A 57,671-nucleotide genomic window follows, 5' to 3' on the forward strand; every position below is an offset into this window, starting at 1 on the left:
TGCGCAGGCTTCCGTCTTCCATTCCAAAATATTTTTTACCATTTTGTTCTATCCATCTTGTCTGGCGGATTCCATCTGTATCAAAATAATATCTTTTATTGCTAATCAGCCTAAATCCGGTTAACACTGCGCCATCTGCACCGCAAAAGTAATAGTTGCTGTCTGCATACAACCAGCCATTTGTATGTAATCTCCCGTCTTCCATTGCAAAGTATCGTTTGCCTTCACAAGAAACCCACCTCGTCTGACGTGTTCCATCCATATTAAAGTAATACTTTTTCCCGCTTATTATCTGCAACCCGGTTAATACTGCGCCGTCTTTACCACAAAAATAATAATTACTGTCTGCATACAGCCAGCCATTTGTGTGGATACTCCCATCGTCCATTCCAAAGTATTTCTTTCCATTTATCTCTATCCATCTTGTCTGCAATACACCATGTTCATCAAAAAAGTATGGTTTCCCATCTATTGTTTTCATACCGGTTGCCGCCACACCGGTTTCATCAAAATACTTTCTTCCGTCATCCGTATCCTGCCAGCCTGATAATTTTCCTGATTCAACTCTAGCCGGCTTTTTTATCGCAGTATCTCTATTTTGGTCAATACCGTTTCCTGTATAACTATTTGATTCCTGAGAAATGTAATTATCTGTATTTTCGTCCTCCTGAGCTCCTTCCACTGCATTATGCTCATTATTATCTGCTATTTCTTCATAATTCCCTTCACTATCGAATTCATAAGCTCTATTATCAATAGTTACCGAAACATTTTCATAACGGGAACCGGTCTTCAAGTCAAAATAATAGACCTTACCATCAACTTCTTGCCATCCTAGTTGTGCGTAACCTTCTTCGTCAAAATAAAATGTCTGGTTCTCAATGGCACGTAGGCCTACCGCTTTTTCTCCGTTCTCGTCAATATATATCCCTGTTCCAGCTGCAATATCTCCAATCCATACATTAACCCGAAGTTCTTCTGAATTATCTGTTTCACTGTCCAAAAGAGGCTCTTTTGCCAAAGCTGTAAACGGCAGGCTGCTGACACAAACTCCTATAAGAAGTATAGCCATTATTTTCTTCAACGATTTTTTCATAGTTTCCCTCCTCATACCTCTATGATTTTGTTCCAGGCAATATAATGAAGCACTTTTAAACATAAAGCCTCTCCGGATAAGCATTGTCCGCAATCAACTTATGTATTGCAGCCACCACAGCTTCTTTATCTTCTTTGTATGTTACTCCAAACCATACATCTGATGATTGCAAGACCTTCACTTCCATTTTATTATTCTTCACCTGTTCACCGATGATTGTAGGAAGTAGGTACTCGCTTTTCAAATCATTCTCATCAAGAGTATTCAGAAATTTCTCGAATCCAGCCTCAAGTATCTCAAAGAAATCCGGGAAGCCTCCCCACATGTTCATTGATACTATTGATTCCAAATCAATTTCCCTTTCGTTATCACACCCAATAACTACCGCCTTATCTCCTTTTCTTTCTATATTATGTGTCTCTACGATGCTCTCGAGAAGGTCCTCCTCCCCCACAGTACATATTCCTCTTGTTACACCTCCATTGTCACTTAATGTGTTTTTAAGTATAAAACCAACCATACACATTTTTTTCTTAGGATTTTCTTTATAGGCATTAGTCAAATAATCATTTGCCTTTATAAATGCTTCTTTTCCATAATAATCATCCGCATTAATAACTACAAATGGCCCATCAGAAATACCTTTGCAGCATAATACGGCCTGCCCTGTCCCCCATGGTTTCTTTCTGTTTTTCAATTTATTTTTGTATGCCACAGGAATATCATTCACTTCCTGGTAAGCATAATCAACATCAACTACCTTTTCTATTCTATTTCCAATAATGTCCTTGAAGTCTTTCTCCAAGTCCCTTCTGATAACAAATACAATTTTATCAAATCCGGCCTTCAGTGCATCGTAGATAGAATAATCCATAATAATCTCTCCACCCGGTCCAATTGGCTCCAGTTGCTTGATTCCTCCTCCGAAACGGCTCCCAATACCCGCTGCCATAATTATTAATGTTGCTTTCCCCATCTGAATGCTTCCTCCTGCCATGCTACTCTAATATAGCGTCAATCTTATTTTTAATTTCTTCCACTTTGCTCCAATCTGGAACTGTTACATACAGAGGAGCCTCCTTGTAAGAATAGCACCACTGCTTTCCTGTATCATCTCCCGTTGCGGCCACAGACTCTATGTCCCATCTTTTACCGTCACTTAACTGCATACGAATTAAAGATTTTATCTGCTTCTCAGACATGTTAGTTTCTGAGTTTCCTGCCACACTGTTAATCATTCCATTAGCGCGGAATAATATCATAGGCGACATCGCTTTCTTTATCAGAGAAGTCAGCAGAGCTTGCTGGTTTTTCCCTCTTTGATTATCCCCTGTGGGAAGATTCTGCCTTTCCCGCACAAAGGCCAATGCTTCCTTCCCGTTAAAGTGATTCTCCCCTTTCTTTACATCCATAACCAGACCAGAATCATTACTTGTTGTAAAAGCAAGTTCCGATTCTACATCTACACCACCCATTACATCAACAATCTCCTCAACAGAAGTAAAGTTTACCCTTACAAAAAATGGTATCGTTGTGTCATACAAATTTTCCAGCGTAGCAATAGAAGTGTCAATTCCATATATCCCCGCATGCGTTAACTTGTCACCCTCCGCTCCTGATACACCAGGTATCGTCACATAATAATCCCTGGGTGTTGTGGTTATCAACACTTTGTGTGTACCCGGATTTACGGTGGCAATCAGGTTTACATCACTCCTGCTGTTCTGTGTGATATCACCGTAAACATCAATCCCGCTTATATAGACATTAAATGGCCTATCCTTAACCGCTATTCCATGTTGTTCCGTGTACCGTCCACTCTCTTCTCCAATAGCAATTCTATCCAATGCTGCATTTGCCTTTAATGCATACACTCCCAGAAAAGCAAAGAGTATGCTAAAACATATGCCCAGCCCTTTTCCGCTTCTTTTCTTCTTGCTTCTTTTATATCCACGGCTTGACATAAGCCGGGTCAAAAGCAGTAATATCAGCAGTATAACAGCAAGCAATATCATAAATTTGTACGGTATGATGTTAAGAATACAAAGCGCCGCAAGCAAAAACGCAGAAGCCACAAGCTGTATGAGCCATACAGCCTTGTCCACTGCTCCTGCTTTTCTTTTTTTATGTTTTTTTTTAGTGGGCCTTTTCATCTGCTCAGGGTCTTCGTTCCATTTATGTGATTTGATTATCTTAAGCTGTTCCCTGTATTCCATAAGACATAACAACTCCAATGCATTAATTCTATTTATACAACTTATTATTTATTATAAACTAATCTACTATTTCTGGCAACAAACAACTATTCTCTTCTGATAATTTCCTCAACGTAATCAAAAACTGCGTCTATACTATATATTTGCTCTGATGAAGAAGAGCGCAATGTTCCGTTTAGACTATAAACATCTTTTGTTATAGTGAGACTAATTTCTTCATTTTCATCGTACAAATATGCATACCTATATAAAATAGAATAATCAAAATCTGGATACGCAAAATGCCCCAGGTTCGAATACAAATCAGCCAAATATTGATTTTCATATTCCACCCACCAGACCCCTGGCAAAGATAGATAAGACTTGCTCCCCTCTTTTCCGAGTCCGGAAATATTAGCATTAAACCCGTCTTTTGAACAAAAATAATCCATCGCCTTTTTTACGCCATCTAAATCTGAGGAAGTTATGAGCCCATCATCAAATGTATTATGATATTCCATTATAAATTTAGCGTTAATAGCTGCATGAACTGTATCCTCAAGTACTTTATCTATTTGTTCTTCTCTTTTAGGCGTATTAATGCTTTTATTATCTTTCTCATCCCATCCTTCGTAAAATACCATCGGCCAATAATGCCACATAATAGTATTATCCTGATTTATTATCCACTCCTCTTTAAATGAACTCATGAGATCTTTGATTCGCTTATAATATTTATCGTTTGAGGTTAATTTATATAATTCTATTAATGACAATGCATAATCATTTTGTTGATTCCACGGAAGTTCTATTCCATCAAGATAGAAACAACTACCTTTTCTCCATGTGTAATGTCCTTTTCCATCATACTGCTCATTAAAATAGTCATATGCTTGTTCAGCAATGTGAACAATTTTATCCTTTGTTTCATCTGATACAATATTATAGTTAGCTGCTTTAAGTAATGAATATAATATTTGTCCATTGTCCACTAAATCTGAGCGTGGTGTCCGTTGATCCAAAGAATATTTTTTGGTAGACCAAAGAAACTTTGGGGCATCGACAGTATTTATGCCCAAGTATTCATTCCTTACACTTAATATGTTTTCAACAGCCGCGACAATAGTTGCCTCTACCTCTTTATTCCCGGTCTTCTTATATATTTCTATTAACCCTTCAAGGCGGGCAGACTCATTCCAGGATATACGTCCGGCAAAATCATTGGCAGCCGAAAATGGTTCTCCATACTGGAATTTATAATAATTATAGATTGCATTCAATAAATATTTACCATTTCTATTTCCACTTGCAGTGATTAAGGTATAACCATCCACATTTGCATAGGCTTCCAGTAAATCATCATTTTCTTTTATATCCAATATCTTTTCTATTCCCGAAACCAAATCTATCAGGCTAACGCCAGTTTTATTACTGTCCCCCCAGCTTTGCAAGAGAATCTCTTCATCATTTAAGATACCTGCTTCCTTAAAATATATCCCCGTCTTATCAAAAATTGGTGTCAATTCCTTTTTATCCAAATTATATTTATATAGCGTACTGACATTCTTCTCTAAATCCAGATTGCTGAATACCAGAAAAGAGTTTGTAAGAGCCAATACATAGCATATACCCCCCCTCGTATATTTTAGACTTGTTTAATACTATCTCTGATTTTGAATTAGATTCTTCAAAATAAGCGTAAGCATAATCTCCTTTGTCATTAATTTGGGGAGTATATTCAATTCCCATTTCATTATTTGTCATCGGTCTTCCATTAATATACAGGTCCGGCATATCACCTTTAATCACTCTGGATTCTATCTGATTAATTTTATTTTGTGATACAGAACTTTGGTAAAGAATTGAGTTTGAAATATCCCTCATTCTTTTATTTTCGTAAAGAATCTCACAACAGATAATCACTGTTAAAAGAAGCACAATTGCAGTGTTCCATATTCTTCTGAACATTTCCACCACCTCCATAATACCTAAAATAAATGAATCAATCCTTTTTATTATAAACTGATTATATCTATTTGCAATAATATATTTGCTTATAGCACTTTACATGTATAACAAGTATAAGAATGGGGTTGACGTACTTATTGCGTCAACCCCGTCTTACTTATCTGCTTGTCTTTTTATATTTCTTATTAGAAAATACAACTATAGCCGAAAGAACCAACAGTAACCCCCAAACTATAATTCGGGATTCGTCTGCCGTCTTGGATGCCTTTGTCTTATCTTCTTTGTCCGACACTTTTACCTGGACGGACGCTTTTGATGTCTTATCAACCGTCCCACCAGAGGCTGCTTTTCCATCTGCGTCTGAACTTTGCGTCGACGGGCTGCCTCCATTCTGGCCCGATACAGGCCCGGAACCTTCCGGACTCCCTGTTGACGGTGTACTTACTGTACCAGAAGATGGATTCGAGCTGCCAAGCAGATTGCCGCTTCCATCCTGCACTCCTACGTCATTGCCAGGGGGCAGCACATCGTTGCCGGGCCCGCCATCAGGTGCCTCCTGCTGGTTCCCGTCATCAGCCGTATTTGTCCCTGCATCATTCAATGCGATAACATACGGCGAGAAGCCGGTGACCTCAATTGCCACGGTACCATCCGTTACGGTTGAATGATACGTTTCAAGATATGTCTTACCGTCCCTCTCTGCATAATGCAGCACCACTGCTTCCTTACCATTGTGCCCTGCATCGACGCTGAAGCTGAGCTGTACCGCTTCGTCTTTGCCCAAATCTTTGTCAAGACTGATATCATAGACGCCGAGGATGGTATGGGTCTTTACAGGCTCTGTCAGCGTGCTGTAAGTATCACTGCCTTTATCAATGACCTCTACCTTAAGAGATGCATCGGCAGGGATGGTTCCGCTCACCTTGATGCCATTCTGCTCATTTTTCACCTCGACCGTCTTGTCAGCATCGTTTCCAGAACCGTTGTTCTGCGACGAATCCGGACCTGGTTCTGCTTCTGGTCCCTCTCCGTCCGGAGCATCCGCATCCGGGATATCCGCGTCTGGCTTACCGTTGTCCGGCTGCCCATTATCTGGTTCATCTACGTCTGGTTTCTCCGTATCCGGCGTCTGCGTGTCTGGCTTTTCAATGTCCGGTGTCTCTGTATCCGGGCCTGGTGCTTCGTCTTTCAACACCTTCACCGTCGCCTCCGCATACTTGGACGTATCGACCGTCGATGCGGCCCTGACTGTCAGGCTCTCTGCCGTCTCATCCGTGCCTATCTGGAGTTTCCCGGTGCCGTCTATCTTCGTATCAGTACTCTTGGCACCTGCAACGCTCCAGGACACGGTCTGGGCCGGACTTCCTGTTCCGGCAACCGCCACGCCAAATGTCCTTGAACTGCCTGCCTTCAATTCGACTGAGGCCGGATTGATGCTGACTTCTGTCACTGTAGTCTTCTCGTTTACCGTAATCTTCTGTGCAGCTGTCTTCGTCACTCCATCGGCAGTATACTGTATTGTGACACTTGTCGTTCCTTTTGTGAGAGCCTCTGTCGGGAAGGTAATGTTCTTCGTCACATCGGACTCCGTACCGTCGCTCCACTTTGCCTTGACAGCCATACCGGAGACGTCGAACTTCTCTCCTTCCGTATATACCGTCTTTGCCGGAGGCGTGCTTATGCTGATTGAGCTAAGCGTCTTTGGCACAGCCGTATCGCTTCCCTTGTTCACGACAGTGATATAATCTGAGGAAATGAATGCATACATATTGTCAAAGTTATATTCTCCGACACCCGCGCTCACAGCAGTCCTGCCGGAATTCAGCACCGCGTCGCTCTGAATCTTGTAAAAAGAGCCCGACGCCTGTGATTCCTTCAGCAATACCGCATAGCTTGTGTGGGTTCCTGTCTTATAAAGTACATTAGAAGATGTACTGTTGGAACTTCTCACATCCACATTATTGCCGCTTCCATATAGTGTATCCTTGATTCCTATCGTATATTTCCCGGAATCCTTGCCGCCGCCGGATGCATCCAGCGTATACATGACAGCGGCAGCTTTCTCACCCCAGAATGGATCTGACGCGTACTTCACGTTCATGCCGCTGCCCTTATTGCCAAGGAATCCTCCTCTATATCTGGAATCATTCGGATACACATATCCTCTGGACATCCAGCCGTTGGCAAACTGGCGGATGCACTCATCCACACTGGCGTATGTATCGGCACTTGTCCCGGGTGAACTGTCAACTGCGTTGAGCCCGAACAAGTTATTCTTGCTCTGACAGATTGGGCTTGTCCCCCATCCGCTTTCATTGGCCGCGATGCCGGCCATGACGAGTGCATTTATGCCATATGTATTCTGCTGGTTGATGAACTGTGTTCCTGTATTCCTCATCTTCGACGAGGAAGAAGTTGCCTTTCCATTGATAGCGCTGCTCAATTGCGCTGCGCTGTATCCTGTCCTGCTTCTGAGCGGCAGGTACTGGAAATAATTATAATATGGATTATTCGCATTTACGGAATGGGAGCGTGTATTCTTCTGATAATCCGTAATCATCGTTCCATAATTCGTGTAAAAATAATGTCCGTCATAGCTGTAATATGTAGTGCCGCCACTCAGATACGACGGTGCCGGCCCGTTGTCCAGCGTGGATGCATATCCCGGTGTCGTCATATCACCCACAACGCCGTGAATCAGCCTGCCTCCTGATACATAGTAGCCGCTGACGACTGCTGTGTCAGAAAGTCTCACCACCTGTACTTCATTTGCCGAGACAAGCCCTATGACACCTGACATCATAAATTTTACTTTGCCGTTCTCCATACCAAGGTATGCCCCATCTGCTCCATAGGCGCCGTTCGTATAGCCGGCGTTGCCGGACGCTGCCTCTGTATAATTTGTGACCGCATTACCTTTCGTATTGAAATTTACAACAAGCTCATTGGACGCCGACCTGAAATACTGTGCATTTCCGCCGTTTTCAAACGTTCCGTCTGAATCGTCCACTTCAAAGACGTTACCGTTCTCATCCATTCCGGTAACTTTCTCGAGACGCTGTGCGTTCTCATCTTTCATTCCCGATACTGCAGACGTCTGCTCCCCTGACGTTCCTTCTGCATTGCTTTCCATGCCGAACACCATCGTGGTACTCAAGCACAGGAAAAGCGAAAGTATCAGCAACTTTCGTTTTTTCGTCAATATTCTCCCTCCTTAAAACCCTTATTAATTCGTTTTGTAGATACTGATACAGATTAAACATATCATTATTTTACAAATTTTTCAAGTAAATACCATATTTTGCTATTGGTCTATTTTTTCTATCAAAACGCCGGGAATTGTTATCGTCCCACCCATTGTGGACTTGTAGCTTATCGTTCCCACAGATGTACCATATATAGTGACATGGTCATCCTCCAGCACTCTGCTTGATACCGTATCAGGAGAATAGGAACCATATACGATCGTATCATAACTGTCATTCACCGCCAGCCTGATCTGGATATCGGATCCACCCTCCATTACCTGCACCACTTTACCGCTGAATTTGACCTTTTCCCCTTCAAAGTCATCCGGCGTCCTGGCGAGCTGCTCATACGTAATACCAGTTTCATATCCCTGTGCTTTCTTCGCCTCTTCGGCCGCCTTCGCCGCATCTATCTGGCTCTGGCTCTGTTTCGCAAGCTCCTGGGCTTCTTTATCCTCTTGCGTGCCGTTGTATTTCTCATGCAGTTCTGCAGCCGCGGTTATAACTTCATCCCATTTCTGCGCTTCGTATGAGTTCTTAATTGACACAAGCATGGAAGCAGCTCCATTTTTCAGTTCTTCGTTTTCAAGTTCAAGCGTATTGATCTTATCCTTCAAGGTTGTATTTTCCGTGCAGACAGAATTATATTCTGAAGTCACTTCACTATATCTGCTATTTGTCTTGGCAAGCTCACCTTTTACCTGATAATATTTGACCGCGTAAACAGCCAGAATGATGACCACAATACCCAACGCCAGCTTCAGCCGATGTTTTTTCAAAACGCTCATGTCAAACCGCTTTTCCCCACTCTCGGCCGGCTTACTGTCCCCCTCTTCTTCTGGCTTTCCGCTCTCATCACCGGTTTTTCGTGCTTCTGTTTCCTCATCTGACACTTTCGCCTCTTCTTTTGCCTCGTCTGGTACTTCCTCACTTGCTTCTTCTGATGCTTCCTCCGGTATTTCCTCAGTTACTTCCACTTCCTCAAGCTTTTCCTCGGATGCTTTCTCAGGCTCCTGCGCCGTAACGTTACCAGAGCGTACCTCCGTACCACAGGCATCGCATGTTACCGCATTCTCATCCAATTCTTTACCACATTTTGTACACCACATATCTTACCCTCCTCATTTAAAAATACTTAGAATGCCTCCCATTTTGTCATAATTCAATATAATTTTATCATATATTCTGACACTTTTCATCATTTTTCGACATTTTTTTCTATTTACGAACGAAAATAAAAACCCGCCATTCCCCATTTATTATGGGAGGCGGGTATATGATACTCTTGTTTAAACGGGCGCTCACTGCATGAAGGCGAGCGCTTTCGCAAAGCCGACGATGGTAAAGGAATCGATAATCTCTCCATCCCGGATACAGGCCTTGACCTCTTCTTCCTCAAGGAACAGCAGTTCCTTTATCCCCTCTTCTTCCTGCAGACGGGTGGCATCACATGACGTATTCCTGCTGAGGAAGAAATGATTGGCCGTACCAGAGATGCCGCTGTCTAACGTCGCTGTCCCGAGAGAGTGGAACACTTCTCCAGTTCCGGCAATCTCTTCGAGGAGCTCCCGCCGGGCGCCTTCTTCCGGCTCCTCTCCCGGCTCAAGAAATCCCCTTGGGAATTCCAGCATGGTCTTCTGCAGGTTAGGGCGGTATATTTTCAGAATGATATATCTGCCTTCCGCGGTGACCGGAACGACTACTGCACCGCCATTTACCGATTCGATTCTGATTCTGCCCTTCTCGTCAAACACCTGGTAGAATCCGTTGTTATACACTTCTTTCATTTCTATTCTCCCTGATTTTGTTTATTTGGAAAGCGTCTTCCGTCTCGTGAAGTATCGTATGTTTCTTCTGATTCGTCAGCTTATGTGCCTCACGCGATGCATCGATGAGTCCGATGTTATATTCTTTCTCCAGCGGATGGGATATCTTCTGGCTGATGAGAGAGATTCCGCCCGTAATGACGGTATCCGCCAGCGGTGCAAGCAGTTCATGAGGAGAAGGGACGAAGTTAAGCCCAAAGCTGATAATCCCCTTTGCCGCGTTCTCGACTTTCGAGCGGATAGTAAGCTTATGACCCTTCTCCTTCAGACTGGTATAATCCCGAGAAATCATCGCTGCTGCCAGCTTATTGCTCTCCTGGCAGTAGTTGTAAAAATACCACGTCATCTCCTTCGGGTCATTCTTCTTTAAAGCGTCCAGGTATCTGGCAAAACTGTCAATCTCTCTGATTGCCAGTATCTCGCCGGCGCCGAGCCGCTCCAGCACCGCTGTATAGAACATCAGCGGATGGTCGCACGATATGGTATCCTCGTTTATCAGATCTTCTGACTGGTAACAAATCTCGTGCAGAAGCTGTGCTTCGATATCTGTATCATCTGCAAGGTGGAAAAACACCTTCTCCGGGCTGAGCAGTTCACTGGACAGCAGACGCTCTGGATATGCGGAGGCGACATTGAGAGAATTAGGAATATTGAAGCTGTATATGATATCTGTATACTTCTTTATCACCTGTCTCGCCGGATCTGCCGGGGCGTACTGCTTCTCAAGATAATGATAGACAGACTGCCTTGTCAGCGAATGCCGCGCCTTCATTGCATCCAGCTCACCTGCAAATTTCTTCGCCTCTTCATCGGATATAGGAAGCATATCCATAGAAGCGTAGATTTTATCACCAAAGTTCTGCGATATCTTCTCTTTATCCCACTGAATCGTCTTCTTAAAATCATAGAGATCCAGAATACGTTTCAATTTATCCGCCTCAAGACCATCATTCAGCGTATCGCTCTGCTTGAAATGATGCAGCAGATCGTTCATTTCTGATATATCCGAACGTGCGGTCAATACGATCAGCCCTTTTTCCAGCAGCTCCCGGCCTTCTTCCAGAAGGAACCTGTGCAGATGGGCATTGTTGAGAAGAAAGGAATCTGCAATCAGAACCCTCCGGTAAATCAGCAGATAGAATTTTAAAATAGTAGTAAATTGTCCGTAGGTCATATGGCCTGTAAAAACATCATCTGCAAAGATGAAGTAGGCATCCCTTACATCAGGTCTGCGCTTTGGCCATCCTGTCAGCCTGTTACGCATGGCTTCCTCCCGTCTTATCTTTCGTCTGTGTATCTATTATAGAATGTTTCTGCCATATGCGCAAGACCGCCCCGTCATTCGGTCAGATGGGGACATCCGCCTGCAGGCACGTAATTGCGGCAACCCCTACGATATCCTGGACGCCGCAGCCTCTGGACAGGTCGTTGACCGGCCGCTTCAGCCCCTGCGTAATAGGCCCGTACGCTTCTGCCTTAGCGAGCCGCTGCACGAGCTTATAGCCGATATTGCCGCTGTTCAGGTCCGGGAATATGAGCACGTTCGCCTTGCCCGCCACACGGCTGCCTCTGCACTTCATCTCTGCTACGCTCTCGTCGATTGCGGCGTCAAGCTGCAGCTCTCCGTCAATCTTAAGATTCGGATATCGTTTCTTCACCCGCTCTTTCGCTGCGATGACCGGCGCAAGCCTTAAGTTACTGGCACTCCCCTTTGTCGAATAAGAAAGCATTGCCACGACAGGCTCTTCTTCTGTAATCTGTTCAAAGCTTCTTGCAGATGCCACCGCTATATCTGCCAGCTGTTCCTCATCCGGATACTCTACTAGCCCGGAATCTGCAAACAGGAACACCCCGCCGCTTCCATATGTACAGTCAGGTACTGCCATGAGGAAGTAGGCGGATACGGTCCGGATTCCCGGCGCGGTCTTTACAATCTGCAGTGCGGGGCGCAGCGTGTCTCCGGTGGAGTGGCATGCCCCTGCCACCATGCCGTCCACGCTGCCATCCTCAACAAGCATCGCGCCATAGTACAGCGGATTTTCCAACAGCTTCGCAGCCTGCTCTTTGGACAGGCCTTTCGACTTACGCAGCTCATACAGCCTCTGCACATAGCCTTCATATCTTCCATCGTGTCTGTAGTTAAGGATGCTTATGCCGGCTGCTTCTATCCTGTCCTGGTCCGGCAGCGGGCTCGTCCCGTCTGACAGCAGTACGACTTTCGCCAGGTGCTGCCGGGCTATCTCGACTGCCGCCTGTGCAACTCTTTTATCATAGCTCTCCGGCAGGACAAGTGTACAGTTTTTCTCTGCCGCTCTCTTTTTAATCTGTTCTATCAATTCCATCTTATCATTTCACCTCGTTTATGCACAGCAGGCAAGAGGACGATATGCCCCTTGCCTACTCATATAGATTCCCATAATTCGTCTCGATACTGTCTGCCACTGCAATTACGCTTGCATCGATTGGGCCGTTGTGGCCGCATCTCGCCGCCTGCCTGGCAGAACCGCCCTCCTGTATGACAAGCACCAGATCCCCGATGCCGGAATCGGTGTCCGCCCCGTCGACAGCCACCATCTCCGGCCCGTACAGTTCTCCTGACAGACTGGCGGCTCTTATAATCAGCAGTTTCTTCCCCTTATAGTCTCCGTGTTTTTGTGTGGATACGATATTTCCGACCACTCTTGCTATCATCATGCCCCGGCCCTCCTGCCCTTAAGACGTACACGGCCTATCCTGTATACATATCATCTATGATAGCTGTGATTCCTGCATCGCAGCACGCCTGAGGATTGGGAAGACAGAAGGCTCCTTCTTTACTTTTTGCATAGATGACGGTCTCGCCGATGCCGCTTCCGACAGCGTCTCCTGCCACAAGCGGGCTCCCGGTGCATTCACCTCTGGAATCCACAGGCTGTATCACCATCAGCCGCACGCCTTCCAATAACCTGTCTTTTTCTGTTGCCACAACTGTTCCGATTACCTTTGCAATCTGCATCTTCCCGCCTCCATGTCTGCACCGTCTTATTCCGGGTCCCTGTCACTGCCCTCATATTTTTCAAATATCTTCTTCCCGTTGATATCTATATGATCCACCACGGCCATAATCGTAGCATCCACCGGCATATTTGCCGTCACTTCCGTCTGCCTGGCAGAGCTTCCGGCTACGACGAGAACGACTTCCGATTCTCCGGCTCCCACCGCATCGACGGCCACCACCGGCCTTCCTTCGTCCTGAAGCGTCAGCAGGCTTATTGGCTGCACGACCAGCAGCTTCAGGCCTATAAGCCTCTCTTCCTTGCAGGTGCATACTGCGTTTCCAACTATCTTTGCCGCATACAAGGCAACACCTTCTTTCAGCCTGTTCTAATACTTATCAGTTACAACGATATCCACTCTTCCTGACGGACACTTTTTCGTACAGTTACCGCAGCCGACACAGGCATGTCCCGTTTCATCCTGTCCGCTTACAGCGCCTCCGGCGATAGAGATGCCGTTGCTCGTTCCGATGCGGGTGGCTCCCGCTTCAATCATCGCCTTTGCAGTCTTATAGTCTTTCACTCCTCCAGATGCCTTTACGCCCATATCTTCTCCTACCGTCTGACGCATGAGCTTCACATCGGAAACCGTGGCTCCTCCCGTCGAGAATCCCGTGGATGTCTTTACAAAATCCGCGCCCGCCATTTTTGCGATGGCACAGACTTTCACCTTTTCTTCATCTGTCAGCAGGCAGGCTTCGATGATTACCTTCACCAGCGCTTTGCCGCGTGCCGCAAGCACGACATTCTCGATATCATCTTTGACAAATGCCCAGTCCTTTGATTTGACAGCGCCGATATTGATAACCATATCCACTTCATCCGCGCCTTTTTTGATGCTGTCTATCGTCTCCTGCACTTTTGCTTCCGTGCTGGCGGCTCCCAGAGGGAAACCGACGACGCAGCATGTTTTTACCCCTGAGGCGGACAACTGCTCTGCCACAAGTGGTACATACGACGAATTTACACAGACAGAAGCAAATTTATACTCTTTTGCCTCATCACATATCTTAATAATCTGCTCTTTCGTCGCGTCTGCCTTCAAAAGCGTGTGATCTATATACTTTGCCAGGTCTGCCCCTTCTTGTCTCTGTCCTGCGCCGCTGCTTATATCTGACGAGACTTTGTTATAGACCTGGTCTGTAATTTCAGCTATTAATTTCTCGATATCCATATGTACTTACACCTCTCGCTTCACTATTTTTTTACAGCTTCCTTCTCTTTCTTTTCTTCCGGCCTGGGAAGGATACCTTCTACATCGGCATGCGGACTTGCAATGACGTGTACGCTTACGAGCTCGCCCACGCGTTTTGCCGCAGACGCTCCAGCTTCTACAGAAGCTTTTACCGCTCCTACATCTCCGCGTACCATGACAGTCACAAGCCCGGAACCTATCTTCTCTTTCCCGATCAGCTTTACATTGGCTGCCTTTACCATGGAATCAGCCGCTTCGATTGCCCCTATCAGTCCTTTTGTCTCTACCATTCCCAATGCTTCATTTCCCATTGCTTTACCTCCAAATACGTATTATGCTATACTTCTTCGGGCGCCGGCTTACACCGGCGCTCTTGATTACTGGGGAAGGATTCCCTCCACATCGGCGTGCGGTCTCGGAATCACGTGTACCGACACGAGCTCTCCGACACGTTTTGCCGCCGAGGCGCCGGCCTCCACAGATGCCTTCACAGCGCCCACACCTCCGCGCACCATGACGGTCACGAGCCCGGAGCCTATCTTTTCTTTCCCGATCAGATGTACATTGGCTGCCTTAACCATTGCATCCGCTGCTTCGATTGATCCTACCAGTCCTTTTGTCTCTACCATTCCCAATGCTTCTTTTTCCATATGTCTCACCTCATAATATTTTTATATGTCATTTAATAGTTACCTCATTACAATTACAGAAGTGACTGATACATGTCCCCGTGCAGAGATGGAATCACTTCGATATTCAATAGCATCCCTTCTGCACGCAACTGTCTCCGGGCAGTCTCTGCAGCGGTCGTCACATCGCTGACGCTGCCGGTCACTATGACGAAGGCTTTGCCTCCGAGCCCTCGGCCAAGCCGTACTTCAATCAGGTCGATTGCCGCGCTTTTGACCGCATGGTCCGCAGCCAGTATGGCACTGGCAAGGGAGAAGGTCTCAATCACCCCCACCGCCTCTTTCTGCTCAGGCGCCGTGGTCCTCATAACCGCAGGTATCACGTCAGGATCTATGCTGGATATTATGATAGAGTCTACAACCTTGTCCCTGCCGGCTCTTTTTCCTGCCTCTACAGCAGTCTCGACACTTGAAGTATCTCCTGCCACAAGCAGCACATATTTGCCCGGGCAGACAGGCTGGGCCATGACAAGTTTAACATCTGCCGCTTTTAACATCTCGTCGCCGGCAGCCACTCCTGACGCGATACTGTTTAATTCTACTGTTCCTATAGACAATCCCATGTTTACACCCCTATCCCTTGCTGATCTCTATGTACTCTGCATTTACCGCCGTCACTGTCCCCTTCAAGGATGCATGAATGTCTGCACCTAAGGAACCGTCCTTCATGCTGCCGATACACTGTCCCGCTTCCACCATGTCTCCTTCTTCCACCACAGGCACGCATGGCGCCCCGATATGCTGCTTCAGAAGGATTCTCACCGTACCGGGCGTCTCCATGACGCCTGCATAGCGGATATCCACATCGTATGGCGTCAATCCCATCCGCTGGACCAGCCGTTTGGAAGGAACTTTCGACTCATCCCGGAAGGCGTTGACCGCCCCCGGTTTTTGGCTGCTCTTTACCTTTTTCGCCAGAAGCTCCTGCCTGACCGCCGTGACGAACCGGCCGGGCGACAGACCCATATTGCAGCCCACATAAGTGCACAGGCCGCAGTTGCAGCAGCCGAGGGCTGCCTGGCCGTCTGCCAGCAGTCCTGCGTTGTGAAGTGTCAGCGCCTGCATAATCTTGTGCGGCTGTACCCCAAGGCCCAGATTGCTTCTCGGGCAGATAAGCGTACAATAGTTACACTGGCAGCAGGCTGCTTTTGCTATCTTTAACTGATGGTCAAAGTCGTCTGTCTTCTTCTGCACGAGCATATGCTCTGACGGAAGGATGATGATACCGTTCGTCGTCTTCGTCACCACTTCCTGTTCGGGATAATCAGATACCCGTCCCATCAGAGGCCCGCCCAGAATCATGGCATACTCATCCACAGTCGTACCTCCCGCCAGCGCAAGAAGATACGGGATTGGCGTGCCGATTGGCACCATCGCCGTAAACGGAGAGTGCACCTCCCCTGCCACCGTCACCATCCTGCCTGTCACCGGCTGCTTTTCTACCGCCTGCGAAATCTGGTACAAGGTCTGCGCATTGAGCACCACGCACCCTGCCTTTATCGGAATATCTCCGACGGGAATGACTCTTTTCGTGACTTCATAGATAATCTGCTGTTCATCCCCCGCCGGATAGTAGTTGTCAAGCAGATGCAGCGATATCTTTTTCTTGCCTCCTATGGCCCGCTTTAACTTTTCAACTGCCTTCTCGTTCTTATGCTTCACTGCGATGACAGCTCTGGAAGCTCCAGTGATAAAGAGAACACTCTCCATACCGCTCACGATCTCGTCAGCATATTCTTCCATCAGATACTTGTCTGATTTGATAATCGGTTCGCATTCGGCACAATTGGCTATGACGGTATCCGGGCTGCAGTCCAGCTTGACATGTGTAGGAAAGCCTGCACCTCCGGCACCGATAACACCGGCCTTCCTGATTTTATCTAACAACTGTTCTTTCATAGGCCACCTCTCTACACGATGCGGAACGATCCGTGAAGCGTACACCGTCTGGATCTTGTAAAATTTTTGGCAGAGGTCAGGCCTTCACCTGTCGGTGTCGCAATCGTAAGCGTCGTATATCCTTCCCCGTCTATCCCAAGTCCCGCGTAGGATGGGGCATTTTTCACAAAGATTGTCGTATCGGCTGCGCGCGCCATCTTCGTGAGATTATTTACATTCTCCGAATGCATCATGGCCGTATGGTGGCATCCGTTCTCGGCAATCACCGCCTTTTCTATCGCCTCCTCCACCGTCGCGACTCTCGTCACAGGAATCACCGGCATGAGCATTTCCGTCATGACGAGGGGATGCTCAAAAGGCACTTCTGCGATGATAATCTTCGCCTCCCTGTCTGTACGGATTCCTGCCTCTTTCAGTATGTACGAGGCATCTCTTCCTACATATTTCTTATTTGGCGCGTATGATCCGTCTTTTGCTGTAATCATTACTTTCTCGACGATTGCAGACAGCTCCTTTTCATCGGCCAGATAGGCGCCTTCCTTTACCATCTCCCGAATCAGTTCATCCGCTACGCACGACTCCACCAGGATTTCTTTTTCTGCGATGCACAGGATACAGTTTTCATAGTGGGCGCCCTTAACGATATCCGCTGCCGCCTTCTTGATGTCGGCCGTACCGTCTACGACGACCGGCGGGTTACCGGGGCCTGCCGCTATGCATTTCTTCCCTGTCTTCATCGCCGTCCGAACGACCGCTTCTCCCCCCGTTACCACGAGAAGCTTGACGAGCGGATGGGACATGATTACAGAACTCGTATCCAGAGTCGGCTCTTCTGGCGCGCACAGGAGGTTATCCGGCCCGCCCGCTCCTACGATTGCCTCATTCATGATTCTAATTGCCAGTAGGGACGACTTTTTCGCCCCCGGGTGCGGATTAAATACGACAGCATTACCACCTGCGACCATGCCGATTCCGTTATTGATTACGGTTGCCGTAGGATTCGTCGACGGCGTAATTGCGCCAATCACCCCATATGGGGCCATCTCTGTCAGCATCAGCCCGTCGTCGCCACTTGCGGCCATCGTCTTCAGGTCTTCTATCCCCGGCGTCTTATCTGCTGCCAATAGATTCTTGGCCACCTTGTCCTCCACATGCCCATATCCCGTCTCATCATGTGCGGTTTCCGCCAGCCTGCGCGCGTTCTCTCTCGCCGCGGCACGCATGGCTTCGATGAACCTTCCCCGGTCCTTGAGGGAATATTCCATCAGCCTTTTCTGTGCATTAGACGCCGCCATAATCGCACATTCCGCATCTTTGAATATGCCATGCTCTCCTGCCGTCATATGTGCCGGCGAAGGACTATCTCCCTTTAACTCGTTTTGCAGATCCAGGATGTACCGGGATATCTGCGAGGTAGATATTTCCATGCCTCTGACCTCCGTTCTTTTTCGTATTTTAAATTATTATGTTGCTGCAATATGTATGTTCAGCTCTTTCGCCCTCTCAAGCGCGAGTGGTGTCACGACAGCGCCTTCCCTGACCGTTAATTCCCGGTATCCTCTTTCATAATACGTCTCCACCAGCTCTTCTGTGATAAGGCTGTCCGTCTCTGACGCTTCCGCCCCAAGGACTTCAAATCCCGGTACGAGCCCCGCAAAGGAGACTCCCATATCCCAGAGATCTGACGCCAGATCCCTGATCTGTTTTGCAAACCTGCCATCCGGCAGCTCTCCGGGGGCATACGGAAGCCGTACTTTCACGGTCTTTTTCATCATCAGGAAGCAGAGGGCAGCCTTTACGAATATATCTTCCTCTTTTCCTTCCCTTAAGTTCCTTAAGAAGCCGACGGAAGGGGCGTAAATCTCCAGTCTCTCATAAGTTTTGATTGCTCCGAACACCTTTCTCACATCTTCTCTGTTGCTCTTATACAGAACCCCTGCCGTACCGGATGCACATATTGCAGGGCATGCCTCCTCCAGAAAGAATTCCATTCGTTTTAATTCATTATATAGCTCATACTCTGCAACCAGTTCCTCTGGTGCGATTGGATAGCCCGGAATCATGAACAATATCTTATCGGAATCTTCTGACATATCTCTTTTCTTCATGTAATACAGGAGCACCCGGTGTATGACGGAGCTGATCTCTTCCTTGCTGATCTTCATAGGCATCCATCCAGACTCAATTGTTTGATTATGTTTTTAAAGCTCTCCACCTTCAGGCCCGCCCCGCCTATCAGAAAGCCGTCTACATGTGGTACGGAAGCAATCTCTTTCACATTATTTGCATTGACGCTCCCGCCATACAAGATCCGGGAACAGTCCCCGGCATCTCTGCCCGCCGCCAGGACATCATGAATGTAACGGTGGGTTTCTTCAATCTCTTTTATCGTCGGGATGACGCCTGTTCCGATAGCCCACACCGGCTCATACGCGATGATGCACTGTGCGGGCTTCTCCTTGCATACCTTTGCAGCAGCTTCTATCTGCCCCTTCAATACTTCTTTATAAGCGCCGCTTCGGCGCTCTTCTAACGTCTCGCCGATGCAGATGACCGGAACGACACCGTACTCCAGCGCCTTTGACGCCTTCCGTGCCACGATATCTGAAGTCTCACCGTAATATGCCCTGCGCTCCGAATGTCCGGCCAGAACGTAAGAGCAGCCACAGTCGGCCAGCATCGCGGCGCTTACCTCTCCCGTATACGCGCCCTTGTCCTGTTCCGCGACGTCCTGCGCCCCATAGGTCACTGTCTCATACCGAAGCATCTTCTGAGCGTCCGGCAGGTAAGGAAACGGGGGGAATATGATTATGTCCAGGTATTCCGGCACTTTCGTATCGCACAGCTCTCTTAGAAACGCTCTTGTCTCTTTTGCGCTCATATTCATCTTCCAGTTCGCCGCGACAATGTATGCTCTCTTTCCTTCTGCCTCCAGCTTCTGCCCCATATGCGCGCGGACCAGTTGTTCAATCTCTCTTCTCTCCACCTTGTCTTCCTCTCTGCCAAGCTGCTACTGCATCTCAGGTGCAAACAGCACTTTTGTAAAGACTTCCGTCCGGTTGAACATCATGTCAAACACTGCTTTACAGTCTTCCAGGCGGACCTTGTGTGTTATCAATGGTTCTACATTTATCTTGCCAAGATTCATATACTCAAGAGCGCTCATCCACTCATTGATCGGGAGCGGGTTGATGGATGAATTCCAGCTTCCGTGTATCGTGAGCTCTCCCCGCAATATGGCAGCTATCGTGCTGTTCGGATATGTGACGTCATCATACGTAATGCCTCCATATACGACTTCCCCATTCTTTTTGCACGACGCGACGGCCTGGACATGCGTGAACCTGCTTCCTGCAAATTCGATTGCGATGTCTACACCTTCGCCGCCGGTCAACTCTTTGATAGCTTTCACCGCATCCGTATCTTTTCCGTTGATTCCATAGGTAGCCCCGAGCTTCTTAGCCAGCTCCAGCTTTTCATCCGCCACGTCTACGGCGAATACCTTCGTGCATCCCAGCTCTTTTAACCACTGTACGGTGATATATCCGATAGCCCCAAGACCAAACACGGCGGCACTTTTTCCGGCCTCCATCCTCACCTTGCGCACGGCATGAAGCCCTACGGATACCGGGTCTGTCATCGCCCCCATGTCGTAGCTTACGTTCTGGGGAAGCTTCAGGCAGTTCCCGGACTCGACCACGATATATTCTGCCATCGCGCCGTCACGTCTGGAGCCATAATAATCATATGTATCGCACAGATGTGACTGCCCCACTTTACAATACTGGCATGTCCCGCATGGAAGCAGCGGCATGACCGATACTCTGTCCCCGGTTTTTAAGCCACCCTGTGCTTTTGTCCCGCACTCTACAATCTGTCCGGCAAATTCATGTCCAATCGTGGTGGGGAAGTGATACGTACCCTTTACCATAACACGTGGTATATCGGAGCCGCACACTCCACAGCTCTTTACTTTAATCAGCACCTGCGTGTCCTTCTCGATCTCCGGAACATCCACTTCCACACATCGAATGTCTTTTGGTGCAAACAGGCGTACTGCTCTCATTTTCTGTGGCATATCTTATCCCTCCTTAATGAACATTCGTTCATTACTTAGTATATTTTGTTCCTCTTTTTGATAGTATCACCGTGTCTGCCAAATGTCAATAACAAATTCTACACATATTGTAACATATGTTACTTATGGTTTTACGAGAACTTTCAGTGCATTCTTGTCTCTGATGGAGACAAACCCGTCCTGGATGTCTTCAAGCTTACATACTTGCGTGACATATTTCTCCAAGTCAAGCCTTCCTTCTTCTACATATGCCAGAATCTGCCGCATCATCGCCGGAGTCGTCGCATGGACGCCATGGACGGACAGCTCCTTATAGTGAATCAGGTTGCTGTCAATATATCCTTTCCCGTCACCTGCCAGTCCTCCGAACAGGCTGATTCTCCCCATCTTGGAAGCTATCATCTGTGCCTCTGTATGGACGGACGGCACCGAGAGTGCAGTGATAACCACATTGGCGCCACGCCCCCCGGTTATCCGCTCCACCTCTTCCACCGTATTCTGTTCCTTCGGATTGATCATGATAATGCCCGGTATCATCTTCTTTGCTATCTCTGCCCTCACCTCGGCGATTTCCACCATGATAATCATCGTGGCCCCGGCAAGTCTTGCCAGCTCTGCATGGATGCATCCGATGTACCCGGAGCCGTATATGACGACAGTATCCTCCGGCTGTATATTCAGATAATGCTGCGCGTTTAATGCACATGCCGTCGGCTCTGCCAGCACAGCCGACATGTCTGGAACGTTATCCGGCACTTTTATCACATTTCCCATCTTGATTGCCTGCTTCGTCACTTCCATCTTCTCTGCAAATGCACCTTCATATTGGAAACCGAAGGTCTCCAGGTGGTCACACATGTTCGTATGTCCTGTCTGGCATGGCCAGCATTGCCCGCAGCCGACAGCCGGCGCCACCGTCACCCGGTCTCCTTCTTTAAGCCCGTACGCCTTTGCATATGCCCCTGCATGAGTAAGCACCCCCACAGATTCATGTCCCAGGATACGCGGAGGGGTAATCTTTTCATTCCCTTTCATAAATGTCCGGAAATCTGTTCCACAGATGGACGCATACGTTATCTGTATGATTGCGTTGTTTTCTGTCGCAATCGGCTCCGGCACATCCTGTACCTTCATATTTCTACTTTCATCCATCACATAAGCCTTCATCTCAATCCATCACCTTCCTGTTCTGCCTCATGCGCAATATCCTGCAGGCGTTTGTAAAAATCATGCAGTTCGACCGTGTACTTGTCGTACAAGTCCATATATTTCCTGTATGTTCTGCCCGTCTTTGCATCGGGCTTATATTCCTTGATGACTCTGACATGCTCTCTTGCCGTCTGCTTCAGATCCCCGAAGATACCGACCGCGTTTCCAGCCAGAAGCGCCGCTCCCCACATCGCCACATCTTCTCGGTTGAGTGCGGCGTAAGTCTTACCCTGTACATCTGCACACATTTGGCTCCATACCGGAGATTTGGCGCCTCCCCCGATGATCTTGACGCTGTCCATGGCATACTCCGGGTACAGCCTTTCGATACTTTTTACCGAAAGAGAAAAATCATAGGTAAAGCTCTCCAGAAGCGCTTTATAAAAATGTTCCCGGGAATGGCTCCAGTCGAACCCCATCCACATCCCTCTGAGCGCCCCGTCAAGCGGCATAGAGCTGCCGCCTAGCAGCCCGACTGCCATGACGCCGTCACAGCCCGGCTTTATGCCGGATATCATCTGCTCCATCTGTGCGAACATCTCTCTCGTCGTTATGCCTTCGTGCTTTACAAAGGTATTCATGAACCAGTCCAGCGTAATTCCCGAACCGGCGACAAAATGAGTGGCAAAGAAGTCTCCCGGGATAGCAGAGGGAATGACATCCAGCCGTCTTGCCTCCATGTCCGGACGGTATTCCTTCACACAGCAGCTCACCTCTCCATAGGAGGAGGCTTCAAAAATCATATCTCCGTAATCGACGATTCCCGCACCTAGACATCCTGCCGCCTTGTCACCTGCCCCTGACACGAGCGGAATCCCTGCCTTCAGTCCTGTAAGTGACGCCATTTGCTTATTCAAGTGTGCGCAGATGTGGTTAGAGTTCACTATCTCAGGCAGATACCTCTGATCCAGGTGTATCGCGTCACATATCTCATCGGACCATCTGTCATTCTGGACATCCGCCAGGCCCGTCCACTGTGTAAAGGATCGGTCAATGACTGCTTCATCTGCCGGGATATCTCCGAGCTTTCCTATCACATATCCGCTGATCATCAGATATTTTGCAATCTTCTTGCTTTCCCCCGGATATTCGGTCCGGAACCACTCGTACTTTGGCGCCATCTGCGGGAAGTTCGTGCCGCCGATACATAAGAACTTGTCCTTCAGCTCCTTCATCTGCCGCTCTGCATACGGCATGTACCTGCTGTCCAGAGAGCAGGACCAGGTGGTAACGTCATTCCAATCTCTGTCCACTCCCATAAAGCCAGACATCTGCCCGGTAAATGCAATCGCTTCCACCTGGCTGCTTCTGTCTCCGAGCGTTGCAGCCGCTTTCTTCATACACTCCACGACAGACCCGAGCAGTTCTTCTCCTTTTTGGATAAAGATGCCGGGAGCCGGCCGGTAGTCCTTCACCGGCTCTGTCTCTACTGCTACGCAACTGCTCTTGGCATCGTATACGCCGACCTTGATAAAGCTCGTTCCCAAGTCGATTGCCATCAACAATGTATCTTTCCTTCCTGACATTGCTACACCTCATCTCTCATCATTTTTTTCAGGTTATCATACAGCTTCAGATACGTTTCAAACACTGCCTTGTACTTCTCATTTGCCGTCATGTCCGGCTCTATCACCTCGCTAGTCGTGACCATGGCGTCAGCCGCCTCTTCAAAAGTCTTATAGTACCTCCCCTGTGCCGCGGCGACGACACAGCAGCCGAGCACTCCTGCCTGGCTTTCTTTGTTCACCACGATCGGCCTGCCTGTGACATCTGCGATGATCTGCAGCCATGACCTGTCTTTTGTCACGCCTCCGCAGGCGACGATCTTATCGATCCTGCATCCCTGCTCCTCAAAATTTTCTACAATATTGCGCGTACCAAATGCAACCGACTCCAGCACCGCCCGGTAAATGTGCTTCCACGTATGCTTCATGGTCAGCCCATATATGACACCCTTGGCAAACGAATCTTTATAAGGGGTCCGGTTCCCCTGGAAGAAATCGAGTACGACGACACCCTCGGCTCCGATGTCCGTATCCTTCACGCTCTCCATCAGCCTGGCATACACGTTGTCCTTGCTGCCTTCTATGTGGAAGTTCTTCCTAAACCAGTTCACCAGGCCCGCGGCAGATATCTGCCCGCCTTCCAGCAGCCAGCTGCCGTCTATGATCGCGCTGTCATATGGCCCCCATATCCCTTTCACATCGATTCGTTCCGGGGTGAGGCACAGGTGGACAAAGCTTGTCCCCATCGTCACCGCCAGTTTGCTGGCAGTGATTGCATTCGTACCGAACATTGCCATATGCGCGTCGATACATCCCTGCACGATCTTCATATTCGGATTGATACCATACTTTTTGGCAAAGTCCTCTGATATGGTACCTACCTCTTCGCCAATTTTTAGTACTTTCGTTATCAGCTTTTCTTCGTAGTCTTCCAGCCCTATTCTTGTAAAATAGTCCCGGCTGAACCCGCCTTCCGACAGCACATAGTTCCATTTACACGTGGCATTGCAGATGGACGCGGCCATGCAGCCGGTCAGCTTGAAGTTAATCCAGTCCAGCTGTTCTATAATCCTATAGCTCTCGTCATAGATTTCTCTTTCGTTGCGTTTGATCCAGACAACTTTTGGAATGAGCCACTCAGGTGACACTTCATATCCGCAATGCTTTAATCTATCGTGCTTTGTCGCGTTGATTTCTTCCGCTACCCCTCTGCTTCTGACATCCATCCACATCATCGCATTCGTGATGGGTGTCCCTCTATCGTCGACAGGTACTGCTGTCGATGATGTTGCACACACCGTACCTGCCACGATAGCCTGCTTCTGTTCATCCGTCAGGTCAGCACAGCATCTGCCGAACGTCTCCTCTATACTCTTCCACCACATCATCGGGTCTTGTTCCGCCCACCCAGGACGCGGGTACTCTGTCTCCCATTTTGTCTCGTGGATGGTGACGATATTACCCGTTTCATCTGCAATGCCTATCCGCACGCCTTGCGTACCTGTGTCGATACCAACAAACAAATTCCCCATATATGCCTCCTGTCATAAATATGGAAGGAGCAGAGATTGCCACTCCGCTCCTTCCTCTGCTAAATCTCAATGAAAAGTTCTTTTTCAGACATATCTACAGAGGACAAGTCATTGTGATATGCTCTCTCCGGCAGCACGACCAGCACGTTTACTTCTGTCTTATGCATAGGAAGCGGCATGTAATGCCATACCCCCGGATTCAGGTGGACCATCGTGTACCGGGGTACGATAAATGCCTCCAGGTCCTCCCGGCATGGTTCTGCTTCCGAGCCTGCCTTCGCCAGGCACAGCACCATATCATCATCCATCGGCATCATAATCTCCGCAGTATAATTGTGGTGCTCCAGCGCCATGATCTGAAACTTGCCATCTCTGGCAACCGATAGAGTGGACAGGCCCATGTTTGGAGACGCCGCGCAGTATCTGACCGAATCCCTGTAGAAGGTAAACAATCCATTCCCAAAGCCGGCCGCTTCTTTATCCAGCATATTATGTACCTGCCCATATTCAGTAAAGTTATCCTTTGATATTTCTTTTGCTTTCATCTTCCTGCCCATCCTCTCTTTACGGTTTTATGATGACTTTTAGCGAGCCTTCTCCTTTAGCGTTCTGCTCGAATGCGTCCTGCCACTGATCCAAGCTAAAAGAATGTGTCACGACTCCATCCGTATAGATCGTATCGTCTGCAATCCACTCTGTCACAACATCAAAACAATATGGACCGAGATGAGAACCCAGAATATCCAGCTCTTTGCCGTCACCTATGACTGACCAGTCTACAGACACCTTCTGCCCGAATACGCTGAACTCGATGAACCGGCCGAGCTTCCTTATGGAGTCCAGACCTTGCTGTACACTTGACGGATGGCCTGTCGCTTCGATATAGATGTCGCATCCATACCCCTTCGTCAGCGACTTTATCTCTTCCTCTATATTACATTTCGCCGGATTCAGCACGATGTCCGCCCCAAACCGTTTTGCTATCTCAAGCCTGTCATCCATCATGTCTATCGCCACTAATGTCTTTGGATTTCTCAGACGGGCGTAATTGACCATTGCAAGCCCAAGCGTCCCGACACCCGACAGCACGACGACATCCGTATTGGATATGTCTGCCCTGTCGACCGCGTGCTTTGCACAGCTGTATGGCTCGATCAGCACCGCTTTTTCAAGTTCCAGGTCTTTTGGAATCTGGTAGATTCTCGTCTTCGCAGGCAGCACCATATACTCGGCCATAGCTCCGTTGACATGTTCCCGGAACCCGAATATATCCGCTTTATCGCACATCCAGTACTTGCCTGTCTGGCAGAACATGCACTCCCCGCACGGTACGATCTGTTCACCCGTAACCCTGTCCCCAATCTTTACATCGCCTTCATATCCTTCGCTTACTTCCACTACCTCGCCGACAAATTCATGCCCTGGTATGAACGGGGTCTTTACCCACGGTTCTGAAGTACCATCTCCCCAGTACCCTTCTGCACCATGCCAGTTCTTGATATCGCTGGCACATACTCCGCATGCCTCTACTTTTATGAGAACCTCTCCGCGTTTTAGTTCAGGAACAGGATAGTTTTCCTCGAGCACATATTTCCCTTTTTCATATACGACTAATGCTTTCATCGTCTTTACTGTTTTTGCCATTTCTACACCTCCGTCAAACCGCTGTTTATCCCTCTGTCAAATAGTTTCTGATTTATTTGCTGTAAATTCCTGCAGCAGAACTGATGCTATGATGATTGCCCCTTTGATGATATCCTGTGGGTAGGCCGGCACTGCCAGCAGGTTCATGATATTGCTGATGAAGGCAAGCACGAACACACCGACAACCGTCTTGAGGACCGAGCCGCGCCCCCCGCTTAAGCTCGCGCCTCCGATGACACACGCCGCAATGGCATCCAGTTCCAGCCCCTGTCCGATAATCGGGGTCCCGATAGCGGTTCTGGAGGATGCGATAATTCCCGCCATACCGGAACAGACACCCGATATCGCATAGACCGCCAGCTTGTACCACCTTGTCCGGATACCCGCCAGCCGTACTGCCATCTCGTTGCTGCCGATTGCGATTACAATCCGACCGAACGAAGTGTATTTCAACACGATCCAGAACAGTACGACAAAAAGTAGCGCGATGATAGCAAGCCACGGTACCGCCCCCGCAAAATTGGCGACACCGAGACGTCCGATCGTATTCTGCGGCGTCTGTACCGGCTGTCCGTTCGAGATGACGTACGCGACGCCTCTGGCTATGGTCATCATGGCAAGCGATGCCACGAACGAGGCCATATTCGTAATCGCCACGAAGAATCCGGTCAGCAGCCCGCAGGCCAGCCCGCACAGCAGTGGAAGGGCAATCGCCCCGAACATTCCAAGACCTTTCGTGGTGAGCGCATAGGCTACCATAACACTTCCGAGCGCCACGATAGAACCGACCGACAGGTCGATTCCTCCTGTCAGGATGACAAAGAGCATCCCCATGCACACAATCGTAGTTCCTGAATATTGTCTCAACAGATTTGTTATATTCTGCAAGGTAAAAAAATCAGGTGAAATAACTGCGCATATGATAAGCAATAACAGCAGCATGATATATGTATTATTATTGATTAATATTTTTCCGATTTTACTTCCACTATTCTTCATGATCGTTTACTCCCATCGAATATCTTATTAGTCTGTCTTCGCCCAGCTCATCCTTCTGAAGTTCTCCCACTATCGTACCCTGGCGCATGATGACCGCCCTGTCACACATGCCGATAATCTCTGTCATTTCCGAGGAAACCATAATGATAGCCACGCCCTGTTCCGCCAGGTCATTGATATTTTTATATATCTCAACCTTTGCACCTACATCGACACCTCGCGTAGGCTCATCTAAAATAATACATTTGCAGTCTGCAACGAGCCATTTTGCCAGTGCTACCTTCTGCTGGTTGCCGCCTGACAGACTGGCAGTTGCATCTTCGATAGAATTATATTTTGTCGCAAGCTGGCGCAGGACATCTGTCGTCACCGTCTTGTCTTTTCTCATATTAATCAGGCCGAGCAGACGGGTCACCTTTTTCAGCGAGGACATGGTCGTGTTGACGCGGATACTTTGCTGCAGCAGCACACCCTGTTGTTTCCTGTCTTCCGGCAGCAGCCCGAGCCCGTTTTTCACAGCCTGTCTCGGAGACTTGAAGTTCACCTTATTCCCAAGGAACAGGACTTCTCCTGAATCTCTTTTGTCGGCTCCGAATATGACCCGCATCGTCTCCGTCCTTCCGACTCCAACCAGGCCGCTGAAGCCGAGCACCTCTCCGGCACGAACAGAAAAGGATACATCGCGCACCATCTTGCCCCTGTTCAGATTTCTGACTTCTAATACTACATCTCCTATCCTGGCATCTCTCGGTGGGAACAGGGTGGACATGTCTCTTCCTACCATCAGGTTGACAAGCTTCCCTTTGTCAATGTCTTTCGCGTCCACCTGCCTCACGAATGTCCCGTCTTTCAGAACAGTAATCGAATCGCAGATACGGAATATCTCTTCTAATCTGTGTGAGATATAGATGATGCTGACCCCGCTTTTCTTCAGCTTGTCAATCAGCAGAAAGAGCTTTTCAATCTCAGTAAATGTCAACACCGCGGTAGGTTCATCCAGGACGAGGATCTTCGCGTTCCTCGTCAGATTCTTGCATATTTCTACCACCTGCTGGTATGCCACTGTCAACGTCTCGACCCTCTGCTTCGCATTGATTTCTGAAAATCCCAGCTCTGCCAGAATCTCTGTGGCTTTCTCGTTCAGCTCTCTCCAGTTGATAAATTTATTCTTTGACGACAGTCTGTCGATGAATATATTTTCGGCAACCGTCAGATGCGGAGCGAGCATAAATTCCTGGTAAATCGTAGCCACGCCTAATTGCTTCGCATCTTTTGGAGAAGAAATCTTCACTTCTTTTCCATCTATGAATATGACGCCTTCATCTTTTTGAAAAGCTCCGGATAGAATCTTCATCAAAGTTGATTTCCCAGCGCCGTTCTCTCCTACTAACGCGTGTACTTCCCCCGGTTTAATCTTCAGCGACACATCATTTAACGCCAAAACCCCGCCAAATCTTTTGACGATGTTTTTCATCTCAACCCTGTAATTGTCCGCCATCCCTTCAACTCCTTATACATTTCATGCTATTTTTGTAAAGAGGATATTTCAAAAAGAAATATCCTCCCTAAGCTCATTCGTTTTTCAAGCCTTCCATTTAAAATGCTGCGTCTGCGTTGTAATACTCTCCCGCATTATCGACGGTATAGCATAACGGCGGTGTTCGTGTCACTTCTTCATAATCATCAGCAGTCTTGCCATTTTCCAGTACATCCACTGCGATTTCCAGTGTCATTGCAGAGACGGTCGTCGGGCTGTTGTCGCCTGTCGCAAGATAATCTGTCCCGTCTGCAATCAGCTTCAGCGCTTCCTTCTGGCCGTCTGCCGCAGCAGCCAGCTTGATGCCTGACATGCCTGCATTTTCAATGGCCGTCATAGCGCCTAACAGCATATTGTCATTTTCGCCGAGAACGAGGTTGATGTTCTTGTTGGCGACGAGCAGGTCTTCCATGGCCGGAAGTCCTTCATCTGCTGTCCAGTTGCCCCATCCCTGTCCATTGATTGCAAAATCCGCTTCTTCATGGTAGGCCTTGCCCGTATCGATCAAGGTCTGCTCCATCTCTCTTGCCTGCTTCCATGCATCATCCTCGGAGCATCCTGTTCTCTGCTCTATGATTCCACATATCAGACCGGTACGTCTTTCCTGAGAAACGACAGCACCTTTCACGCCCGACAGCAGAACGGAGATGATAGGTTCCTCGGCAAATGACTCGCCTACATATAAGCCGACCGCCCGTCCATTTCTCTCATTGTCGGAACATACGATCGTCACACACTCTGCGGAAGAATCCGGCGCGTTATCGACTGCGATAACTGGGATTCCGGCATTGGCTGCATTGGAGATAGACTGGAGACATGCCTCGGAATCAATCGGATTGATGATAATCAGGTCATAACCCTGACTTACGAACGTCTCCATATTTTCCATTTCCTTGTCGATATTTTCATCTGCATTCAAGCTTGCATATTCCCATCCAAGTGCCTCTACATCTTCCTTTAATGCCGCGTCCAGGGCAACAAAGTACGGGTTGTTCAAAGTTTTATTAGCGTAGCCTACTTTGAAGCTTTTCTTCGTCTCCTTGTCCGCGCTGTCGTCTTTACTGTCTCCTCCTTTGGAACATCCTGCCAGTGCCAACACCATCGCTGCCATAACGAGAATACTGAGCAACTTTTTCATTTTTCCTTTCATCCATCTTTCCTCCTAATCATTTGTTTTTTCCGCATGCGTTTGATACTATCATTTCGTCAAAAGTAAACCGTAGTATCATTTGTTCATATATGAAACACTTTTGTAAACCAATACTATCACAGAAACATTTCATTGTCAACATTAACAAAACATTTTATCGGGCTTAATATTTTTTGTGCATTTTATGCATAACAAAAGCCGGCGTACGATTATCCATAACCGCACGCCGGCTTTTATCCATTCATATTTATCATTCTATTCGAATATCTCAGGCTTGGCATCCCTGATTGCATCCACCGTATTTTCATTTGTCACGAATACATTTACCACATTACCTTTCAGAGCGCCTAATATGCTCTCAACCTTGCTCTCCCCGACAGCAACGCCTATCCTTGTGTCGATCCTCTTGATCTGCTCATAGGGGACCGCCACCGTCCTTACATCCAGGTCCGGGTCGCAGATGTCGCCGCCGGAGTCTATCACATGTGTACAGATATCTCCGACAGCGCCTCTCTGTCTTAACTTGCTGATCTCATCCGGCCTTAAGTAGCCTGCACGGGCAAGGGCACACTGTTCCCCGAACTTTCCCATCGTAACGATGGCGATATTCACCCGCTGCGCATAGCGCAGCACGTCTGTCATCGTATGTTCCTTATCTATGGCTTCCTTTATCTTCTTATCATCGACAATGGCCGGGAAAGGCAGCACATACCCCGCACTGTTCAGCATGGCAGAAAAAGCTTTTGTTATCTCGGATACATAGACGTTTCTCTTGATATTGCTGACGCCGCCACACATCTGGACCGCTATCATATCTTTCAGGTCATCCCGTTTCGGCAGCGCTTTAGCACACTCATATACAGTCTCTCCCCAGGAAAAACCGATGACATCTCCATTTTTCAAAATACTGTTCAGATATCTCGCCGCTGCTTCTCCCACTTGCTGCAAAGGATTTATATCCTCTACCTTGGGAACGACAATCACTTTATTCAGTCCATAATATACTCTCAGCTTACGTTCCAGCCAGTTTTCAGACATGACAGGGTCCTCGATGTTGATTTTGACAATCCCTGCCTGCTTAGCCTCATGCAGCAGCTTGGAGATATACGGCCTGGACAGATTAATCTTTTTAGCGATTTCGTTCTGGCTCAGATCATGTTCATAATATAATCTTGCCACCTGTACAAGCAATTCCGTTCTTTGCATATCCTTGTTCCTGTTATTTCCCATCAAATTTTCCTGCCATTCTTTCATTCTATACGTATCACCCGTATATGGTACTTTTTGTTTCATATTAACAGCCATAGTATTTTTTGTCAACATTACGTGAACTTATGTTCTTTTTGTTCCTGCTATGGAGAGGCTGTCGTTCTTATGGTTTCCTTACGTGTTCCTGCCTTTCCTTGGGTAATCTGTTAAACAATTCTTGCGTGTTTTCATTATATTGGAAAAACTCACGTAATCTGTATGGCAGAAGCTGCAGAAATTCTCCAAGTGGAAGAAAGGTCGTTGAAAGAAATTTCATAATCTCCTCATTCGTCCACAATTCCTTGTTCTGCAAAAGATATTTCGCCGCATTAAACGGACTCTTATGATAAGCTATTATTGCCCTGGCAGCTCTTGTATCCCCTGCTTTCACCTGCATATACAAGAATCGCGGGAAGTCGTCGGATAAAACCTTGTAACCTGCAAATCGGTCGTCGGGATTATATGCAATTCCAAATGCCGGGGCAAAATCCATTATCTCATGAGCCGTATGATAAGGAATCTGTGTATGGTCATAGTGCCTGCGCCAATATGCCATGATTGCCCATCCCACAGCGGCAATTTCTTCCTTTTTGGCTCCCGCTTCACGTGCAAGCCCCATCATCCTGGCGGCTGAAAAGGAATGTCTTGCATACATGGGCAGGTGCTTTCTGCGCGCATACTCGTAACTTGGAGACGTTTCCTCCGCACTAAACTTCACCACGTTTGGATCACAAAGATTCAGATGTCCACCTCCGCCTTTTACCAGCTTACGGTCCCCGCGAATCTGCGAATTATCCGGACGGTCATACGGTCTTCTTCCGGCTAATGTAGTTGCATCAAAATGCAGTCCTTTAAAGAGAAGCTCATCTCCTGATTTTTCAAAAAAGTAATGCATCAAATCATGGAGTACGCCTGTCTTCTGCCGAATATCATATGCCTTTGGATCATTCAAAACCGCCCAGTAGTCCGGCAGTTCATGTCTGTTTCCTTTTCCGCTGAAATAGGACTTATACAGCGTCCACACTGCCGGTTTTGCCAGAGGTGTCCCGTCCATTTTGTGCGTGACAGCGCTCTTCGCCTGAATTTCACTTGTAATTGTACTTTTATTGGTGTTAGTGTCAATGTAATGCTTTAATTTCATAAATACAGAATCCAGATGGTAGCTGACCGCCGGATCTTTTAATATCTCTTCTGCCTTTTCTTTTTCCTCCTGTCTGCCCGGCTTTGCATTTACCCATCCGGTCAGGGCAAGCGCTGCTTCATAGTAATTTTTATAGGCTCTGGGTTGAAACTTCTTTCCAAAATCCAGGTTTTTGCTGTCGCTTCCGGCCTCGTCTGCTATCCATGCCCTGATCTGGGAACGAAGCTTTCCGCCTGGATCCTGAATGATCTGTTCTTCTATTTCTTTAAGATAAGTATCTTCCTCTGACCCACTTATCAAAGTGCGGCGCTTTGCATCCAGTTCATCCAGCATCTTCACTGCTATACCTGTAATCGTATCCTCCATTACTTTTCCTGCAGTTGCCGAATGTGTACGCTTCGCACAATAATATCTGTCTGTATAATCATCCGTCTTTATAATCAAATATCTCTGTATGATTCCACCCGCTCTTTTATCGGTTGTCTTCTTTTTCTGCTCATACTCATACATCTGGTTTCCTCCCTGTCTAAAATCATACCATCACCTACATCTCCCCTCCTTGCTATAGCAAAGCCGTCGTATAACGCACCATCCTTTTATGCTCAGATTCGGAAGGTTACATACGATCTGCCTCCCTCTCAAGCGCTGAATCATCATTCACCGGCTGCCCGTTTACCTTTGCCGTAGGGGCTACTCTTCCTTCCATCTGCTGTACGACATGTCCCAGTTCATGACCGAGATGCCGTTCCTGTCCCGGACCTATATACACGTCCTGCCCCTGCGTATACGCAAGCGCCTGGAACTGTGCAGGCCTGTCAGAATTATAATGCACTTTCACATCATCAAAGGAACAGCCCGAACGGTCTTCGAACTTTTCTTTTACACGGTCCGGTATTCCGGTCTTGTTGACCTGTGTCCTCTTTTTTTCTTCGTACTGGTACATAGGGCACCTCCTGTCTGAACGGTGTTACACATTTACTTTTAACTGTCCGGGGGCTGTTATCGTTATGACACCCATACCGTTCATGCACATCAGCTTTGCATCGCTTCTAAGACACGGCACTTTTTTGACGAGGGGTGCCTTTCCCGGATTTATCCATGGTGCTGCTGCCATACAATTGCACGGCTGCGGGGTGAGCACGCCGAGCGCCGCCGCTGTGGCGGACGCCACCTGCGGGTTGGCCAGCGATGTACACATGGCGAATCCGGATATATTGGTCTTCCCTGCCATATCCTGTATCGTTGCCACCGGTTTTCCGCCCGCCCGGCACATCTGCTGTGATGTTACCCGGAGCGTACACGGTGCCGTGCCAAAGCTGCATGTCAGCAACGCGCCGTCAACTGCTGCCTGTGCCATCTCTTACACCTCCTTTTCATTCACCTTTTCGGTTCCTGCTCATCTATCTGCCTTCCAGCTCTTCTGGCAGCATCAGTTTGCCGTACTTCAGATAGCACTGCTTCACCGCGGCCTTGACATGCCGGTCTGCTATTGCTCCTCCCTCTGCCGCTGCAAGAAATGCCGCGTTTTGCATCGTCTCTTTTATCTCGCTGCCTGAGAGTTCAAACTGCCGGGCATAGAAGTTAAGATTCACGTCGTCTTCGGCGGGAGCCTTTGCAGGCAGAGCTTTCTGCCATAGGCACCTGCGTTCCTGTTCATCCGGCAGCTGGAATTCAATCATCATCTTAATACGCCGCCGGAATGCTTCGTCCATATTGTCCTTCAGGTTCGTCGTCAATATCGTAATCCCCTCATAATCCTCCATCCTTTGAAGCAGATGGGCAATCTCTCCGTTCGAGTGACGGTCATGGGAATCCTTTACACCGGTCCGCTTCGTAAAGAACGCATCCGCCTCATCAAAGAGCAGCACGATATCCATATCCTTTGCCTTGTCGAACAGGCTGCTTATATTCTTCTGCGTCTCACCGATGTATTTGCTCATCATCTGGGACATATCCACCCGGTATAGCGACAGCCCGAGCTCTCCTGCAATTATCTGGGCTGCCATCGTCTTGCCTGTGCCGGAAGGGCCGTAGAACAGGGCGCTGATTCCCCGCCCGTATGGCTTGCCTTCATAAAAGCCCCAATCACTTCCTACGAGGCTTCTGTACCTGACCTGGCTGCACAGTTCCTTTAGCCGCGCCCCTGTATCCGCACATACGATCAGGTCCTCCCAGGAATATGCCGTGGGTATCCGCACCGCAAATTCGCTGAAATTTTCATTTTGATACATGTCCACAGCCTTCACAAAATCCTGCTCCTCAACCAGGTCTCTGCCTTCGCCGTCACGGTAAAGGCCGGCAGAACGCACCACACGCGCTACAGCTCCTGCGTTCAGCGTATACCGCCCCGCCAGGACTGGGGCCTTTACTGTATCTGAGACCCTGGCCTGTCCAAGATGATATTCCCAGAGCAGTACCCGCTGGGCAATATCGGGAGGAGGAAGCCTGATTTCCGCCTGCTCATAGCTCCCTTCCTGGGGCAGTGCAATGCTTCTGTCCGTTACCACATAACAGGAGATTCCTTCATTTATAAGGCCATACAGCAGCTCGCCCCACCGCCCCTCGTCATCTTCCTTTCGTCCGGCGATCAGGCAGAACATCGGTCTCTTCTCTGCCAACATCCGGGACAGTACGCCAAAGACGGCATTTCCGTTCTCAAGGCAGCACTGATACAGCATTTCCATATCTGCACATACAAGCGGCTTTCTCAGCCGCGCAGCCGCCTTACGCATCAGGGTCCTCCTGCCGCAGCCACCTGCCCCGCGGACAACGATGATTCTCGGACATCCCTGCCTGCTCCGCTCTTCCATGTGGCGTATCCATGCTTCCTGCTCCCCATATACATCCGGTTTTATCGACCCCCTCTCTTCTTCCGGGTCTGCCTGCCAGAGAACATATCTGAGCTTTTCTTCTAACTGTCTTGTCATATCCATCATCTTATTCTCCACTGCCTCTATGCGCACTGTCACTAACGTCCCATCGGTTTCATATTGACCCTGCGTTCTCTCACCCTTGTGACTTCCTTAGTTACTGCTGAATCTATAACAACCGGTGTCACTTTATAAAAGAGGGAGACTTTATATGGTTCCTCCTGAAAGGGCCACAGCTTCAGCTTGTCCTCTGTAGAAACCCTCTGCAGCTCAATCCGTGCCATGGTATCCCCGGGCAGCAGGAACGGGTAATCGTGAAAATACTGAATAATCTTACCCAGGATCTGCTCCTCCTGAATAGAGCAAAACCGCACGTCCCCGTCGGAGTATGCCGTTATCATATAATAGAGAGACAGGCAGACAGGCGGATACTGCTGCCTGCTCACAGATATGTCGAGCATCGTCTGGGGACGTACGGCCTCGCTCTCCTGGATATCGTACAGAAAGATGCCGAGGCTTGCATGCTCCCGCTGCGTGGGGCTGCACAGCACGATTTGTCCCGGAAACCGGATAAGCTCCGGCACGAGCTGCTCTTTTAAGTTGTTCATCATAGATTCACTGATCTTAGCAATCGTCGTATAAGCTCCCATCATCAACACCTCCCACAGGGACTGACCCCCTTTACAATACTGTACATCTCCCACACTGTGCCCCCGTATCCAGGCTCCCTTCCGGGAGAGGCGCTAACACGCCATTGATATCCATATAGATATGTCCGTCGCAACGGGCACTTTCCTGACCGCACACGATGCGTATACGTAAGCCGGCCGGAAGAAAGCGCTTGAGAATGCGTGAGAGCTTTTCGCTCCTGACTGGGTCGGACTGCTGTTCGAACGCAAGGAAGAGTTCCTCTTTTGCCACGTCCATGACGTTCGGTCCGGCTTCCATAAAGATATCGCACAGCCGCAGGACAGCGGCTTTCGTACCCTTTCTCCGGTTCAGCCAATACAGGTTCAAAAGCAGCGTCCTCTCTTCCTTTTCCGTCAGTCCCAGACGGACACCGCCAAACCCCATCCACCTTGTGTACAGCCGGACAAGTTCCCGGTCCGCACTCTCTGCGTCAAGCAGACTGGCGCTCTCATCAATCTTCCTCTGCATGTCCCGGTATAAGGTGGACAGTACACAGAGATAGCGCTCTAAGAAGCCGCCCGGTTCCCGGTATACTTCCGGAAACATCTGCATAAATTCATCTCCCGGATTCTCGATGAAAATCTCATCAAATACTGCTTTCCCCGGACCCGCTGCTTCAATATATATCCAGAGATAACGTCCTCTCATACCGTTTAACAGGACGTTCTCGCTGTTTGTTCCGGCTTTTCTGCCGTATGTATGGAATATCCCTGCTTTTTTATTCGAATCTGCACCAGCGCTGTCTGGCAGCTGTTCCGGCAATTCCTTATCATTGCCGGACAGCGTATAGATATGGCACAGGCCATGTTCCGGCAGACGCATCCGGATATGGAGCCTCCCCCACATCGTGTCCTTCTCCATACTGTCTGCAGGCGGAAGAAAGACGCGTCCTGTCCCCGCTCCTGGCTTTACCGAAAATATCCCGTCAACTGTATACCTTTTCATAAGCGCAGCTACTCCTCACGTATTACGATATCCCCTGGATAGCAGGCCGCGTCCGGAGGGATGGGGATGTCTGTACCCGGCCGGATGAATCTGCCCGGAACACCGGCAGGAATGGTCTTAAGTTCCAGTATATGGCCTGTCCCCGGGCAGGCGCGTATCCGGCCGGAAAGGCTGTCAAAAGATATGATCTGTCCGATTTCCCTTTCGTTCCTCCTGTCGTCCAGCTCCTCGGCAATCTCTTGCCTTACCTTCTTGATGTCCCATTTTTCCCTGTCTATCACAGAAACGGTCACATACACGTCCACCCGTATGTATGTAGGATCCTTAATCGACACCTTAGCCGTCAGTATCTTTCTTTTGTCAAGATACCGCTCTATCTGGCGCCGATACAGAAGGGGCAGCCGTGGAAAGGCAGCTTCGGTCCCCGCCATGACGGCTACGCATATCTGGTTCCTTTTTTCCTCAAAATAAGCCGACACCTTGCGGATACACAGCCCTGGCGTCTGTAGTGCCAGCTCTTTATAATCTTTTTCTGTCACAGCCAGGACCGGCTGCATCATATCCTGCAGAAAACGCTTTCTGATATCCTGGAAGGATTCCTTCGCGCGTCCTTTTCTCCCTCTCACAGGATTGCGTACCCGGACGCCTGCATTCCCTCCGGCAGAGGTCAGTACATTGCCAAAGCGTATATTTCCCGCGTCCCATACTGACAGCGCATAGTCCGAGAGGAAGATATTGCAGCCTGTATACGGTCCTGCATCATGGATGCAGATCTGGCCGCTGTCTTCCTCGTATGTGTAGAACACGCCGTCCCTCTTTTCTGTCCCGGGACGGAAGAAGGTACAGCAGGTGCTTCCCTCCGCTTTCGCATACCTCACGCCGATGCAGAGCACTTTCGCATCCGCACAGCCACCGGGAGGCAGGTCAAACTTCTGGTTCTCCCATCCCCCCAATACCCCCATCTCCCGGTGCAGCATCATCTCTCTGTTGCAGCAGATGACGATAACCGCATTCTCTTCTTCTGCAGGCAGGTATCTGCGTTGCCTGTCCAGAAAGCAGATCTGCAGCCTGCCGTCCTCCATCAAGCGTTTCTCATAATATCTGCCTTGTACTTCCTCACTGCCCGGTCCGGCATGCTCTGCATATCTGATATAATCTCCGCATCCTTGTTCCCTTACATACACGAAGAAGAAATTCTCTTCCGGAAAGACCGGCTGGATCCGGATGTCTTCTCTTCCTCCGAAGCTCATGGAAAAGGACTGGGTATCCCTCTGTATGAGTGAGAACAGGGGGCCATGTACTGCCACCAGCTCAGGCGCCCTGTCATATGCCGTCTCAACGATGCGGCAGCAGAGCATATACCCTTTCCTTGCGCCAACCTGTTCCTTCACAAGCCGGTCGGTGTCTATCCAAAGGATAATCTTCCCGCTCTGCAGGAAACCATGCGTCTCATCCTGACATACGATATCCTCATATCCACAGGAGGTCAGGCAGCTCCACCGCATCCTGGCAAAATCCACCGGCTCTTCCTCGGAAAACGGATTCCTTGTTCCAGATGTTTTGACCTCTGCATACAGCTGCACGCCAACTTTCCTTCCACAGGGAAGCTCATCAAAAAGAAAATATACCTCGTCACCTGTTAAGGGCTCGCTGCCGAAAGGACGGGCATTCATCGGCACACCTTCCTTCAGCTCCTTTATCTCCCGGAATTCGTCCTGCCCCTTCACATATACGCCGAGAAGGCGGCCCTGCATAGCGCGCACCTCCTCCTCTGTCTCAAAACAGACGTTATTCACATAGAACTTCTGATGTCTCGGAAAGCTGAACGGACCTTTCTGGGCCAGCTCCACAGCCAGCCTTGCATTTTCCGGCTCCAGCGGCACAAATCCCGCCAGCTTCAGAAGGCTGATCCTGGCGTGCTCCGTCACCTGTGCGGCGGATTCTCTTTGTACGAGATGAAGCGCAGACAGGTTCTCCAATATCGTCATGCCCGGATCAGACGGATTCCTGTTCGTCCACTCTTGCGAATAGATACCGGCCAGAGATGCCGCCTCTTCCATCAGTTTTTCTAGTTCTTCCATCATACATGCACCTCATGTGTCCCGTTCGTGCACACCATGAACGGGGTCCGGGAAAGTCTTCCAAGCTCCATTGTATGCCCGCCGTGTTCATCCACATAGCTTACAGTGATATTGGCATGTTCAATCTTTGTTATGGGGGAAAAAGACCGCACCGCCATTAGTATCTGAGATTCCTTCGGCACATAACCCGCCCGTGGTTCCGTACGCCCCCTTCTCCTGACCGGCCCAAAGAGGCCGTACAGTCCTTCCAGTATACGGCTGCGTTCTTCCAGTGCACGTTTCCATTCCTCCACGGTAACCCACAGCTCTACAGACACATTTACGAATATAGGCTCCCGGACCAGCAGATCCTTCTTCTTCACTGACGCCGGTGCCATCTGCAGCAGATATGCCGTAAGCTCGTCTTTCATCTGCCGGAAAGAATGTGGCCCGGCCTCATAGTCCTGCATGAGCACTGCAAGGATAATCTGCCGCCCTTTCACCTCGCACCATGCATTTGCAATCGTACCGGAGAATGCCTTGGCAGCGTTGACGTAATCCTGTTCTGATACAAGCCTCCCCCCTGTTCCAAGCATCATACGGCCCCGCCGCTTCACACTGTCTTCTGCCTCCAGATTGCTGCCACCGGATGCCGCCAGGGGATTGTAGATACGCTCCACATTGGGCAATGAGAAAGCGGCGTATTGTATGGCATTCTCCGGAACATTTCCTTCTGCTCCGTCACAACTTACGATTTCCATCATAAATGCGGCTCCGCCGGCATTCCACGGAATCCTGGCGGTGCGCCCATCTCCAAATCTAACTTCCTGTCCGGCTCTGTCTACCACATAATGTCTGCCTTTTGCATCGGAAATGTCAAAAGAGGGAATCTCCTTATAACGGACGGTTCTCTCCCCTTCTCTTGCCCATATGTTTACATCAAGCAGCTGTGCTGCCGGTGCGGAAAAGGACATGCCAGGAACTGCCCGTTCTGTATATTGGGCCCTCACAGGGCCGTGCTCTACGTTCCAGACCTCCGCCCCATTGATATAGATATGCTCTGCCACAGGATACGCCACTTCTTCTGCAGCCGTTTTCCTTGCCGTAAACCGTATCCAGTATCTCTTCTCACCTTCCACATCCATGGGAGACATGTTGGCCGGAGGTACAAAAAGGATGGTTCCGGAGTTCTTCAGCTCCTCTGTATTGTTCAATACCTTAAGGGGCTGGAATCCTTTAGGGGAGGAGTATTCTATGACTGTCTGGACGCCGCTGGAATTGATGTTCTTCTTTATGACAAAATAGAGGCTGACAGGACCTCCTGCCGGCTTCTTGTCGAAGCCAAGCAGCATGCTCTCTCCTCTGTATGGGAACCTAAGGAAAGCAGGCACCGGTTTCTTCCTCTTGATATAACCGGTCAGGTCCGTCTCCATATTTCCCTGTCTTCTTACCGTCTGTTCCGGGCCAAGCTGTGTCTCTTGCTGAGAATACGCCACCTCTATGTTCGTGAGATATGGGTAATGATGTCTTGCGGGACGGTGATAGCAGTAGTCTGCCTTGACAATCTGTAGGCGGATAAGATGCCCTCTGTATCCTTCCTGCTCCATTTCTTCCCAGTCGTCCGGACAGAGGAACGATATGCTCCTCTTCCCTTCGCCACCGTGCTGTGAAAACATATGGGACAGGCATTCCTGAACCGGAAGCCTGCGGAACCCCTGCCCGTTATAGTAGGACAGTGACACTTCCTGTATGTATACTTCTGCCGCCCGCTCTCCTTCCAGTGCGTTCGGCCTGCGCTTGATCAGCTTCAGCTCCTCTTCTATCGGCACAGCGTCCCTCACTTCGCGCGATTTAAATATAAGCCCGAAGTCCACTGTAATCTCTGTCCCTTCCCGGATAAGGCTGCTGTCGAAGCCAATATAGCATTCTTTGTACAAGCTGATCTCTTCTCCAAATACCGCCGCCGTATTCCCTGCAATCTCCTGTGCACCGTCATACAGATACGACGGCGGTGCCGACTTCCTGCCCGCAATAAAGCATATGGCCGGAAGACAGAGGTCATCGTCCGGTACACCTTTGCGCTCAATCACAAGCGTATCGCTGTCCGCGCCCTGGCCTATTACGATATATTCTCCCTGCCTTACTTTCTTCGTTATCGGAACCCTCTCTTCCCCCGCAAGAAGCGAAAAGGCATACCGGCTGTCATCCATGAGCCTCTCTGCCACATCCGCGCTTCCAAATCCGATGGATAATTCAGACACCTCTCCCCGGAACAGCCACGGATGTCTGATATATAGTTCATTCTTATATGGAATGAACGGTACAAAGCGAAAGAGAGAAATCGGGCAGGCAAGCTCCCCTCCATCCTTACAGAGGGGAATGACCGTCCTGTCTTTTTCTGATATGGCAAAGGCCGCCGTTATCCTGGCATCGGTCAGGTACACGTCATGAGCCGATTCGAACACGACCGGCGTGTCACGCTCCGGAAGCTCCGCATAAAAGCGGCTCCCTTCCTTGACGAATATCCCTTCCTGCATTCCCGTGGATGGCTCCATCACGATGACTGCCCTTGCAGGTTCCGGTTTTCGCGGTGTAATCCCAAGCAGCCGCACAAGCTCGTCTTCATATCTGTCCGGAAGCGTATTATATGTTCGTATTACATCTTCCAGCTGCTTTGCAAATATATACGCCAGTACGGAACCGGTGTCGGGCCTTTCAAGCGAAAAATTCCACTCCGGCGTATAGGAGCCGGCCAGCGTCTTTATCTCCGAACAGATGTCTTCTATTGTTCTCTTATCAAGCATTGCCGTCCTCCTATGCCGTTTCCACCGGAATCGTAAGTCTGTCGTCCTTTCCTGTCCGGGCCACGGTATAACGGACATGGATGTACATGCAGGCTTCCTGGGCCTCAAACTTCGCCTCTACATCCACCTCTGATATACGCGGCTCCTGTGTCAATATCGTCTCTTTTACCTGCCGTTCCAGCACATGCAGCGTGGTCGGATTCGTATCTGTAAAAGGATAAGTCAGTATTCTGCTGCCAAATTCCGGCCTTGCCGGACGTTCCCCTTTCTGCGTCATCAGAATCAGATAGACCGAGTCTCTGATACTTTCGTTTTCATCTGCCAATACGAAACGTCCGGTCGTCCGGTCTATCTGGGGAGGGAACTTCATACCGCACCCAAGTCTCTCTCTTTCCTCCATCTTCTGCCTCCTCTTTTTAAGTCCTCACTGCCGCTTTGCCTCCTGCCGGCTTAGCCAAGATTTATGACGCTGCCCTTAACCGCGGCCATGCCATTGCTCTCGAGCTTCAGCGAAGTGGATGCCTCTACCGTCATGTTCTGGCCGGAAAGCGCCGCCTTCCCGTCCGTCTCGTACCGCATGGAATCGCTGGCATGGATATTCACTTGCTTCGCTTCTATCGAGACCTTTCCGCTGTTTCCGTTCAGAGTTACCGTAATCGTGTCTCCCACCTTGATCGTCAGCTTCTCCTCCGCCTTTATGACAATCTGCTTCTTCCCGTTGTCCAGTGAGATGCTCTGCCCCTTGCCGGCCGTACATATCTGTATGCTGTCTTTCTCTCCGTCACTGTCCTTTGCATCCAGCATGGCAATCTCGTTGCCATGCCGCGATACGATTCTCTTTACCTCGTTCTGCTCTTTTGCCGACTGGCTGATAAACTTATCATTGTTCCTCGGCACGGAACCGACGATAAAGGGGCGTTCGATGTTGCCATGTTCAAAGGCAAGCAGCACCTGGTCGCCGGCTTCCGGCTGGAAGTACTGTCCCCACTCCCTTCCGCTGTACATGTGGGCTACCTTTGCCCAGCGGTAGATGGAATTCTCCTCGTCCCGAACAGGTATCTGCACCTGTACCATGCCGGGAAGCTCCTTTTTATAGTTTTCAACTACAACCGCCAGGATGACGCCGTAGATTCGCTCTCCGCCGTTCTCTGTCGTCTTTATCTGCCGGCCGCTTATCTCTTCCACTTCATCATACAGTGACATCTCTTCATCCTCCGTCAGCCTTTGATCTTGTCTGCTCTTCCTTTTATCCGGCACCGGTAGCCTTCCGAACGGTCCATGCTGTGCTGCACTTCCTCCACATAGAAGCAGTTGTCCGCCGGGCTTCCCAGACCCCCGATTTCCATGAACTGTCCCGGCAGCAGTTCTGGTATCCCTACGCATTCGCAATCCAGCGTCGCGAACCTGTATGCAGCTCTTCCCGCCAGATACGCAAGCCGTTCCGATGCCTCTTCTCTCGATCGGATGGTGCTGTCTATATAGACCTTCTCCGACTGTTTGACCAGCTTGCCGGCATAATGGCCGAGCGACAGCTTATTATCCATCGTCTTCTTAGCCTTTACAAGTTCCCCTTTGCCGTCTTCCATGCAGCGTATTTCGGCCTTCCCCGCGAGTCCGCCCAGATCATATGAAATCTGGTACCTGGTCATGCCTTCCTCCGGGCCGAGCCTGTAATGCACCTTATCATCGGACCATGCCTTCCGGAAATGAACCGTGCCAAGCGTCGTAAAGAATTCAAACCCACACCGTTTTGCCCACCTGACGGTGAACTCATAATCGCTTTCCGTTACCATTTCCATCGACACAAGGTTCTTGTCGGCATTCCCCCTTGTCTTGTCCGGCGTAGCTTCTATGGCAAGCTTTTTAATGATCTCCCTCGCCGTCATCTCCTGATAGGCCGGCTTGTCAAACAATTCCCGCACCGCATCGCTTACATATCTCGCCTTCAGCTGTCTTGCGTGAGAATTCGCCATCATGATGCCTTTTACATCTACCGCGGTCACCTTCACGTAGGAATCTCCGTCCTCATTCAGAAACTCCGTACGGGAGATAAAGCCGCGGAATACTTCTTTTGTACCGGAGCTGTATCCCATCCTGACAAGGACATAAGAACCGAGCAGTATATATGGCTTCAGCTCCTTCATTCTATATTCGCCTGTCTTCCTGTCCACACAGCCGCTTATCAGATATTCTGCTTTGGACGCTTCATATCCGCTGCTCAGTTCTACATATACTCTCTCAATCAGCATTCCTGCACTCCTGCCGTCAAAGGCTCTTCCTTCTACTTCTACTTCGGCCTTCGGCAGTTGAAAGCCTCCATATGTCTCCTTCAGGCTGCTATAATTCACTGTTTACCACCCCTTTGAAATCATGCTGGACGATTTCCATGTGTACCTTCCCACGGACCGGCCTTCCTTCGCTGCTGAACATATCGAAAGAAGCATTCATCCGTTCTGCTTCTCCTTCAAAATCAACATCTCCCCAGCTGAAGATAATCTTCCTTGAACTTTCCTGAAACAGCATGCCGAGAAAGCCCTGGATTGTCTTTCTCACGTCACGGCCGCCCGCATCATCGATGACCAGGTCAAAAGACAGGGTGAGCTCTCCGCTGTCCGTATTCTGGTCTACCTGATTGTTCATCCTGTGGGTCTGAGGGTTCTCATAGGACACTGCCCCTGCCGATACCGACAGGTTCAGCGTAGATGGGTTATACTGCACCTCAATCGGATACAGATCTCCTGTCTCTCCGGGCACGGTCAATACTGCTTTTTTTAACATCAGCCTATCCTTTGATTGAAAATAAGTCTCTATAGTCTCTGTACCATTCCTGGGAAACCATGCTTTTGTTCCTGCTGCCGATGGCGAGGTCAATCCTGGCACGTACCGGCTTCCCATCCTCAGCGAACATCTCGTAGACGGCGGACATCTGCTCCAGAAGGCCGTCGAAACACAGCTCGTCCCACTGGAAGACGACCCGCCTCTTTAGCGGGTCTCTTGCAGCTTCCAGAAACCGCTCTGTCTCCTCCTGTACGCTTCCCATCTCCAGGCTCTTGTCAAATATGAGCTTCATCTTCAGCCGGACCTTCATGCCCCGGATGCCCGGTTCCCGCCTTTCTTCCTTCCCCTGCCCTGCCTCGAAGTAAAGCTGTGCCGGGTTAAAAGGTACCTGGAACATCGTGCCGTCTCCGCTGTCCGCCACGTTATCCATGAATTGTATGCAGGCCTTTTCGATCAATTCCGGCACCTCCTTCTCCTATAGTCCCCGCCGCCGTCTTTCATCCTGAAGCTTCTGCTCCAGGCGCCGGTATACCTTCTCCGTCAGCGCCCCCGTCTGCTCCCGCATCTGTCTGCGTACGATATGATGTACCTCTTCCTGGCTCTCCCGAATAATCTCTTTCTTCATCTCATCCAGCCTGTTTGGACGCCGGCTTCGTTCGTCCAGTTCTCTCACAAGCTGCGTTGCGTCGGCAGTCTGTTCCATATTCTTATAGACAAGCTCTGCCTTCTTCATCTGCCGTATGAATGTCCTCTGTGCCAGTTCTTCCTGATAAGTGAGCCCGTTGATCAGCTTCAACGTGATGCGGGGCTGCCCGTCAATCTTCAAGTTCATCTGATGGGAGTATCGTACATCCCCCTCCCGTATCTGCACGACAGGGCAAAGCCTCTCCATATGGGACAGCTTCTTCGGCCTGTCCGTGCATATGCCACGCTCATAGAGACGTGTAATCCTGCTGTTGAATTCTTCTGTTCTGCTCACGGTCCGTCACCTGCTTTCAGCTCCTGATAGCTTATCGTTATCGTCTCCACCAGGATGCCTCCCCTCTCTGCGTCAAGCGCTCCGTAACTTTTCCGGGTCACGACACAGCCTTTGAAGGTAAGCTTCACAGAAGGGCTCTTATCCTTGTCCGAACATTTCCCGACTTCAAGTACAAGGTCATGGTCCAGATGTCCTCCCTCAGGGAAGCAGTCCCTGTATCTGCCCGTCACATAACGTTCAATCTCCAGCGTCGAAGGCTCAGAAGCCGGTTTGGGGCGTATATGCACATAGCCGTTCAGACCGCCCTCCTGTATATATTCCTGCGCACACTCCCGGTGGAATCCATGGATGCTCTTACATGGAACCACTTCCCGGTCAAGCGTCAGCAGAAAGTTCATGTTCATTACCATATCGTTGCTTACCATATCGCTCATGAAAGTTTCCACTCCAGTATGCTTTTCTCTCTTTGGGCAGACAGGCTCTGCCCTCTGTTGACAGCAGATATCTCATCGCACCACCGCCGCCGTTCGGCGTGTCCGAGCGCCATCACTTCTTCCTGGCTCCAGTGGTAATAATATGCGATAAAAGACATCTCCCTGTACAATTCTTCTTCCGGGTAGAGGGTTATCCCTCCCGTGTAAAATTTACAGGCACTTCCTGCGTATGGCCGCAGGACGGACACACGACTTTCATCCGGGGAGGTTCCGCCTCATTGATCTTCTCATACATATCCTGCAGGAAAGCCAGATCTGCTGTAAAAAGCTGTTCGATGACCCCTGCCGTCATAATCTCTACGCCTTCCAGTTCCGTGATGACATAGGACAGAACGACGAGCGTGAGATAAGAGGGATTCGACAACACTCTTGGGTCTCTCGTCGAGCGAATCTCATCACCGGCTGTAGCAAGCCGCATCTTTCCCCTCTTATGTATGCCGCCCTGGGCATCCACATACCCCCTAGGCAGGGTAAATTCATATATCGTCTGCATCTTAAGTTCCTCCTTTCTGTCCGTTTATACCGTAATTGCTATTCGCCTCCGCCGGCTGCGCCGCCTGGCGTGACGAGCTCCTCATAAGCCAGATCTATGGATTCAATGGCTACTTCCTTGCCGGATGCATTCAGGTCAGGGGCCGAATACTTCGTCACCCAGGCGTTCCTTAGCTTCCACGCCGGACGGTCGCCGGCGGACTGCACCGGCTGTGCCGGCGATTCGGTCCTGATATCGATGAGCTCTATCGTCACGTCTTTGCGTTCGAACCCGCTCCTCTGTTCTTTGATACAGTTGTAGATCCATGTGACCAGCCCGTTATCCGTCGTGTATCCCATCTTCATCGTCACGCTGCCGTGCTTCACAAGTCCAGGTATTTTTACCGGCGCAAGGCTCGTGGAATTACCCTGCCGGAATTCTATTTCCTCCACGGTAGCTTCCACTCCACTGATCTCTGTGAAGGCTGCTGTCAGATTCTCCCCGAACGTCACGAGGAAATTCATGTTCGTCAAAGGATAGCTGTATCCTCCGTTTTCTTCTCCTGGCATAATTCTTCTCCTCCTTTACTCTCTCTATGCTCCTGACTCCGCCGTATTCTGTGTTACACGGAATATGACAAACTCTGCCGGGCGTACCGGCGCAATTCCTATATTACAGATAAGCCTGCCGTTCTGGATATCGTCCTGGCTCATGGTGGACGGTCCGATATCTACGAAGAAGCTCTCTCCCGCGGATGCTCCTGCAAGCATGCCGTTTCTCCATAATGTCTCAAGGAAGGAGGAGATGGTTACACGTACCCTGTTCCAGAGCGCCTCATCATTCGGTTCGAAGACAACCCAGTTCGTGTTGGCCTTGATGCTTTCTTCCACATAGATGAAAAGCCTGCGTATATTCACATACTTGAAAGTCGCGTTGCTGCTTGCTGTCCTGGCTCCCCATATTCGTATCCCCTGTCCAGGAAACGCCCGAATCAGGTTCACGCCTGCCGGATTCAATATATCCTGTTCTCCTTTTGAATAGTTGACGCTCAGCCCCGTACAAGAGACCGTCTCGTTAGCTGGTGCCTTGTGTACTCCTCTTGTCGTATCTGTCCTTGCATACACCCCTGCCACCGCACCGGAAGGCGGGAAGTAAGAAGGCTTCTGGCATGAGCGGTCATACGCCTGTATCCACGGATGGTACATGGCCGCATATGTACTGTCGAGCATATCTCTGTATCCGAGCAGCTCCGCCGTATCGGACATGTCTCTTGGCATATCTATGACCGCAAAACGGCTCTTCGTGTTCTCACAGTGATTCACGAGAGATACGACCACCTCCGGGCTTGTAATCCCGGGAACCGCCAGTATGCTTACGACCGGGTTCTCCAGAAATGCCTGGATGCCGGTTCGTTTTCCTGCCTGTTCATTCTTGCCGATGAATGTTCCGTCACCGACCTGTTCCATCGATCCGTCTGACCCACCCTCCAGCGTTATCACTGCCTCTTCGGATCCGGCGAACAGTTCTGCGGGATTGCGGATGCCTTCCGCAGGGGCGCATGTAACACTCACGAGCCGGCTCTTCTCCAGCTTGGACGGCGCATAATTGCCGGACTGTGGATTCATGTTGAGCCCTTCGAACGATTCTGCTTCATCCCCGCAGCGGATATCTGCCTGAAATTCTGACAGATAGAGCACCTTTTCTGGTACAAGGCCGGCATCTACCATATCTTCTTTAAGCTCTTCCTCGAATGTAACTTCTGTCCCCTGGATTGCCGTAATACGGTTATACGTCTCTCCCGCCTTTACAATACAGCCTTCTTCAAATCCAACTGCGGATTTGGCCCGGTATTTTTTATCTCCTGTCTTTTCCAGCAGCTGCATCTTAAATCTTTCATACGACCGGACAGCCATCGTAATCTTGTTGCCCCAGGCCCCCTCATTCTTTGCCGTAACCGTCACGCTCCCTGCCGTCCCTTCTGCGGCCTTCGCATCTTCGGGAATGACACGGGCGATATAGCAGCGTGTGCCGCCATTTGCAAAAAACTGCTCCACCGCGCCTGCAAGATAGCGGTATTCTCCATGCGTGAACTCACTCAAATACCCGCCGTAATTCCTCGTAAAGTCGCCGAAGTCTGTTACAAGTACAGGAGATCCTGCCGTGGGGCCTTTTTCTGCCATGCCGACGAATCCCGCCGTACTTGTGCCGACTCCTTCCATTCCTCTGGGAGAATTGTCGTATTCCTCCACATATACTCCCGGTGATAAATAATCTGCCATCTCTTTACTCTCCTTTCTCTAACAGTGCATCGCATACTTCCGCTGCCTTATCTGCTATATCTTGATCTATAAGAATACAATACCCGGTAGCCGGTATATCGTAGACTTCACACCCGAATTCTTTCTTCACATAATCCTCCGGTATATAGACGGTCCCCTTGAATCCTGCCGCCGCGCCAAGCTTCTCCTCTTCTTCCTCCGGCCCTTTGATAACGGTCGTGTCAAAAGCGGTGAACTTATAATATGTCTTTCTGGAGGCCAGCACGGCCCTCTTCTTATTGTCATTCCATACATAGCGGAACGATGCATAGTCCGCCACCACATCTGCCGGAGCATACCCGGTACCGGCCGTACCGGATAGCTTTGGAAACGCGTAGGCTTCTTCTTCCTGGGCGTACGCTTTCACTTTTCCCTCAAGCAGGTTCTTAAGCCCGCTTCCTGACGTCTGTTCCAGGAACATGGAAAGGCCCATTACTGCTGCCGTCTTATCTTTACCTGCCGCCTCTTCCATCACCTGCACTGCCTCCTCTTCTCCCAGCTCCTGGCCGAGTACGGATATGTTGTCCGCCAGTATCCCCTCAATATCTTCGATCAGCCCGTCGTAGATGTCCGTTTCGTCCATATATTTTCTGGAGGACATCTTCTCATACAGGCTCTCCAGGCTGCTTCCGGCGAGCGCCGGGTTCGTGCCGCACAGCGCTCCTATGCCCTCCACTGCCTCCGTAAGCCGTGCCATTCCGTCTTCTCCTTCGCCAAGCGCCTCCCGGGCTGCCTCTGACATCTCTTCTATTTTTCTGGATGCGGAGCCATCATCGACATTTGCGCCAAGGACTGAGATTTGATTATCCAGTTTTTGGATTGCATTTGCAAGCTTTGTTTTTTCTTCCTCTGTCTTTGCGTCGTCACGCTCTTTCTCCAGTTTCGTCTTCTGTCTCGTAAGCGAAGCCGCTTCCTTCTCGATGGCATCCTCCTTGTCCTTGATCTCTCTGGACGTCACATCGATAAGCGCTTCCAGCCGCTTGGCCTCGGTCAGGTTCTCCTCATCCAGAGCCATCATCCTGTCCTGCCAAAGCTTTGCCTTCTTGTCATACAGCCCGGCCAGCTCATTGTCAGACGCAGGGGCGCCGCCTTCCCGTGATGAAAGTTCATTTTTGTAATAGGCCAGTTCATTATTCCTGACTTCTGTGGAATCCTCAGCATAAGCAGCCTCCGCTGCCGGAATGAGCTTTTCTTTTAGAAATTGTGCCTCCTTCTCCGGATACACGCTTATCCCTTCCATGATATGCGACAGTGTCGTCATATTCTCAAGGATATCATCCTTCGGCTCCTCGATGTACTGCCGGATAAGGTCTGACTCTATGGCGGTCATGACCGTCAGCGGCCGCTCCTCTTCCTCTGACGGCTCATCTGGTTCATCCGGTTCCCCGCCCGGCTCGTCGGGTATGTCTGTCTTCGAATCGATGTCCAGCATATTTCCTGCCGTCTCTGTTATGCTGTCATTCAGCTGTGCCGCCGCGTCAGAGAGTGCATCCACATAACCCGCATCAGCGCTGTCAGCTGCATCTATGAGCTTCCTGACTTGTGTTTCTACTTTCTGATATACTTCGTGCCGCCTCAAGTCGTCCACCTTGCCCATCGCTTTATCCAGCATATCCAGCCACTCTGCATCCGCCCCTGCGGTCTTAAGCCTGATATATTCTTTGTTCAGCATATCCAGTCCCTTATCACACCACGTTGTAATCTTGTCTTTAGTCTTTGTCCCGAATACTTCCCCGCCCTTTCCGCTCAGCTTTTTTTCATTCGCAAGTGCAGAAAGCTCCTTCATACCCTCCAGGTCATAGGGGGAATTGATATCGTAGACATTTACCATCTTGTTATCCTTCAGCTTGTACGTATAGCCGTCGGATTTTGTATGGTGCGTGAAGTACAGTTCCTTTATCTTCGACTTGTCGGTTTCTTTTCCCTTATCACTGATATCTTTTATGGAGCCGGCATCATCGATAGCGTACCATCTTCCTTCACCAATCTCCGACTTATAATACATCGCAGTCTGTCCGGACTCTTCTGACGACTGGATTGCTGTCTCATAGAGCTTATCAGTAAGTGCCCCAAGATATATCAGGTGCGTACCTATGATAAGCGTGGACTCCTCTATCTTGTCCGGGTCTATGTGCACAGCGTCGTCTTCCCAAAAGGCGGCGCCGCTCCTTTTCGGGAACTGCCACGCAAGCAGCCCTGCGGTAATGAGAAGGACTGCAAGGACTGCCGCTATTATCCGTCTCTTTATCCTCATCCGTCATTCCTCCTGTATGGTAACTTCCAGTGTATCAGGATTAAGCGAACCGACATACAGCTCCTTCTTGTCCGCATCATACAGCTTTATCCGCAGATTCTTCTGGTCTCTGGCGGCCAAGGCCAGATAGCAGAACGGCTGGTCTGCCCGGACAAGCGCTTTGTCATAGATGGCCTGTCCGTCATTGCCGGCCACCTGATAATATGCGATTCCTTCCCCTGTCACGGGCGTAAACTTAAATTCCGCCATGCCTGTAGACGCACGGTATGTATAGGTATAATCCGCCACCTTTTTTCTCTTCTCCCTTGCCTTCGCTTCGTACGCCCCTTTTATATCAAGCGGTCCCTGCATAACCATGGGGTCAATCTCACATTCATCCACGAACGCGTCCTTATTATAAAATCGGATGGCGGCTCTTCGAACGTCATCCAGAGTAAGCGCAAGATGCTTCAGCGGCTCTTCGATCTTCGTCCTTGCCCCGATCTGAGTTCCGTCAACCCAGAGCTCATAGTCCGTCACCTTAATCTGGTACCCGTCCGGTATGCGGACGCCAAGCTGAAACATATTGTCTTCAATCCTGGATTCCAGGGTATAAAAAGCGCCCTTTCCCTCTTCCTGGACGAGATAGCTGTCACCCGTTCCTGATGCATTTACAGACAGGCTGCCCTCCCGGAGATACTTTGTTATCCCTCCACACGTCAGACGGTCGAAGGAATAGAGCTGGCTGCTGTAGTCTGCCATGGAATCCAGCATCTGTATCTGGCACTCTTCATACTCATCCTGCTGTGCGCTCAGTTCCTCGAAAGACAGCTTTCCCTGCTTGTTCAAGGCTGCCTGCTTCTCTAGCTTCATCTCCATATCCGCTACGGTCTCCTGTAGGGCATCCAAAGCGTTTCCTGCCGTAACGAGCGCCTCGAACTGATCTGACACTGCCTCTTCTATCTCCTTTTGCCTTTGATCTTGTTCCAGTTTCAGATCCACATATTCCAGTGTCTGCGTATATGCGGCATAAGGATCGTCTTCTATATATCTCACTCCGTCAAGCGCGCCTTTGAACCATTCTTTTGGTATCTTGATGAACAATATCCTGATATGCCCCTGCCAGCGGCTGTCCAGGGCATATAAGAACTGGTCGTATGCCGTCTTGAAAGCGTCGGTATCAATCTTCTGCCCCTGACGCGCCTGATTGATATAAGGCTGGATATAGGACATATATTTGCCGTATCTGCTCTTCAGAAGCCGTTCATTCAGTTCCAGGCTCACGAGGCCTGCCCGGGTACCTAGCTTTGCCTCATAATATCCCTGGTCGTGGGCAAGCGTATGTTCGGTCAGCTCTCCTGCCATGCTGCGCTTCAGCTTTCCCTTTACATACGGATTCTCAAATCGGAATCCCCACGAAAGGTCGAGGCCTATCGCTGTGCCAAGCTTTTTCTTGGCAGTCTCGTACTGCCGCGTCAGGAGGCAGACATCCGTTGTCAGTTTCTTCACCTGTGCCTGAATCTTATCCACGTCGGCCTGGGCGCCTTCCCCCGTCTTTACCCTCCACATGTTCCTTTCAAGCGTCTCATTTAAGCTGTCCAGCCTCTGTCCGGTAAATGTGATTTTTTCTTGAGCGCAGTATGCGGCCACATAGAGGTTAGACACTTTCTCATCCACGCTGTATGTTACATCGTCAAACTGATGCATAAGCGAAGACAATTGTGTCTGTATCTGCACAGGCTTATATAGCCAGTCATACAGCGTCGCCATATCAGGCTTTTCAGGAAACTTAAAATTCAACAGCGGAGACCAGCGGAAGGTCAGCATGTTCTTCTGTTTCAACGCAATGGACTTTACGGCTTCCGTATATTTTATTTTCTGCAGATTTATCTTACTCTTTACTTTTGCATATTCCGTGCTGCTTAAATATGCCAGCTTTTTCGCCTGTTCAAGCGTCAGTACCTTCTGTCCGGCTTCGGCTGTCCCTGCAGAACCGGTAAATATTCCTGCACATATACAGGCAGAACAGAGCAAGCACAGGCACTTCTTCCATCCACTCTTTCTCATCTGGCTCCTTTTCCTGCCCGGTCATCCTTCTCAATCAGATACAGGCCAAATCCGCTGTTCTTCGCATAACTGAAGAACGTATACCGGAAGCCATCTTTTTCGAACGTATAGATATAGCATTCTATATTACGGGTGTAGCCGGTTACTTTCCTGGCATCTGCAAGTTCCCCTTCCGTCTCGATGGCAATCTCAATGCCGTACTTCTTTTTCACCGGTACGGCAAGCTGCTGCATCGCCGCCGCGTCTTCAAACTGGAGTATCGTCTCTCCTTCGTACTGCAGCGTCTCAAAATATTCCTTCAGCTCTTTTACTGTCCTGAGCTTAACATCTTCTGCCGCAAACGCTTCTGACATGACATAGACTCCTGTCGTCTCCCACAGGCCGTCGACACTGTCTTCACCGCTTCGGGCACTGTAGAGCGCATGTATCTCCGGCATGGCCACACATACCGCATCATCCATCTCATATAAAATCTGTTGTCCGGTATACCTTTCCGCCACCTTTTCGGTCGCCGTCCCCGCCAGCTCTTCATACGCAATCTCGTTATTGCGGAAATTGCCTGCATATATCAGCTCTTCGCCAGCGTTATAGAGCTTCCCTCTGCCCTGCCTCACGCCGTAGTCAAATGCACCAGCATATTCCTTCGTCCCATTGGCCCGGTAGAGCGTCCCTTTGCCGTGGTATTTATTACCGGAGAACTGCCCTTTGTACAGGACGCTCCCCTCCTTCGTATATAAAGTGCCGTTCCCCTGTGCCGCTCCTCTGTCCACATGTCCGATATATGCAGTATATCCCGACTTTGCCAGCACTTCCGCTTCTCCCTTATAGAACTTGAGCGGCAGTGAATTATAGCGGAAGACCGGAACCCCTTTTTCTGCACCTCCCAGGGATACCGGAAATGACTGAAAGATGCACCACAGGCTTGCCACGCAAACGACGATGGTAATCAGGAACGCCAGCCTCTTGCTCACAAGCCAGAAACCGATACGGTAATAGTCCTGTTCATCCCTTGGGGTCAAATCAATTCCTTTTTTCGTACGCCTTCTCCTCCCTCTTACTTAAGCAGCGATTCTGTGCCAATCTTTCTGACTGCGGCAGAAAACGCCCGCAGAAGTGGAATGTCACCGAACATAAGCTGTGAAGCGACGAGGATGACGGCCACTGCCACGAGTACCACCGTAACCATCAGCAGAATTCTGAACAGCTTGTCTTTCGTGTTCTGTTCCGGATATGGAATCCTGCCCCAGACAAGGCTCAGCCTCTTCCTTCCGTCAATAAGCTTTATATCATGAGCCAGTTCCGCGAAGCTGTTATATGCGTTCCGCTTCCGCTTCTTACGTATAAGTGCGAGGCACGACCTTTCCTCCTTCTTGCCATGGAGTTCCATAAGCTCTGTCAGCAGGTCCGCGGCAAGCCCTGCACAGTCCTTTTCCGCTTTATCGATATCCAGATCATCAAGCAGTATGTAATACGTAAAGTACATGCTGCCGTCCTGACGTATATTGATACACCTCTCTCTAAGAAGCAGGTACAGCAGAGGGTATGGTACGGCCGCATTCACGCATGCCTGGACGATGTTCTCGTAGATTCCGCGCCGCTCCTCCCATGTATACAGGCCCCCCTGGTAGAACCTTCCAAGCGGCCTCGGCTCCTCATATGCAAGCAGGACGCACAATCGCTCGCCGTCCATGCCGCACTCTGCAAAGGGTAATGCTCCCTGCATATCCATCAACATCCTTGCCGTCTTATGTTTCTTGACTTCCCACAGGGTATGCCACTCATCGCTTTCACTATCTGTACACACGCAGACCGTGTTTACTCTGCCCTCCTTCAAAGTCCCTATCTTCTTTAGGCTCATTCCTTTCCTCCCACAACCGCATACACATAAGTACATACTTTCTTATATTCTCTGCAGCATATCCGTATCTCGTATATGCCGCATCTGGCAGGTGCTGTGTATATACCGTCAGGTCCAACTTCTCCGCCGCCTTCATCCATCAGCTCATACGTAAGGGTACAAGGTTCCATATTCTTGAATCTGACGGAAAAATAATGCTTTTCTCCGGGGGGCAGCCTGACAGTTGGTGTATCCGGTATAATCTGCATGGCTTTGTTCTCCTCCCCTTGCTCTGGCCTTGCTGGAATCCGCACCGCCGTCCACCTGAGGGGAAGTACAATCGTATTCTGCTCTCCCGTAAGCCTTGCGGCTACCTGGAAGCTTCCTCTTGACTCGTATACCTTCACTGACGTCTGGGCCGATATGCCGCGCGCGGATCCGCCTTCAAAGAGCCCGGATTCTCCATAGATGACGGTATCTCCTGTGCTGCCTCTGCCGGCACCGTCTCCTACGTTCAAGATACCGACGTCCACATATACGGGACCGGGACCAAGCCCATGGAGCACTTCTTCTGAACAGTATACTTTTCCTTTTTTCTGCTTCAGCCCCAACGGTATCTCCAATGTCCCTCCCCGGACCAGGACCGGTTCTTCCTGAACCGGGACCACCTCTTCTTCCCGCCTCTGTGCATATGCAGGCTGCACAATATCTCTTCCGTCATAGGAAAAGCAGTCCAGATACTCACTGCATATGTCTTCTGTCTGGGGCAGCGGTATATACCGTTTGACATCTGATTCCTCCACCTCTTCCAGTATATGGTCATGCACTGCGTCTGCGATGGCAATCCTGGCAAGGCAGACGGCTGTTTCACCCGTTCCCTGTGACTTCTCCTCCAGATTTCTGCGTCCTACATTCCACCTAACAAGCTCAAGCGGCGCGCGCTCGGTAAGCTGCAGCGCCAATTCAGGCTTCGGTTGGCACTTTGCCTCATCCCCGTCAAGGAATATGCCGGACGCCTCTTCATCCCACAAGATACTGGTAGTGCCATATTCGACCTCGTTCGTATACAGCCAGTAATCCTGCCTTTTCGTTTCCCCGCTTTGCAGTACGACCTCCTCCTGCCTGATCCAAAGCTCCTGGGCTCCGTCCGCCGTAAGGAATGCAGGCAGCCTGAGACGCCCTTTGACAGTGACTGCCCCTTCGCTGCCGGACAGGTTTTTTATATGCAAAGTGAGCCTTACGTGACGACCTTTGCACACGACAGCCGGCATCTTTAGGCTTACTTTATAATCGGATCCGTCAAGGAGCACCATCTCTGCAAAAAACTCCTCTGTCTCCCCCTTCTTCTCTTCTTCCGGGCAATCTGCCAGAAAGAATTCATAAGTCTCCCGTATCCTGTTGTCTTCATATTCTTCCTGTTCTGCTCTTCTGTTCACGACACAGACAGGCTGTACGGCCTCCTCCTTGTGCTTAAGGTACAGCATTGCCGTAGATTTTGTCAGACTGTCATATCCTTCAAACGCAGCCAGCTTCTTCACCGTTTCTCCCGGAACGACGATATCTCTGCCGGCACCGTCGACCGCCGCCCCGCTTTCTATCAGCAGCGTCCGTTCGTCCAATGCACGGACACCGAGGCCGCACAGGACACCTGTTCCAAGAACCAGCTGGTTCAGGAACATCCTTCTGGAGTCATGGTATCTCTGTTCTGCCTGAAAGTCTGCCGATGTCAGCATCTTTCCATAATAGTATCTGTTCTTTTCGAATGGATACGGCCGGTCACTCATCCTCTCTCCCCCTGTAACTTCTGTAATTATAAAGCCTGAGGCGCTTTTTTACCTCAGGTGACAGACGCTGTGCATAGGTACAATATATACTGTCATTGAAATAAAGAATCCGGTTCTTCGTATCTACCTTTTCAACCAGATCCAGA

At 49.6% G+C, this 57,671-nt stretch carries 55 protein-coding genes and 1 pseudogene (1 of these 56 running past the window's edge); all 56 read right to left on the reverse strand.

The features are described from left to right. The coding region (locus HJV72_RS07030; protein WP_442899292.1) for an N-acetylmuramoyl-L-alanine amidase family protein at positions 1 to 1,096 on the reverse strand (1,096 nt) is incomplete at its 3' end. Between the two features lie 55 nt (positions 1,097 to 1,151). Beyond that, entirely contained in the window at positions 1,152 to 2,072 is a 921-nt protein-coding gene (locus tag HJV72_RS07035) for a sugar phosphate nucleotidyltransferase (RefSeq protein ID WP_208069825.1), read from the reverse strand. A gap of 22 nt (positions 2,073 to 2,094) precedes the next feature. Further along, positions 2,095 to 3,312: an LCP family protein gene (locus tag HJV72_RS07040; protein WP_208069827.1), complete on the reverse strand. Its 1,218-nt coding sequence runs from the start codon at positions 3,310 to 3,312 to the stop codon at positions 2,095 to 2,097. A gap of 86 nt (positions 3,313 to 3,398) precedes the next feature. Then, on the reverse strand, positions 3,399 to 4,907 hold the full coding sequence (locus HJV72_RS07045) for a hypothetical protein (protein WP_208069829.1): 1,509 nt from the start codon (positions 4,905 to 4,907) through the stop codon (positions 3,399 to 3,401). Further along, positions 4,837 to 5,259 carry a hypothetical protein gene (locus HJV72_RS07050; RefSeq protein ID WP_208069831.1) on the reverse strand — a complete coding sequence of 141 codons (423 nt, stop codon included), beginning with the start codon at positions 5,257 to 5,259 and terminating at the stop codon, positions 4,837 to 4,839. The genes HJV72_RS07045 and HJV72_RS07050 overlap by 71 nt, the downstream gene beginning before the upstream one ends. A 157-nt stretch (positions 5,260 to 5,416) precedes the next feature. Further along, entirely contained in the window at positions 5,417 to 8,461 is a 3,045-nt protein-coding gene (locus tag HJV72_RS07055; RefSeq protein ID WP_208069833.1) for a glucosaminidase domain-containing protein, read from the reverse strand. A gap of 102 nt (positions 8,462 to 8,563) precedes the next feature. Further along, on the reverse strand, positions 8,564 to 9,616 hold the full coding sequence (locus HJV72_RS07060; RefSeq protein ID WP_208069835.1) for a zinc ribbon domain-containing protein: 1,053 nt from the start codon (positions 9,614 to 9,616) through the stop codon (positions 8,564 to 8,566). A gap of 192 nt (positions 9,617 to 9,808) precedes the next feature. Then, on the reverse strand, positions 9,809 to 10,294 hold the full coding sequence (locus HJV72_RS07065) for an NUDIX hydrolase (RefSeq protein WP_208069837.1): 486 nt from the start codon (positions 10,292 to 10,294) through the stop codon (positions 9,809 to 9,811). Continuing rightward, positions 10,278 to 11,597, reverse strand: a complete 1,320-nt coding sequence (locus HJV72_RS07070; protein ID WP_208069838.1) for a hypothetical protein — start codon at positions 11,595 to 11,597, stop codon at positions 10,278 to 10,280. Before HJV72_RS07070 ends, HJV72_RS07065 begins: the two co-directional genes overlap by 17 nt. A gap of 82 nt (positions 11,598 to 11,679) precedes the next feature. Continuing rightward, positions 11,680 to 12,675 carry a phosphate acetyltransferase gene (gene pta, locus HJV72_RS07075; protein WP_208069841.1) on the reverse strand — a complete coding sequence of 332 codons (996 nt, stop codon included), beginning with the start codon at positions 12,673 to 12,675 and terminating at the stop codon, positions 11,680 to 11,682. A 55-nt stretch (positions 12,676 to 12,730) separates the two neighbouring features. Next, positions 12,731 to 13,027, reverse strand: coding sequence for a EutN/CcmL family microcompartment protein (locus tag HJV72_RS07080; protein WP_208069843.1), 297 nt, complete (start codon positions 13,025 to 13,027; stop codon positions 12,731 to 12,733). Between the two features lie 34 nt (positions 13,028 to 13,061). Next, positions 13,062 to 13,328 (reverse strand): EutN/CcmL family microcompartment protein, encoded by a 267-nt coding sequence (locus HJV72_RS07085; RefSeq protein ID WP_066574592.1) that lies wholly within the window; start codon positions 13,326 to 13,328, stop codon positions 13,062 to 13,064. A gap of 26 nt (positions 13,329 to 13,354) precedes the next feature. Further along, positions 13,355 to 13,672, reverse strand: coding sequence for a EutN/CcmL family microcompartment protein (locus HJV72_RS07090; RefSeq protein WP_066574590.1), 318 nt, complete (start codon positions 13,670 to 13,672; stop codon positions 13,355 to 13,357). Positions 13,673 to 13,819: 147 nt separating this feature from the next. Continuing rightward, positions 13,820 to 14,440 (reverse strand): annotated as a pseudogene (deoC, locus tag HJV72_RS07095) (deoxyribose-phosphate aldolase); the annotation flags it as partial. 125 nt (positions 14,441 to 14,565) lie between these two features. Then, complete coding sequence (locus tag HJV72_RS07100; RefSeq protein WP_066574587.1) at positions 14,566 to 14,874, reverse strand: BMC domain-containing protein; 309 nt, start codon at positions 14,872 to 14,874, stop codon at positions 14,566 to 14,568. A 66-nt stretch (positions 14,875 to 14,940) separates the two neighbouring features. Continuing rightward, positions 14,941 to 15,213: a BMC domain-containing protein gene (locus tag HJV72_RS07105; RefSeq protein ID WP_208069847.1), complete on the reverse strand. Its 273-nt coding sequence runs from the start codon at positions 15,211 to 15,213 to the stop codon at positions 14,941 to 14,943. Positions 15,214 to 15,266: 53 nt separating this feature from the next. Continuing rightward, a complete protein-coding gene (locus HJV72_RS07110; RefSeq protein ID WP_117771631.1) occupies positions 15,267 to 15,815 on the reverse strand; it encodes a BMC domain-containing protein in 549 nt (182 codons plus the stop codon). 10 nt (positions 15,816 to 15,825) lie between these two features. Continuing rightward, complete coding sequence (locus HJV72_RS07115) at positions 15,826 to 17,151, reverse strand: 4Fe-4S dicluster domain-containing protein (RefSeq protein ID WP_208069849.1); 1,326 nt, start codon at positions 17,149 to 17,151, stop codon at positions 15,826 to 15,828. An 11-nt stretch (positions 17,152 to 17,162) separates the two neighbouring features. Next, complete coding sequence (locus HJV72_RS07120; RefSeq protein WP_208069850.1) at positions 17,163 to 18,578, reverse strand: aldehyde dehydrogenase family protein; 1,416 nt, start codon at positions 18,576 to 18,578, stop codon at positions 17,163 to 17,165. 36 nt (positions 18,579 to 18,614) lie between these two features. Then, complete coding sequence (locus HJV72_RS07125; RefSeq protein ID WP_208069851.1) at positions 18,615 to 19,316, reverse strand: hypothetical protein; 702 nt, start codon at positions 19,314 to 19,316, stop codon at positions 18,615 to 18,617. Next, a complete protein-coding gene (gene tpiA, locus HJV72_RS07130; RefSeq protein ID WP_208069852.1) occupies positions 19,313 to 20,137 on the reverse strand; it encodes a triose-phosphate isomerase in 825 nt (274 codons plus the stop codon). Before tpiA ends, HJV72_RS07125 begins: the two co-directional genes overlap by 4 nt. 24 nt (positions 20,138 to 20,161) lie before the next feature. After that, positions 20,162 to 21,229, reverse strand: a complete 1,068-nt coding sequence (locus HJV72_RS07135; protein WP_208069853.1) for a galactitol-1-phosphate 5-dehydrogenase — start codon at positions 21,227 to 21,229, stop codon at positions 20,162 to 20,164. A 123-nt stretch (positions 21,230 to 21,352) separates the two neighbouring features. Next, on the reverse strand, positions 21,353 to 22,381 hold the full coding sequence (locus HJV72_RS07140; protein WP_208069854.1) for an alcohol dehydrogenase catalytic domain-containing protein: 1,029 nt from the start codon (positions 22,379 to 22,381) through the stop codon (positions 21,353 to 21,355). Between the two features lie 11 nt (positions 22,382 to 22,392). Beyond that, on the reverse strand, positions 22,393 to 23,964 hold the full coding sequence (locus HJV72_RS07145) for a xylulokinase (RefSeq protein WP_208069855.1): 1,572 nt from the start codon (positions 23,962 to 23,964) through the stop codon (positions 22,393 to 22,395). Positions 23,965 to 23,966: 2 nt separating this feature from the next. Next, complete coding sequence (locus tag HJV72_RS07150) at positions 23,967 to 25,475, reverse strand: FGGY-family carbohydrate kinase (RefSeq protein WP_066574564.1); 1,509 nt, start codon at positions 25,473 to 25,475, stop codon at positions 23,967 to 23,969. Between the two features lie 59 nt (positions 25,476 to 25,534). Next, complete coding sequence (locus HJV72_RS07155) at positions 25,535 to 26,020, reverse strand: ureidoglycolate lyase (RefSeq protein WP_208069856.1); 486 nt, start codon at positions 26,018 to 26,020, stop codon at positions 25,535 to 25,537. Between the two features lie 19 nt (positions 26,021 to 26,039). Next, positions 26,040 to 27,119, reverse strand: coding sequence for an alcohol dehydrogenase catalytic domain-containing protein (locus HJV72_RS07160; RefSeq protein ID WP_066574560.1), 1,080 nt, complete (start codon positions 27,117 to 27,119; stop codon positions 26,040 to 26,042). 36 nt (positions 27,120 to 27,155) lie between these two features. After that, positions 27,156 to 28,118, reverse strand: a complete 963-nt coding sequence (locus HJV72_RS07165; protein WP_208069858.1) for an ABC transporter permease — start codon at positions 28,116 to 28,118, stop codon at positions 27,156 to 27,158. Next, a complete protein-coding gene (locus HJV72_RS07170; RefSeq protein ID WP_208069860.1) occupies positions 28,108 to 29,616 on the reverse strand; it encodes a sugar ABC transporter ATP-binding protein in 1,509 nt (502 codons plus the stop codon). The genes HJV72_RS07165 and HJV72_RS07170 overlap by 11 nt, the downstream gene beginning before the upstream one ends. Before the next feature lie 97 nt (positions 29,617 to 29,713). Next, complete coding sequence (locus tag HJV72_RS07175) at positions 29,714 to 30,805, reverse strand: substrate-binding domain-containing protein (RefSeq protein WP_243765567.1); 1,092 nt, start codon at positions 30,803 to 30,805, stop codon at positions 29,714 to 29,716. 255 nt (positions 30,806 to 31,060) lie between these two features. After that, positions 31,061 to 32,035 (reverse strand): sugar-binding transcriptional regulator, encoded by a 975-nt coding sequence (locus HJV72_RS07180; RefSeq protein ID WP_208069862.1) that lies wholly within the window; start codon positions 32,033 to 32,035, stop codon positions 31,061 to 31,063. A gap of 142 nt (positions 32,036 to 32,177) precedes the next feature. Further along, positions 32,178 to 33,704 (reverse strand): hypothetical protein, encoded by a 1,527-nt coding sequence (locus HJV72_RS07185; protein WP_208069864.1) that lies wholly within the window; start codon positions 33,702 to 33,704, stop codon positions 32,178 to 32,180. A gap of 106 nt (positions 33,705 to 33,810) precedes the next feature. After that, a complete protein-coding gene (locus tag HJV72_RS07190; protein WP_208069866.1) occupies positions 33,811 to 34,137 on the reverse strand; it encodes an eCIS core domain-containing protein in 327 nt (108 codons plus the stop codon). Positions 34,138 to 34,161: 24 nt separating this feature from the next. Further along, positions 34,162 to 34,551 (reverse strand): DUF4280 domain-containing protein, encoded by a 390-nt coding sequence (locus tag HJV72_RS07195; RefSeq protein WP_208069868.1) that lies wholly within the window; start codon positions 34,549 to 34,551, stop codon positions 34,162 to 34,164. Positions 34,552 to 34,594: 43 nt separating this feature from the next. Further along, positions 34,595 to 36,130 carry an ATP-binding protein gene (locus HJV72_RS07200; protein ID WP_208069877.1) on the reverse strand — a complete coding sequence of 512 codons (1,536 nt, stop codon included), beginning with the start codon at positions 36,128 to 36,130 and terminating at the stop codon, positions 34,595 to 34,597. 32 nt (positions 36,131 to 36,162) lie between these two features. After that, entirely contained in the window at positions 36,163 to 36,717 is a 555-nt protein-coding gene (locus tag HJV72_RS07205; RefSeq protein ID WP_208069879.1) for a DUF4255 domain-containing protein, read from the reverse strand. Positions 36,718 to 36,745: 28 nt separating this feature from the next. Then, the gene (locus HJV72_RS07210) at positions 36,746 to 37,699 is read right to left on the reverse strand and encodes a hypothetical protein (RefSeq protein WP_208069880.1); all 954 of its coding nucleotides are present in this window, start codon (positions 37,697 to 37,699) and stop codon (positions 36,746 to 36,748) included. Between the two features lie 8 nt (positions 37,700 to 37,707). After that, positions 37,708 to 39,783 (reverse strand): baseplate J/gp47 family protein, encoded by a 2,076-nt coding sequence (locus HJV72_RS07215; RefSeq protein ID WP_208069887.1) that lies wholly within the window; start codon positions 39,781 to 39,783, stop codon positions 37,708 to 37,710. Then, entirely contained in the window at positions 39,780 to 42,563 is a 2,784-nt protein-coding gene (locus HJV72_RS07220; RefSeq protein WP_208069895.1) for a baseplate J/gp47 family protein, read from the reverse strand. Before HJV72_RS07220 ends, HJV72_RS07215 begins: the two co-directional genes overlap by 4 nt. Before the next feature lie 10 nt (positions 42,564 to 42,573). Continuing rightward, a complete protein-coding gene (locus tag HJV72_RS07225; RefSeq protein ID WP_208069910.1) occupies positions 42,574 to 42,963 on the reverse strand; it encodes a GPW/gp25 family protein in 390 nt (129 codons plus the stop codon). Between the two features lie 50 nt (positions 42,964 to 43,013). Continuing rightward, positions 43,014 to 43,766, reverse strand: coding sequence for a phage baseplate assembly protein V (locus tag HJV72_RS07230; RefSeq protein ID WP_208069911.1), 753 nt, complete (start codon positions 43,764 to 43,766; stop codon positions 43,014 to 43,016). 14 nt (positions 43,767 to 43,780) lie between these two features. Beyond that, complete coding sequence (locus tag HJV72_RS07235; protein WP_208069912.1) at positions 43,781 to 44,911, reverse strand: hypothetical protein; 1,131 nt, start codon at positions 44,909 to 44,911, stop codon at positions 43,781 to 43,783. After that, a complete protein-coding gene (locus tag HJV72_RS07240) occupies positions 44,901 to 45,341 on the reverse strand; it encodes a CIS tube protein (protein ID WP_208069913.1) in 441 nt (146 codons plus the stop codon). Before HJV72_RS07240 ends, HJV72_RS07235 begins: the two co-directional genes overlap by 11 nt. A 4-nt stretch (positions 45,342 to 45,345) precedes the next feature. Then, positions 45,346 to 45,807 carry a CIS tube protein gene (locus tag HJV72_RS07245; RefSeq protein ID WP_208069914.1) on the reverse strand — a complete coding sequence of 154 codons (462 nt, stop codon included), beginning with the start codon at positions 45,805 to 45,807 and terminating at the stop codon, positions 45,346 to 45,348. A 9-nt stretch (positions 45,808 to 45,816) separates the two neighbouring features. Then, a complete protein-coding gene (locus HJV72_RS07250; protein ID WP_208069915.1) occupies positions 45,817 to 46,320 on the reverse strand; it encodes a hypothetical protein in 504 nt (167 codons plus the stop codon). Further along, positions 46,317 to 46,754 (reverse strand): hypothetical protein, encoded by a 438-nt coding sequence (locus HJV72_RS07255; RefSeq protein WP_208069917.1) that lies wholly within the window; start codon positions 46,752 to 46,754, stop codon positions 46,317 to 46,319. Before HJV72_RS07255 ends, HJV72_RS07250 begins: the two co-directional genes overlap by 4 nt. Continuing rightward, on the reverse strand, positions 46,751 to 46,924 hold the full coding sequence (locus HJV72_RS07260) for a DUF6760 family protein (protein WP_208070056.1): 174 nt from the start codon (positions 46,922 to 46,924) through the stop codon (positions 46,751 to 46,753). The genes HJV72_RS07255 and HJV72_RS07260 overlap by 4 nt, the downstream gene beginning before the upstream one ends. A 20-nt stretch (positions 46,925 to 46,944) precedes the next feature. After that, entirely contained in the window at positions 46,945 to 47,307 is a 363-nt protein-coding gene (locus tag HJV72_RS07265) for a phage tail assembly protein (RefSeq protein WP_208069919.1), read from the reverse strand. A 38-nt stretch (positions 47,308 to 47,345) separates the two neighbouring features. Continuing rightward, positions 47,346 to 47,855 carry a phage tail protein gene (locus HJV72_RS07270; protein WP_208069921.1) on the reverse strand — a complete coding sequence of 170 codons (510 nt, stop codon included), beginning with the start codon at positions 47,853 to 47,855 and terminating at the stop codon, positions 47,346 to 47,348. Positions 47,856 to 47,879: 24 nt separating this feature from the next. Beyond that, entirely contained in the window at positions 47,880 to 49,565 is a 1,686-nt protein-coding gene (locus HJV72_RS07275; protein ID WP_208069923.1) for a phage tail sheath family protein, read from the reverse strand. Between the two features lie 4 nt (positions 49,566 to 49,569). Beyond that, complete coding sequence (locus HJV72_RS07280) at positions 49,570 to 51,858, reverse strand: stalk domain-containing protein (RefSeq protein WP_208069925.1); 2,289 nt, start codon at positions 51,856 to 51,858, stop codon at positions 49,570 to 49,572. 3 nt (positions 51,859 to 51,861) lie between these two features. Then, on the reverse strand, positions 51,862 to 53,904 hold the full coding sequence (locus HJV72_RS07285; protein ID WP_208069927.1) for a TolC family protein: 2,043 nt from the start codon (positions 53,902 to 53,904) through the stop codon (positions 51,862 to 51,864). Beyond that, a complete protein-coding gene (locus HJV72_RS07290; protein WP_208069929.1) occupies positions 53,901 to 54,923 on the reverse strand; it encodes a hypothetical protein in 1,023 nt (340 codons plus the stop codon). The genes HJV72_RS07285 and HJV72_RS07290 overlap by 4 nt, the downstream gene beginning before the upstream one ends. Before the next feature lie 35 nt (positions 54,924 to 54,958). Continuing rightward, positions 54,959 to 55,762 carry a hypothetical protein gene (locus HJV72_RS07295; RefSeq protein WP_208069931.1) on the reverse strand — a complete coding sequence of 268 codons (804 nt, stop codon included), beginning with the start codon at positions 55,760 to 55,762 and terminating at the stop codon, positions 54,959 to 54,961. Next, positions 55,759 to 57,525: a hypothetical protein gene (locus HJV72_RS07300; RefSeq protein ID WP_208069934.1), complete on the reverse strand. Its 1,767-nt coding sequence runs from the start codon at positions 57,523 to 57,525 to the stop codon at positions 55,759 to 55,761. The genes HJV72_RS07295 and HJV72_RS07300 overlap by 4 nt, the downstream gene beginning before the upstream one ends. Continuing rightward, on the reverse strand, positions 57,518 to 57,671 hold the 3' portion of the coding sequence (locus HJV72_RS07305; RefSeq protein WP_227185743.1) for a LytTR family transcriptional regulator DNA-binding domain-containing protein. 158 nt of this gene lie beyond the right edge of the window; the window shows 154 of its 312 coding nt (coding positions 159-312); its start codon lies off the right edge, out of view; the stop codon is at positions 57,518 to 57,520. The genes HJV72_RS07300 and HJV72_RS07305 overlap by 8 nt, the downstream gene beginning before the upstream one ends.

It is taken from the genome of Extibacter sp. GGCC_0201 (assembly GCF_017566055.1).
In the GTDB taxonomy this organism is placed as follows: Bacteria; Bacillota; Clostridia; order Lachnospirales; family Lachnospiraceae; genus Extibacter.

Excerpts from the sequence above, each read along its gene's own strand:
- HJV72_RS07035 (WP_208069825.1), bottom strand. The coding sequence starts at position 2,072 with ATGGGGAAAGCAACATTAATAATTATGGCAGCGGGTATTGGGAGCCGT.
- HJV72_RS07040 (WP_208069827.1), bottom strand. The coding sequence starts at position 3,312 with ATGGAATACAGGGAACAGCTTAAGATAATCAAATCACATAAATGGAAC.
- HJV72_RS07050 (WP_208069831.1), bottom strand. The coding sequence starts at position 5,259 with ATGTTCAGAAGAATATGGAACACTGCAATTGTGCTTCTTTTAACAGTG.
- HJV72_RS07060 (WP_208069835.1), bottom strand. The coding sequence starts at position 9,616 with ATGTGGTGTACAAAATGTGGTAAAGAATTGGATGAGAATGCGGTAACA.
- HJV72_RS07065 (WP_208069837.1), bottom strand. The coding sequence starts at position 10,294 with ATGAAAGAAGTGTATAACAACGGATTCTACCAGGTGTTTGACGAGAAG.
- HJV72_RS07070 (WP_208069838.1), bottom strand. The coding sequence starts at position 11,597 with ATGCGTAACAGGCTGACAGGATGGCCAAAGCGCAGACCTGATGTAAGG.
- pta (WP_208069841.1), bottom strand. The coding sequence starts at position 12,675 with ATGGAATTGATAGAACAGATTAAAAAGAGAGCGGCAGAGAAAAACTGT.
- HJV72_RS07080 (WP_208069843.1), bottom strand. The coding sequence starts at position 13,027 with ATGATGATAGCAAGAGTGGTCGGAAATATCGTATCCACACAAAAACAC.
- HJV72_RS07085 (WP_066574592.1), bottom strand. The coding sequence starts at position 13,328 with ATGCAGATTGCAAAGGTAATCGGAACAGTTGTGGCAACAGAAAAAGAC.
- HJV72_RS07100 (WP_066574587.1), bottom strand. The coding sequence starts at position 14,874 with ATGGGAAATGAAGCATTGGGAATGGTAGAGACAAAAGGACTGATAGGG.
- HJV72_RS07105 (WP_208069847.1), bottom strand. The coding sequence starts at position 15,213 with ATGGAAAAAGAAGCATTGGGAATGGTAGAGACAAAAGGACTGGTAGGA.
- HJV72_RS07110 (WP_117771631.1), bottom strand. The coding sequence starts at position 15,815 with ATGGGATTGTCTATAGGAACAGTAGAATTAAACAGTATCGCGTCAGGA.
- HJV72_RS07115 (WP_208069849.1), bottom strand. The coding sequence starts at position 17,151 with ATGAAAGAACAGTTGTTAGATAAAATCAGGAAGGCCGGTGTTATCGGT.
- HJV72_RS07120 (WP_208069850.1), bottom strand. The coding sequence starts at position 18,578 with ATGGAAATATCTACCTCGCAGATATCCCGGTACATCCTGGATCTGCAA.
- HJV72_RS07125 (WP_208069851.1), bottom strand. The coding sequence starts at position 19,316 with ATGAAGATCAGCAAGGAAGAGATCAGCTCCGTCATACACCGGGTGCTC.
- HJV72_RS07135 (WP_208069853.1), bottom strand. The coding sequence starts at position 21,229 with ATGCCACAGAAAATGAGAGCAGTACGCCTGTTTGCACCAAAAGACATT.
- HJV72_RS07140 (WP_208069854.1), bottom strand. The coding sequence starts at position 22,381 with ATGGATGAAAGTAGAAATATGAAGGTACAGGATGTGCCGGAGCCGATT.
- HJV72_RS07145 (WP_208069855.1), bottom strand. The coding sequence starts at position 23,964 with ATGTCAGGAAGGAAAGATACATTGTTGATGGCAATCGACTTGGGAACG.
- HJV72_RS07150 (WP_066574564.1), bottom strand. The coding sequence starts at position 25,475 with ATGGGGAATTTGTTTGTTGGTATCGACACAGGTACGCAAGGCGTGCGG.
- HJV72_RS07155 (WP_208069856.1), bottom strand. The coding sequence starts at position 26,020 with ATGAAAGCAAAAGAAATATCAAAGGATAACTTTACTGAATATGGGCAG.
- HJV72_RS07160 (WP_066574560.1), bottom strand. The coding sequence starts at position 27,119 with ATGGCAAAAACAGTAAAGACGATGAAAGCATTAGTCGTATATGAAAAA.
- HJV72_RS07165 (WP_208069858.1), bottom strand. The coding sequence starts at position 28,118 with ATGAAGAATAGTGGAAGTAAAATCGGAAAAATATTAATCAATAATAAT.
- HJV72_RS07170 (WP_208069860.1), bottom strand. The coding sequence starts at position 29,616 with ATGGCGGACAATTACAGGGTTGAGATGAAAAACATCGTCAAAAGATTT.
- HJV72_RS07175 (WP_243765567.1), bottom strand. The coding sequence starts at position 30,805 with ATGAAAGGAAAAATGAAAAAGTTGCTCAGTATTCTCGTTATGGCAGCG.
- HJV72_RS07180 (WP_208069862.1), bottom strand. The coding sequence starts at position 32,035 with ATGGGAAATAACAGGAACAAGGATATGCAAAGAACGGAATTGCTTGTA.
- HJV72_RS07185 (WP_208069864.1), bottom strand. The coding sequence starts at position 33,704 with ATGTATGAGTATGAGCAGAAAAAGAAGACAACCGATAAAAGAGCGGGT.
- HJV72_RS07190 (WP_208069866.1), bottom strand. The coding sequence starts at position 34,137 with ATGTACCAGTACGAAGAAAAAAAGAGGACACAGGTCAACAAGACCGGA.
- HJV72_RS07195 (WP_208069868.1), bottom strand. The coding sequence starts at position 34,551 with ATGGCACAGGCAGCAGTTGACGGCGCGTTGCTGACATGCAGCTTTGGC.
- HJV72_RS07200 (WP_208069877.1), bottom strand. The coding sequence starts at position 36,130 with ATGATGGATATGACAAGACAGTTAGAAGAAAAGCTCAGATATGTTCTC.
- HJV72_RS07205 (WP_208069879.1), bottom strand. The coding sequence starts at position 36,717 with ATGATGGGAGCTTATACGACGATTGCTAAGATCAGTGAATCTATGATG.
- HJV72_RS07210 (WP_208069880.1), bottom strand. The coding sequence starts at position 37,699 with ATGAAAAGGTATACAGTTGACGGGATATTTTCGGTAAAGCCAGGAGCG.
- HJV72_RS07215 (WP_208069887.1), bottom strand. The coding sequence starts at position 39,783 with ATGATGGAAGAACTAGAAAAACTGATGGAAGAGGCGGCATCTCTGGCC.
- HJV72_RS07220 (WP_208069895.1), bottom strand. The coding sequence starts at position 42,563 with ATGCTTGATAAGAGAACAATAGAAGACATCTGTTCGGAGATAAAGACG.
- HJV72_RS07225 (WP_208069910.1), bottom strand. The coding sequence starts at position 42,963 with ATGGAGGAAAGAGAGAGACTTGGGTGCGGTATGAAGTTCCCTCCCCAG.
- HJV72_RS07230 (WP_208069911.1), bottom strand. The coding sequence starts at position 43,766 with ATGTCACTGTATGATGAAGTGGAAGAGATAAGCGGCCGGCAGATAAAG.
- HJV72_RS07240 (WP_208069913.1), bottom strand. The coding sequence starts at position 45,341 with ATGTTAAAAAAAGCAGTATTGACCGTGCCCGGAGAGACAGGAGATCTG.
- HJV72_RS07255 (WP_208069917.1), bottom strand. The coding sequence starts at position 46,754 with ATGAGCGATATGGTAAGCAACGATATGGTAATGAACATGAACTTTCTG.
- HJV72_RS07265 (WP_208069919.1), bottom strand. The coding sequence starts at position 47,307 with ATGCAGACGATATATGAATTTACCCTGCCTAGGGGGTATGTGGATGCC.
- HJV72_RS07270 (WP_208069921.1), bottom strand. The coding sequence starts at position 47,855 with ATGCCAGGAGAAGAAAACGGAGGATACAGCTATCCTTTGACGAACATG.
- HJV72_RS07275 (WP_208069923.1), bottom strand. The coding sequence starts at position 49,565 with ATGGCAGATTATTTATCACCGGGAGTATATGTGGAGGAATACGACAAT.
- HJV72_RS07280 (WP_208069925.1), bottom strand. The coding sequence starts at position 51,858 with ATGAGGATAAAGAGACGGATAATAGCGGCAGTCCTTGCAGTCCTTCTC.
- HJV72_RS07285 (WP_208069927.1), bottom strand. The coding sequence starts at position 53,904 with ATGAGAAAGAGTGGATGGAAGAAGTGCCTGTGCTTGCTCTGTTCTGCC.
- HJV72_RS07295 (WP_208069931.1), bottom strand. The coding sequence starts at position 55,762 with ATGAGCCTAAAGAAGATAGGGACTTTGAAGGAGGGCAGAGTAAACACG.
- HJV72_RS07300 (WP_208069934.1), bottom strand. The coding sequence starts at position 57,525 with ATGAGTGACCGGCCGTATCCATTCGAAAAGAACAGATACTATTATGGA.